60 protein-coding genes (2 of these 60 only partly in view) are annotated in these 56885 nt (G+C 55.3%); 41 read left to right on the top strand and 19 right to left on the bottom strand.

Annotated elements, in window-relative coordinates; genetic code table 11:
* Nucleotides 1–429, top strand: the end of a protein-coding gene (locus ACOTX4_RS11095) for a rhodanese-related sulfurtransferase (RefSeq protein ID WP_003858018.1). It extends 621 nt beyond the left edge of the window; the window shows 429 of its 1050 coding nt (coding positions 622–1050); the start codon falls outside the window, past its left edge; the stop codon is at nt 427–429.
* Between the two features lie 38 nt (nt 430–467).
* Here the strand turns inward: ACOTX4_RS11095 and ACOTX4_RS11090 are convergent, their stop codons facing one another.
* From ACOTX4_RS11090 to mdtH, 9 genes are all read right to left on the bottom strand, one after another.
* Nucleotides 468–1046 carry a YceI family protein gene (locus tag ACOTX4_RS11090; RefSeq protein ID WP_022650779.1) on the bottom strand — a complete coding sequence of 193 codons (579 nt, stop codon included), beginning with the start codon at nt 1044–1046 and terminating at the stop codon, nt 468–470.
* Between the two features lies 1 nt (nt 1047).
* Nucleotides 1048–1614 (bottom strand): cytochrome b, encoded by a 567-nt coding sequence (locus ACOTX4_RS11085; protein ID WP_003858015.1) that lies wholly within the window; start codon nt 1612–1614, stop codon nt 1048–1050.
* Between the two features lie 225 nt (nt 1615–1839).
* Nucleotides 1840–1953 (bottom strand): YceO family protein, encoded by a 114-nt coding sequence (locus tag ACOTX4_RS11080; RefSeq protein ID WP_003858014.1) that lies wholly within the window; start codon nt 1951–1953, stop codon nt 1840–1842.
* Between the two features lie 50 nt (nt 1954–2003).
* Nucleotides 2004–3122: an N-methyl-L-tryptophan oxidase gene (gene solA, locus ACOTX4_RS11075; protein ID WP_045330537.1), complete on the bottom strand. Its 1119-nt coding sequence runs from the start codon at nt 3120–3122 to the stop codon at nt 2004–2006.
* A 112-nt stretch (nt 3123–3234) separates the two neighbouring features.
* Nucleotides 3235–3489: a biofilm formation regulator BssS gene (gene bssS / locus ACOTX4_RS11070; protein ID WP_003858012.1), complete on the bottom strand. Its 255-nt coding sequence runs from the start codon at nt 3487–3489 to the stop codon at nt 3235–3237.
* 273 nt (nt 3490–3762) lie between these two features.
* Nucleotides 3763–4008: a DNA damage-inducible protein I gene (dinI, locus tag ACOTX4_RS11065; protein WP_003858011.1), complete on the bottom strand. Its 246-nt coding sequence runs from the start codon at nt 4006–4008 to the stop codon at nt 3763–3765.
* 74 nt (nt 4009–4082) lie between these two features.
* A complete protein-coding gene (gene pyrC, locus ACOTX4_RS11060) occupies nt 4083–5129 on the bottom strand; it encodes a dihydroorotase (protein ID WP_023315804.1) in 1047 nt (348 codons plus the stop codon).
* 128 nt (nt 5130–5257) lie between these two features.
* Nucleotides 5258–5818: a lipoprotein gene (locus ACOTX4_RS11055; protein ID WP_023305855.1), complete on the bottom strand. Its 561-nt coding sequence runs from the start codon at nt 5816–5818 to the stop codon at nt 5258–5260.
* A 98-nt stretch (nt 5819–5916) separates the two neighbouring features.
* The gene (mdtH, locus tag ACOTX4_RS11050) at nt 5917–7125 is read right to left on the bottom strand and encodes a multidrug efflux MFS transporter MdtH (RefSeq protein WP_003858008.1); all 1209 of its coding nucleotides are present in this window, start codon (nt 7123–7125) and stop codon (nt 5917–5919) included.
* Between the two features lie 236 nt (nt 7126–7361).
* Between mdtH and rimJ the strand changes: the two genes are divergently transcribed.
* The 4 genes from rimJ to murJ all read left to right on the top strand — a co-directional run bounded on the left by rimJ (nt 7362) and on the right by murJ (nt 11197).
* Nucleotides 7362–7946: a ribosomal protein S5-alanine N-acetyltransferase gene (gene rimJ / locus ACOTX4_RS11045; RefSeq protein ID WP_003858007.1), complete on the top strand. Its 585-nt coding sequence runs from the start codon at nt 7362–7364 to the stop codon at nt 7944–7946.
* Between the two features lie 9 nt (nt 7947–7955).
* Entirely contained in the window at nt 7956–8606 is a 651-nt protein-coding gene (locus ACOTX4_RS11040) for a YceH family protein (protein WP_032658017.1), read from the top strand.
* Nucleotides 8607–8608: 2 nt separating this feature from the next.
* On the top strand, nt 8609–9532 hold the full coding sequence (locus tag ACOTX4_RS11035) for a Gfo/Idh/MocA family protein (protein WP_023315806.1): 924 nt from the start codon (nt 8609–8611) through the stop codon (nt 9530–9532).
* A gap of 129 nt (nt 9533–9661) precedes the next feature.
* Nucleotides 9662–11197 (top strand): murein biosynthesis integral membrane protein MurJ, encoded by a 1536-nt coding sequence (murJ, locus tag ACOTX4_RS11030; protein WP_045330540.1) that lies wholly within the window; start codon nt 9662–9664, stop codon nt 11195–11197.
* Nucleotides 11198–11255: 58 nt separating this feature from the next.
* Here murJ and flgN read toward each other — a convergent pair whose 3' ends face one another.
* The 3 genes from flgN to flgA form a co-directional block, all read right to left on the bottom strand.
* The gene (flgN, locus tag ACOTX4_RS11025) at nt 11256–11681 is read right to left on the bottom strand and encodes a flagella biosynthesis chaperone FlgN (protein ID WP_003858003.1); all 426 of its coding nucleotides are present in this window, start codon (nt 11679–11681) and stop codon (nt 11256–11258) included.
* A 4-nt stretch (nt 11682–11685) separates the two neighbouring features.
* Nucleotides 11686–11979 (bottom strand): flagellar biosynthesis anti-sigma factor FlgM, encoded by a 294-nt coding sequence (gene flgM, locus ACOTX4_RS11020; protein WP_063937834.1) that lies wholly within the window; start codon nt 11977–11979, stop codon nt 11686–11688.
* Between the two features lie 93 nt (nt 11980–12072).
* Nucleotides 12073–12732, bottom strand: coding sequence for a flagellar basal body P-ring formation chaperone FlgA (gene flgA, locus ACOTX4_RS11015; protein ID WP_045330590.1), 660 nt, complete (start codon nt 12730–12732; stop codon nt 12073–12075).
* Nucleotides 12733–12889: 157 nt separating this feature from the next.
* Between flgA and flgB the strand changes: the two genes are divergently transcribed.
* The 11 genes from flgB to flgL all read left to right on the top strand — a co-directional run bounded on the left by flgB (nt 12890) and on the right by flgL (nt 22747).
* The gene (flgB, locus tag ACOTX4_RS11010) at nt 12890–13306 is read left to right on the top strand and encodes a flagellar basal body rod protein FlgB (RefSeq protein WP_003857999.1); all 417 of its coding nucleotides are present in this window, start codon (nt 12890–12892) and stop codon (nt 13304–13306) included.
* Nucleotides 13307–13309: 3 nt separating this feature from the next.
* Complete coding sequence (gene flgC / locus ACOTX4_RS11005) at nt 13310–13714, top strand: flagellar basal body rod protein FlgC (RefSeq protein ID WP_003857997.1); 405 nt, start codon at nt 13310–13312, stop codon at nt 13712–13714.
* 11 nt (nt 13715–13725) lie between these two features.
* Nucleotides 13726–14436 (top strand): flagellar hook assembly protein FlgD, encoded by a 711-nt coding sequence (flgD, locus tag ACOTX4_RS11000; protein WP_003857994.1) that lies wholly within the window; start codon nt 13726–13728, stop codon nt 14434–14436.
* Nucleotides 14437–14462: 26 nt separating this feature from the next.
* Entirely contained in the window at nt 14463–15671 is a 1209-nt protein-coding gene (gene flgE / locus ACOTX4_RS10995; protein ID WP_003857992.1) for a flagellar hook protein FlgE, read from the top strand.
* A gap of 20 nt (nt 15672–15691) precedes the next feature.
* On the top strand, nt 15692–16447 hold the full coding sequence (locus tag ACOTX4_RS10990; RefSeq protein ID WP_063937832.1) for a flagellar basal body rod protein FlgF: 756 nt from the start codon (nt 15692–15694) through the stop codon (nt 16445–16447).
* Between the two features lie 11 nt (nt 16448–16458).
* Complete coding sequence (gene flgG / locus ACOTX4_RS10985) at nt 16459–17241, top strand: flagellar basal-body rod protein FlgG (protein WP_421635375.1); 783 nt, start codon at nt 16459–16461, stop codon at nt 17239–17241.
* A 57-nt stretch (nt 17242–17298) separates the two neighbouring features.
* Nucleotides 17299–17997 (top strand): flagellar basal body L-ring protein FlgH, encoded by a 699-nt coding sequence (flgH, locus tag ACOTX4_RS10980; protein WP_003857987.1) that lies wholly within the window; start codon nt 17299–17301, stop codon nt 17995–17997.
* A 12-nt stretch (nt 17998–18009) separates the two neighbouring features.
* A complete protein-coding gene (locus ACOTX4_RS10975) occupies nt 18010–19107 on the top strand; it encodes a flagellar basal body P-ring protein FlgI (RefSeq protein WP_003857984.1) in 1098 nt (365 codons plus the stop codon).
* Entirely contained in the window at nt 19108–20061 is a 954-nt protein-coding gene (gene flgJ / locus ACOTX4_RS10970; protein WP_017384732.1) for a flagellar assembly peptidoglycan hydrolase FlgJ, read from the top strand. It begins immediately after the preceding gene.
* Nucleotides 20062–20136: 75 nt separating this feature from the next.
* Nucleotides 20137–21777, top strand: coding sequence for a flagellar hook-associated protein FlgK (flgK, locus tag ACOTX4_RS10965; RefSeq protein ID WP_045330543.1), 1641 nt, complete (start codon nt 20137–20139; stop codon nt 21775–21777).
* Between the two features lie 16 nt (nt 21778–21793).
* Nucleotides 21794–22747, top strand: a complete 954-nt coding sequence (gene flgL, locus ACOTX4_RS10960; RefSeq protein WP_063937830.1) for a flagellar hook-associated protein FlgL — start codon at nt 21794–21796, stop codon at nt 22745–22747.
* 75 nt (nt 22748–22822) lie between these two features.
* Here the strand turns inward: flgL and ACOTX4_RS10955 are convergent, their stop codons facing one another.
* Entirely contained in the window at nt 22823–24034 is a 1212-nt protein-coding gene (locus ACOTX4_RS10955) for an MFS transporter (RefSeq protein WP_045330545.1), read from the bottom strand.
* A 109-nt stretch (nt 24035–24143) separates the two neighbouring features.
* On the opposite strand from ACOTX4_RS10955, the gene ACOTX4_RS10950 reads away from it, so the two are divergent.
* On the top strand, nt 24144–25082 hold the full coding sequence (locus tag ACOTX4_RS10950; protein WP_086598422.1) for a LysR family transcriptional regulator: 939 nt from the start codon (nt 24144–24146) through the stop codon (nt 25080–25082).
* A gap of 40 nt (nt 25083–25122) precedes the next feature.
* Here the strand turns inward: ACOTX4_RS10950 and rne are convergent, their stop codons facing one another.
* Nucleotides 25123–28230, bottom strand: a complete 3108-nt coding sequence (gene rne, locus ACOTX4_RS10945) for a ribonuclease E (protein ID WP_045330547.1) — start codon at nt 28228–28230, stop codon at nt 25123–25125.
* Between the two features lie 570 nt (nt 28231–28800).
* Between rne and rluC the strand changes: the two genes are divergently transcribed.
* Nucleotides 28801–29748, top strand: coding sequence for a 23S rRNA pseudouridine(955/2504/2580) synthase RluC (rluC, locus tag ACOTX4_RS10940; RefSeq protein WP_045342796.1), 948 nt, complete (start codon nt 28801–28803; stop codon nt 29746–29748).
* A gap of 132 nt (nt 29749–29880) precedes the next feature.
* On the opposite strand, the gene ACOTX4_RS10935 is transcribed toward rluC, so the two are convergent.
* On the bottom strand, nt 29881–30465 hold the full coding sequence (locus ACOTX4_RS10935) for a Maf family protein (protein WP_045330548.1): 585 nt from the start codon (nt 30463–30465) through the stop codon (nt 29881–29883).
* 140 nt (nt 30466–30605) lie between these two features.
* On the opposite strand from ACOTX4_RS10935, the gene yceD reads away from it, so the two are divergent.
* The 14 genes from yceD to ptsG all read left to right on the top strand — a co-directional run bounded on the left by yceD (nt 30606) and on the right by ptsG (nt 42932).
* A complete protein-coding gene (yceD, locus tag ACOTX4_RS10930; RefSeq protein WP_003857966.1) occupies nt 30606–31127 on the top strand; it encodes a 23S rRNA accumulation protein YceD in 522 nt (173 codons plus the stop codon).
* Between the two features lie 16 nt (nt 31128–31143).
* Nucleotides 31144–31317: a 50S ribosomal protein L32 gene (rpmF, locus tag ACOTX4_RS10925; protein WP_003857964.1), complete on the top strand. Its 174-nt coding sequence runs from the start codon at nt 31144–31146 to the stop codon at nt 31315–31317.
* 81 nt (nt 31318–31398) lie between these two features.
* The gene (plsX, locus tag ACOTX4_RS10920) at nt 31399–32433 is read left to right on the top strand and encodes a phosphate acyltransferase PlsX (RefSeq protein ID WP_003857962.1); all 1035 of its coding nucleotides are present in this window, start codon (nt 31399–31401) and stop codon (nt 32431–32433) included.
* Nucleotides 32434–32439: 6 nt separating this feature from the next.
* Entirely contained in the window at nt 32440–33393 is a 954-nt protein-coding gene (locus ACOTX4_RS10915; protein ID WP_003857960.1) for a beta-ketoacyl-ACP synthase III, read from the top strand.
* A 15-nt stretch (nt 33394–33408) separates the two neighbouring features.
* Nucleotides 33409–34338 (top strand): ACP S-malonyltransferase, encoded by a 930-nt coding sequence (fabD, locus tag ACOTX4_RS10910; protein ID WP_003857958.1) that lies wholly within the window; start codon nt 33409–33411, stop codon nt 34336–34338.
* A gap of 12 nt (nt 34339–34350) precedes the next feature.
* Entirely contained in the window at nt 34351–35085 is a 735-nt protein-coding gene (gene fabG, locus ACOTX4_RS10905; RefSeq protein ID WP_003857956.1) for a 3-oxoacyl-ACP reductase FabG, read from the top strand.
* Nucleotides 35086–35239: 154 nt separating this feature from the next.
* Nucleotides 35240–35476, top strand: coding sequence for an acyl carrier protein (acpP, locus tag ACOTX4_RS10900; protein WP_003857954.1), 237 nt, complete (start codon nt 35240–35242; stop codon nt 35474–35476).
* 91 nt (nt 35477–35567) lie between these two features.
* Complete coding sequence (gene fabF, locus ACOTX4_RS10895) at nt 35568–36809, top strand: beta-ketoacyl-ACP synthase II (protein ID WP_003857950.1); 1242 nt, start codon at nt 35568–35570, stop codon at nt 36807–36809.
* 120 nt (nt 36810–36929) lie between these two features.
* The gene (gene pabC, locus ACOTX4_RS10890) at nt 36930–37739 is read left to right on the top strand and encodes an aminodeoxychorismate lyase (protein ID WP_045350108.1); all 810 of its coding nucleotides are present in this window, start codon (nt 36930–36932) and stop codon (nt 37737–37739) included.
* A 2-nt stretch (nt 37740–37741) separates the two neighbouring features.
* Nucleotides 37742–38764: a cell division protein YceG gene (gene yceG, locus ACOTX4_RS10885; protein ID WP_032609003.1), complete on the top strand. Its 1023-nt coding sequence runs from the start codon at nt 37742–37744 to the stop codon at nt 38762–38764.
* Nucleotides 38754–39395 (top strand): dTMP kinase, encoded by a 642-nt coding sequence (tmk, locus tag ACOTX4_RS10880; protein WP_003857946.1) that lies wholly within the window; start codon nt 38754–38756, stop codon nt 39393–39395. Before yceG ends, tmk begins: the two co-directional genes overlap by 11 nt.
* Nucleotides 39392–40396, top strand: coding sequence for a DNA polymerase III subunit delta' (gene holB, locus ACOTX4_RS10875; protein WP_003857944.1), 1005 nt, complete (start codon nt 39392–39394; stop codon nt 40394–40396). Before tmk ends, holB begins: the two co-directional genes overlap by 4 nt.
* A 10-nt stretch (nt 40397–40406) precedes the next feature.
* On the top strand, nt 40407–41201 hold the full coding sequence (locus tag ACOTX4_RS10870) for a metal-dependent hydrolase (RefSeq protein WP_063937828.1): 795 nt from the start codon (nt 40407–40409) through the stop codon (nt 41199–41201).
* A gap of 297 nt (nt 41202–41498) precedes the next feature.
* Nucleotides 41499–42932, top strand: coding sequence for a PTS glucose transporter subunit IIBC (gene ptsG / locus ACOTX4_RS10865; RefSeq protein ID WP_003857942.1), 1434 nt, complete (start codon nt 41499–41501; stop codon nt 42930–42932).
* Nucleotides 42933–43073: 141 nt separating this feature from the next.
* Here the strand turns inward: ptsG and fhuE are convergent, their stop codons facing one another.
* On the bottom strand, nt 43074–45263 hold the full coding sequence (fhuE, locus tag ACOTX4_RS10860) for a ferric-rhodotorulic acid/ferric-coprogen receptor FhuE (RefSeq protein WP_045350105.1): 2190 nt from the start codon (nt 45261–45263) through the stop codon (nt 43074–43076).
* Nucleotides 45264–45616: 353 nt separating this feature from the next.
* Between fhuE and hinT the strand changes: the two genes are divergently transcribed.
* The 8 genes from hinT (at nt 45617) to ACOTX4_RS10820 (ending at nt 51700) form a co-directional block, all read left to right on the top strand.
* A complete protein-coding gene (gene hinT, locus ACOTX4_RS10855; protein ID WP_006809243.1) occupies nt 45617–45976 on the top strand; it encodes a purine nucleoside phosphoramidase in 360 nt (119 codons plus the stop codon).
* A 1-nt stretch (nt 45977) separates the two neighbouring features.
* Nucleotides 45978–46352, top strand: a complete 375-nt coding sequence (locus ACOTX4_RS10850) for a YcfL family protein (RefSeq protein ID WP_003857939.1) — start codon at nt 45978–45980, stop codon at nt 46350–46352.
* A gap of 13 nt (nt 46353–46365) precedes the next feature.
* Nucleotides 46366–47010 carry a penicillin-binding protein activator LpoB gene (gene lpoB, locus ACOTX4_RS10845; protein WP_085929697.1) on the top strand — a complete coding sequence of 215 codons (645 nt, stop codon included), beginning with the start codon at nt 46366–46368 and terminating at the stop codon, nt 47008–47010.
* Entirely contained in the window at nt 46991–47815 is an 825-nt protein-coding gene (gene thiK / locus ACOTX4_RS10840) for a thiamine kinase (protein WP_063937826.1), read from the top strand. Before lpoB ends, thiK begins: the two co-directional genes overlap by 20 nt.
* An 11-nt stretch (nt 47816–47826) precedes the next feature.
* Nucleotides 47827–48852 carry a beta-N-acetylhexosaminidase gene (nagZ, locus tag ACOTX4_RS10835; RefSeq protein WP_063937824.1) on the top strand — a complete coding sequence of 342 codons (1026 nt, stop codon included), beginning with the start codon at nt 47827–47829 and terminating at the stop codon, nt 48850–48852.
* Nucleotides 48853–48883: 31 nt separating this feature from the next.
* Nucleotides 48884–49426 carry an alpha/beta hydrolase YcfP gene (gene ycfP / locus ACOTX4_RS10830; RefSeq protein ID WP_006809239.1) on the top strand — a complete coding sequence of 181 codons (543 nt, stop codon included), beginning with the start codon at nt 48884–48886 and terminating at the stop codon, nt 49424–49426.
* A 236-nt stretch (nt 49427–49662) separates the two neighbouring features.
* Nucleotides 49663–50967, top strand: coding sequence for an NAD(P)/FAD-dependent oxidoreductase (locus ACOTX4_RS10825; protein WP_022650789.1), 1305 nt, complete (start codon nt 49663–49665; stop codon nt 50965–50967).
* Nucleotides 50968–51160: 193 nt separating this feature from the next.
* Nucleotides 51161–51700, top strand: coding sequence for a glycine zipper 2TM domain-containing protein (locus ACOTX4_RS10820; RefSeq protein WP_017384715.1), 540 nt, complete (start codon nt 51161–51163; stop codon nt 51698–51700).
* Nucleotides 51701–51759: 59 nt separating this feature from the next.
* Here ACOTX4_RS10820 and comR read toward each other — a convergent pair whose 3' ends face one another.
* Entirely contained in the window at nt 51760–52395 is a 636-nt protein-coding gene (gene comR / locus ACOTX4_RS10815; RefSeq protein WP_022650790.1) for a TetR family copper-responsive transcriptional repressor ComR, read from the bottom strand.
* Between the two features lie 245 nt (nt 52396–52640).
* Between comR and bhsA the strand changes: the two genes are divergently transcribed.
* Nucleotides 52641–52898, top strand: a complete 258-nt coding sequence (bhsA, locus tag ACOTX4_RS10810) for a multiple stress resistance protein BhsA (protein WP_006809234.1) — start codon at nt 52641–52643, stop codon at nt 52896–52898.
* Between the two features lie 77 nt (nt 52899–52975).
* On the opposite strand, the gene ldtC is transcribed toward bhsA, so the two are convergent.
* Both ldtC and mfd read right to left on the bottom strand, forming a co-directional pair.
* Complete coding sequence (gene ldtC / locus ACOTX4_RS10805; protein ID WP_022650791.1) at nt 52976–53941, bottom strand: L,D-transpeptidase LdtC; 966 nt, start codon at nt 53939–53941, stop codon at nt 52976–52978.
* Between the two features lie 145 nt (nt 53942–54086).
* Nucleotides 54087–56885, bottom strand: partial view of a transcription-repair coupling factor gene (gene mfd, locus ACOTX4_RS10800; RefSeq protein WP_063937822.1) — the 3' portion only. The gene runs 648 nt beyond the window's last position; only the last 2799 of its 3447 coding nucleotides appear in the window; the start codon falls outside the window, past its right edge; its stop codon occupies nt 54087–54089.

The raw sequence follows: 56885 nt of genomic DNA, 5'->3' as shown, positions 1-56885 counted from the left end.
AAAGCCAGCGCCTGGATGAAGCACAACGGGTTTAATAAAGTCTGGCACATTGAGGGTGGGATTATCGAGTATGCCCGCCGCGCCCGTGAGCAGGGTTTACCGGTGCGTTTTATCGGTAAGAACTTTGTGTTTGATGAGCGTATGGGCGAGCGAATTTCAGAGGACGTGATCGCGCACTGTCACCAGTGCGGAACACCGTGCGATACGCATACCAACTGCAAAAACGACGGGTGTCATCTGCTGTTTATTCAGTGCCCTGCATGCGCCGAGAAGTTTAATGGCTGCTGTAGCGAGCTGTGCAGCGAAGAGAGTATGTTGCCTGAAGAAGAGCAACGTCGTCGCCGTGCCGGACGCGAGAACGGGAATAAGATCTTTAATAAATCCCGGGGCCGACTGAATACCAAACTGGGTATTCCGGACCCGGAGTAAAACACTGCCCGGCGGCTCACAAGCCTGCCGGGCCTGTTTTATGACTTCTGCTGAACGCCTTCCACCGAAATAATCAGCTCTACATCCTGCGATGCCGGGCCTAAATCCGTGGTGATATTAAAATCTTTCAGATGAATTTTGCCTGCGGCTTCAAAGCCAGCACGTTTTCCGCCCCATGGATCGTCACCCTGTCCAATTAATTTGGCATCCAGTGTGACAGGTTTTGTTACGCCGTTCAGCGTGAGATTACCGGTAATAGCGAGTTTATCACCGTCTTTCTTCACCTCTGTCGACGCGAAAGTAGCTTGCGGGAATTTGCCCACGTTCAGGAATTCAGCGCTGCGCAGATGTTTATCACGCTCGGCGTGATTAGTGTCGACGCTGTTGGTATTAATGGTGACGTTCACTTTATCGGCAGCAGGGTTTTTCTCGTCGAAAGTAAATGTGCCATCGAAATCATTGAACGTGCCATATAACCAGCTGTAACCCAGATGCTGAATACGGAAATTGACGAAGGCATGCTGGCCCTCTTTATCAATTTTATAGTCGGCGGCCAGGGCCGAACCGGTAGTAAATAACAGCGAACCTAATGCGATACCCAACAGGCGTTTTTTCATTTTATGCTCCAGAGTCAACTGACGAACGGCCAAGCATGCGCTTCAGCGTATCGTCTTTATCAATAAAGTGGTGTTTCAGGGCCGCAAGGCCATGCAGGACAGACAGGATCACTACGCTCCATGCCAGCCACAAATGAACCACACCTGCGGTGTCAGCCTGTGAACCGGCGTCAGCCAGCGTGGCTGGGACATCAAAAAGCCCAAATACGCTGATCGGTTTGCCGTCTGCGGTCGAAATGAGATAGCCGCTGATCAGAATGGCGAACAGCAGGGCATAGAGTGCGATATGCGCGCCAACAGCGCTTATGCGGGTAAGTCGGCCATGGCTTTTGGGCGCAGGAGGGGGCGGAGAGATATGTCGCCAGATCACGCGAAAAACCAGACCCATCATCAGCAGAACCCCAATGCTTTTGTGCAATTCGGGGGCCTGATGATACCAACCGTCATAATAGCTTAATGTCACCATCCAGAGGCCGAGACCAAACATGGCATAGACGGCAATTGCAAATAGCCAGTGTAAACACATGGATATTATTCCGTAGCGACGGGAGGAGTTACGCCATTGCATATGAATTTCCGTTCTCAAATGACTGAGCAATAAAAATGGACGGGTTAAATAAATAATGCAACTGAAAAAAATGAATAATGTATTTTATTTAATTTATTTCAGCGAATTTGAATGTGTTTCCGCAATGTATTTCAATCGCTTCGTTCAATAAATTTGAGGCGACGTTTTTTAAAAATATAAGTTAAATAAATTTAAAGGAGTGTCAATAAACGTCAGCGAGAACGTTCAGAAGAATACAATATAGATAACGTCAATGATCGCCAGTAGCGACCAAAGAACAATGTAGAGCATGAAATGCTCGCGGATGTTATTGATAAGGTAATTCACCAGTCTGCGCATCATGCCCCTCTCGCTAAACAGGCCCCGGTTACTCGGAGCCTGAAGAGGTATTATCGATCAAAGCGCGAGAGCGCGAAGGGCTTGAGATCAAACGAAGGCGCTTTCCCCTGAGCAAACTGGGCGGCGATTTCACCTAACACAGAGGCAAATTTAAACCCGTGACCGCTGAGCCCGGTTACGAGCAGGGTGTTGTCGTGCCCCGGCAGGGTGTCGATGATAAAGTCTTCATCCGGGGTGTTGTCGTAGGTGCACGCTGCGCCGTAAAGCAACCCGCCTACGCCCGGCAGGATATTACGCAGGAACGTGAAGGCTTCGGAACCATCCTGCGGATAAGCTCCGTACGGTTTGCGTTCTTCCGCAGAGGAAATTACCTGCCCGCCGTTATGTTTGCCAATCTTGAGCGCGTCTTTTTCCGAGGGGAAACCGTAGAACTGGTCGCCATTGGGTAACTCGCCTGTAAACGCCGGGAATTTGTTCTGGCTGCTGTAACGCCCGTCAGACTGGAACCAGGAGAAGACTTTTCGCACCGGCTGGATGGGCAGGTCCGGCAGCAGTTTCGTCACCCACGTTCCCGTACTCACCAGCAGACGCGTGGCGGTATATTCACCTTCAGAGGTGGTGACGGTTGAACCCTCTGCATGGTGGGTGATGCCCGTGACCGGACAGTTGAACAACTGCGCGCAGCCCGCTTTGGCGGCGAGATCAATCCAGGTCTTAATGGCCGTTTCGCTGTGCAGTACGCCAGAGTTGGCTTCAAACAACCCAATGTAGTCTTCAGGGACAGAAATTTCCGGCCAGCGCGCCATGATGCCGTTCGCATCCAGACGCTCGACGTCCAGGCGGTAGGCTTTCGCGCTCTCCTCGACGGTCGCCAGAAACGTGGAGCTTGCTGGCCCCAGGTTAACGACCCCGGTGCGCTCAAAAATGCGTTCTTCGGTGAGGGCGGCCAGCTCATCCCACAGCGTCTGAGCCCGAAGCACCAGCGGTACATAGCGCTCACCTTCGCCATAAGCGTGACGGATCAGACGGGTATCGCCGTGATGGCTTCCTTCAGAGTGGGGAGGACGATGGGCGTCAATCATCAGCACATTCAGACCCGCCTGCGTGGCGTAATAACCGGCGGCAGATCCTACGGAGCCGCTTCCGATAATGATCAAATCGTATTTCATAGGCTTCTCTTTACTAACGCTTTGTTAGCAGAGTAATTAACTATGTAGGCTTATACAAGAACGAAATAAATAAGGCACCGCGAGGGTGCCTGTTGAGTGAAGAGGCGTAAGATTAATGCCGTTTATACTCATTTTCCTGGTAGTCGCCAGATTCTATTTTTGCGATGCCTGCTTCCAAAATAGAGATAAACTGACGGGCGACGTCTGTTGTAAGCCACAGCGTCTGTCCAACTTCCGCTTCATCACGGTTTAGCTGATTTGGGGTCTGGTAGTGCAAACGCAGCATCAGCGCATCGTAGCTGTCTACGGTGCTGATATCCCAGCCAACAAGCGGATGGGTCTGGATCACTTCACTATTCTTTTCCATTATAACCCCCTTAATGCGTGTTAGAAGACAACGACTTTGAGGTTCAATGCATGTTTTTCTGAAAGCAATTTCAGTATATCAATTAATAAGGGTTCAGCAGGAAAAAATAAACGGGTAGCAACACATTTTTCTGCTTTTTAGGATTGTTCGAACAATAAAACGCCATCTTGTTCACGATTTTCTAAGAAGATGCTGAAATATTTTGAACTTTCAGGAGACGAAACGAAAAAAAGCCGGGGCGACCCGGCAAAAAACACAATGAGGGAGCAAATTTTAATCAGTGATGAACCAGTCGTCGGCGCTTTCCCATGTTTCCTGCAAAATTTCGCTGATGCGTTCTTTGTCTTCTTTCGCACCGCCGATGACGGAAAGATGGTTTGCTGTCGCATAACGTACCGTTACGGCGCCATCGTTTTCAGGAAAAGTGCTGTTAATACGTCGGGATAGTTCACCCGCCAGAGCGTCGAGTGCGCCAGCAGGCAGGACGGTGGATTTGGCAATGGTGACTTCAATACGCATAAATGCCCCCTGTGTAATATACTGTTTATTTATACAGTTATATTGTCGGTTTGACAACAGGGGGCGACAGTTTTTTAGCGTTTTACCGTCCAGTTTACGGTTTCACCGGCCAGGAAGGGGATCAGCGTATCGTCGGTGAGCGCAATCGACGCTTCAACCTGGCTTTCTTTGCGCTCCAGCTCAATGAACGTGTCATTGATCGGCAGACCGTAGAAACGCGGGCCGTTAAGGGAGCAGAAGGCTTCGAAATGGTCTAACGCATTCATCTCTTCAAACACGGTTGCGTAACTTGCCAGGGCGGTCGGGGCGTTAAAGCAGCCTGCACAGCCGCAACTCGCCTCTTTACGGTGACGGGCATGCGGGGCGGAATCCGTGCCGAGGAACGCGCGCGGGAAGCCGCTGGCGACCAGCTCACGTAGCGCCTGCTGGTGGATGTTGCGCTTGAGGATCGGCAGACAATACAGATGTGGGCGAACGCCGCCCACCAGCATGTGGTTACGGTTAAACATCAGGTGCTGCGGGGTGATGGTGGCGGCAATCAGCTCGTTTCCATCCCGGACATACTCTGCGGCATCTTTAGTCGTAATGTGTTCAAACACCACTTTCAGCCCCGGAAGACGCTGGCGCAGCGGCTCCATGACCGTTTCGATAAAACGTGCTTCGCGATCGAAAATATCAATGTCAGCGTGGGTCACTTCCCCGTGCACCAGCAGCGGCATGCCCAGTTTTTGCATACGCTCCAGAACGGGCATGATGGCGTCGATACTGGTCACCCCATGGCTGGAGTTGGTGGTGGCATTCGCCGGGTAGAGCTTCGCGGCGGTGAACACACCTTCGTTAAACCCGCGCTCAACCTCATTGGGATCCAGCGAGTCCGTCAGGTAGCAGGTCATCAACGGGGTAAAATCGTGCCCGGCCGGAACGGCGTCAAGGATACGCTGGCGATAGGCAATCGCGGCCTCGACGGTAGTGACTGGCGGAACCAGGTTAGGCATAACAATCGCACGGCCATAAATTTCGCTGGTATACGGCACGACGGTTTTCAGCATGTCGCCATCACGAAGATGGATATGCCAGTCGTCTGGGCGGCGGATTTTGAGAACCTGGGATTGTACAGTCATGGAAGCTCCGGCTTGAAAGAGATCAGTCATAAGATGGCTGTTTTTGCCGGACACAAATCATAAGCGGAAACGTTTTCGTTTGCACACTATTCCGTTAAAAAAAACGGGCGCCTGAGCGCCCGGAGTATTTAGTCGGTGAAAGGGATGATGATTTCACCCGGTTTCACCTCTATCCCTTTGGCATATTTTTTCGCCAGAGATTCACCTTTGCTTTTGTCTTCGCTCAGAACATAGGCAGGCTGTTGGTTAAAGTAGTTCTGCAACGACTGGTTGAGATACGGCATCAGCGTTTGCAGCACCGGTTTCATTTTATCCGGCGTCACAACCGCATCGACGATTTCCATCTCTTGCAGGAAAATTGCCCCTTTCTCTTTATTAAAGACCGGCAGCGCCTTGAGCTTCAGCTTGATATCCGCTTTCTGATTGCCGAAGAGCGAGGTCATATCGAGGCTGGCATCGCCGGAAAGGGTGACTTTGTTAGGCTCCTCGCGACCAATCTGGCTGGCGAGATTCGTCAGGACGATATGCGCATCCGCAAGGCCGGGCACGCCGATATCTTTTGAAAAGTTATTATGTTTTTCCAGCGCCTGATTAATTTCCTGCTCACTGACGGTGTACTGCGTAAGCTGGTTACATCCCACCAGCAGACCACTGACAATTAACGCAGCGGCAATAACGATCTTTTTCATGGCGTTCCTCAACATAAAATCGGCGCATCTGTCCTGATACGCCAGTATGTCAGGGTGATCCTACAGAAACCAGCAGAAAAAACTGATAATGTAAGAGGTCAGGCGCCAGGCTCCAGCATCCCGCGGGTGCTGCGTTTATCACTGAACTGCCACCAGAGGGCAATCAGCGTCATAAAGCCGACCATGCCGAGCATGACCCACGGCAGCTCCGGCTGATGGAGCGCTTTTCCGGCATCAAACAGCCAGCCGCCACCGGTGTAACCCAGCGCGCCGCCAAGCGCCAGCCCGAGACGGCTGAAGCCCATGTAGCTGCCCCGGGCCCGGGCGTCGGCAAGTGACGCGCTCAGCGTTTCACGGGCTGGCTCGGCAATGATTGAGCCAATATAGAAGGTGCAGATCAGCATAAACAGTTGCTGAAGCGAACTTACCAGACCGATGGGCATCATGCTCAGCGTCATCAGCAACAGCCCGGCCATCAGACGGTGCTCAAGCCGGAAACGGCGCTCGCTCCAGCGGGCAATTGGATAGAGCAGAGTCAGTGAGAGGCAGGCCTCAATGGCATACATCCATTTCACCGCTGCCGGCGTGCCGGCAATATCGTTAACCATAATGGGCAGCATCAGCATGACCTGCACGGCGAGCATGTAGTAGCCGGTCAGGGTTAACACATAGGTGACGAAGCGTTTATCGCTTAGCACACGGTCAAGCCCTTCCCGCACAGGCGCTTTCACCGTCGACAGCTTCCATGCGGGCAGAAACAGACCGTTAAACAGCGCGCAGAGAATAAACAACACCGCGCCGGTGGCGCAAACCAGGCGGAAATCGTATTGCAGCAGCCAGCTTCCCAGCAGGGCGCCCACCACCGCGCCTGCGCTGTCCTGCATCATCAAAATCGAGAAGAAGCGCCCCCGATGTTGCGGACGGATAAGCTTAACCACCAGCGCGGTACGCGGTGGGTCGAAAAGGGTGCCGCCAATCCCGGAAAGGAAACAGGAGAACCACAGCAGCCAGGGTTCATGAGCGATTGCCATGGTGGCGAATCCCGCCGCACGTAACAGCATGCCGGTGACGATCATCGGTTTCGCGCCGAAGCGGTCAGCTATTGCGCCGCCAAACACGCCCAGACCCTGTTGTACAAACTGGCGTAGACCCAGCGCGATCCCGACCATCAATGCCGCCCAGCCCATTTGATCGACAAAACGAATTGATATAAGCGGAAAAACGACAAAAAAGCCGAGCACGACCAGCATGTTATCGACGAGCAGGAAATATTTACCCAGGCTCCTGGCCTGTGATACGCGGGACATTTTCCCTCCAGGGAAAATAAAAGGTGAGCACGCTAACATTCTGCGGTGTCGCCGCGCTTTTTCCCATACCCGCTGGCGACAATATTTTTTTATCAAAAAGGTGCTTTGATAGAGAGTTCTCATCGAAAAATGTGAAAAGCGATCAAAATGGTATGTCACTGTTTTCACAGAAGGCGCAGGCACAGGTATAGTAAAGCTAACAGGCAGAGCAGAAGCGACGGGAAGGAGTGGTAACGATGTTTGGCTATCGCAGTAATGTGCCAAAAGTGCGTCTGACGACGGACAGGCTGGTCGTTCGTCTGGTGCATGAGCGTGATGCCTGGCGTCTGGCGGATTATTACGCCGAGAATCGCCAGTTTTTAAAACCCTGGGAACCCGTTCGGGACGAGAGCCACTGCTACCCCTCTGGCTGGCAGGCGCGCCTCAGTATGATTGCGGAATTTCATAAACAGGGAAGTGCGTTTTATTTCGCGCTTCTCGATCCGGAAGAGAAAGAGATCGTTGGCATTGCCAATTTTTCAAACGTGGTACGCGGGTCGTTTCACGCCTGCTATCTCGGGTATTCCATCGGCCAGAAATGGCAGGGACAGGGGCTCATGTTTGAGGCGCTGACGGCGGCGATTCGCTACATGCAGCGCACGCAACATATCCATCGCATTATGGCTAACTACATGCCGCACAATAAGCGCAGCGGCGATCTGCTGGCCCGCCTGGGGTTTGAGAAAGAAGGCTATGCCAAAGATTATCTGCTGATTGACGGCGAGTGGCGGGACCATGTGCTCACCGCGCTCACCACGCAGGAGTGGACCGCGGGTCGTTAAGGAGAAAAGATGAAATATCAGTTAAATGGCGCCGAAGCGCGCGTGATCGGCTGCCTTCTGGAAAAGCAGGTCACCACGCCGGAACAGTATCCTCTGTCCGTGAATGCCGTCACGATGGCCTGCAACCAGAAGACGAACCGTGAGCCGGTGATGAACCTTGGCGAGCACGAGGTGCAGGATATCCTTGATGAGCTGGTGAAGCGCCACTACCTGCGCACCGTCAGCGGCTTCGGTAACCGCGTCACTAAATATGAACAGCGCTTTTGTAATTCTGAATTTGGCGATTTAAAACTCAGCGCTGCGGAAGTGGCTGTTATCACCACGTTGCTGCTGCGCGGGGCGCAGACGCCGGGGGAACTGCGCGCACGCGCCTCCCGCATGCATGAGTTTCAGGATATGCAGGACGTTGAACAGACGCTGGAGGGATTAGCCTCACGCGAGGACGGTCCCTACGTGGTGCGTCTGCCCCGCGAACCGGGCAAGCGTGAAAGCCGCTACATGCACCTGTTTAGCGGCGACGTGGAGCCCTCTGCGCTGGCCGTCGTATCCGACACGCCAGCATCAAACGAAAGCCTGACCGCGCGCGTGGCAGCCCTGGAAGACGAGGTTGCCGGGCTGAAGCAGCGTCTGGATGCGTTACTCGCACATCTGGGAGATTAATCGTGACAACATTACGCATTGGTGTTGTGGGGCTGGGAGGGATTGCGCAAAAAGCCTGGCTGCCCGTTTTAGGCGCCGCGTCAGACTGGACGCTGCAAGGGGCGTGGTCGCCCACCCGCGAGAAAGCAGAGCGCATCTGCAAAACCTGGCGCATCCCTTATGCCGGTTCGCTACAGGATTTAGCCCGTGAATGTGATGCGGTATTTGTGCATACCTCAACCGCGACGCACTACCAGGTGGTGAGCGAGTTGCTGAATGCAGGCGTTCACGTCTGCGTGGATAAACCCCTGGCGGAAAATGTACAGGATGCTGAGCGACTGATTGAGCTGGCCGCGCGTAAAAAGCTGACGCTGATGGTCGGCTTCAACCGCCGTTTTGCGCCCCTCTATCAGCAGCTTAAAGCGCAGTCCGGCTCGTTCGCCTCTCTGCGTATGGATAAGCACCGTACCGACAGCGTGGGGCCGAACGATCTGCGCTTCACGCTGCTGGATGATTATCTCCACGTCGTGGATACGGCCCTGTGGCTGAGTAACGGAAAAGCCCAGCTGCAAAGCGGCACGCTGTTGACCAGCGAGCAGGGTGAGATGGTTTACGCCGAACATCATTTTGCCGTTGAGCATTTGCAGGTGACGACCAGCATGCATCGTCGGGCGGGCAGCCAGCGCGAGTCCGTGCAGGCCGTTACGGATGGCGCGCTGTATGACGTCACCGATATGCGAGAGTGGCGGGAAGAGAAGGGCAATGGCGTGGTTGCGTTACCCGTTCCCGGCTGGCAGAGCACCCTGGAACAGCGTGGCTTTGTGGGCTGCGCGCGTCACTTCATCACCTGCGTGCAGAATCAGACGGTTCCTGAAACGTCCGGGGAGCAGGCCATTCTGGCGCAGCGCATCGTGGAACGACTCTGGCGCGAAGCCATGTCGGAATAACTCGCTGTAACATCTGCCGATAGTAATTCGTTGAAATCCGGTTAGACTAAGCGCCGCTTGTTGGCTTTGCCGGGTGGCGCTTTCGCTTATCCGTCCTGGAAATCCGTAGGGTTGTGGAACTTCACGTTAATGAACTTATTAAAATCGCTGGCGGCCGTCAGCTCGATGACCATGTTTTCCCGCGTGCTTGGCTTTGCGCGCGATGCCATTGTGGCAAGGGTTTTTGGCGCAGGGATGGCGACTGACGCCTTTTTCGTTGCGTTCAAGCTGCCGAACCTGCTGCGTCGTATTTTTGCCGAAGGGGCTTTCTCACAGGCATTTGTCCCGATCCTTGCGGAATATAAAAGTAAGCAGGGCGAAGATGCCACCCGCGTCTTTGTGGCTTACGTTTCCGGTTTACTGACGCTGGCGCTGGCGATCGTGACCGTCCTGGGCATGCTGGCAGCGCCCTGGGTAATCATGGTAACGGCACCGGGCTTTGCCGACACGGCGGATAAATTTGCCCTGACGACGCAACTGCTGCGGATAACCTTCCCCTATATTCTGCTGATTTCGCTGGCGTCGCTGGTGGGTGCCATCCTGAATACCTGGAACCGCTTCTCCGTGCCGGCCTTTGCCCCCACGTTCCTTAATGTCAGCATGATTGGCTTTGCGCTGTTCGCCGCGCCGCATTTTAACCCACCGGTGCTGGCGCTGGCCTGGGCCGTGACCGTCGGCGGGGTGTTACAGCTTGCTTACCAGCTTCCGCACCTGAAAAAGATCGGCATGCTGGTTCTGCCGCGCATTAGTTTCAAAGATGCGGGCGCAATGCGCGTTATTAAACAGATGGGACCGGCGATACTCGGCGTGTCCGTCAGCCAGATCTCACTGATCATCAATACCATCTTCGCCTCTTTCCTGGTGTCGGGCTCGGTGTCCTGGATGTACTACGCCGATCGTCTGATGGAGTTTCCATCAGGGGTGCTGGGCGTGGCGCTGGGGACTATTCTGCTGCCGTCGCTGTCGAAAAGTTTCGCCAGCGGAAACCACGATGAATACTGCCGCCTGATGGACTGGGGACTGCGTCTCTGTTTTCTGCTGGCATTGCCAAGCGCGGTGGCGCTGGGGATCCTGGCAAAACCGCTGACGGTGTCGTTGTTCCAGTATGGAAAATTCACCGCCTTTGATGCCGCCATGACCCAGCGTGCACTGGTAGCCTACTCGGTGGGGCTGATGGGGCTGATCGTCGTGAAGGTGCTTGCGCCCGGTTTCTATTCACGTCAGGACATCAAAACGCCGGTTAAGATTGCCATTGTGACGCTGATTATGACGCAGCTGATGAACCTCGCGTTTATTGGACCGCTGAAACACGCGGGGCTGTCATTGTCGATTGGTCTGGCGGCCTGTCTGAACGCCGGGCTGCTGTACTGGCAGCTGCGCAAGCAGGATATCTTCACACCGCAGCCGGGCTGGGCAAGCTTCCTGCTGCGTCTGACGATTGCGGTAGTGGTGATGGCGGCCGCGCTGGTTGGCATGTTGTATGTCATGCCTGAGTGGGCGCAGGGCACCATGCCTTACCGCCTGATGCGTCTGATGGCCGTGGTGGCGGTCGGGGTGGTGGCGTACTTTGCCACGCTGGCGGTGCTTGGCTTCAAGGTGAAAGAATTCACCCGCCGCACGGTATAAACGTCAAAAGGGGAGTCACCAGAAGGTGCTCCCCGCTTCATGACGTGCCGCTACTGCGTCAAATCGAAATCTTTTTCCCGCCCGTGATACGTGCCGTGGCCGTCTGACCATCCGCACCGTACAGACCCGGCTCTTTATAGGGCTTTAACACCTCAAGCGCCTGCTGATTACGGATAATCTGACCTTCCAGCAGCCAGCCGTTATGCTGGTTGAGATCGCGAAGATGCTGGGTTTTTTCTGTAATGGTCTGCCAGCGTTCGTTGATCTCATCATTGGCGCTGCGTTTCGCGTCTTGCTCAGCGCGTCGCTGTTTTTCCAGATAATCCAGGGTCGCCAGCAGCGAGCTTTTATCTTCAGTTATGCGTTGCAACGCGCTGCCGTTGATTTGACCAGAAGAGAGGTGGTGCTGTTCGGCATCCATCACCGTTTTCAGGTCGTTCAGGACCACCGTCATCTGATCCAGTATTTCTGACAGTCGACTCATACGGTTAGTTACTCTGGAGGAAACTCTGTGCGTCCTGAATCAGCGCAGCAGCGATTTTGCTGGTATCCATTTTCAGTTCGCCGTTACGGATAGCCGTTTTCAGCGCTTCAACACGTTCCATGTTGATATCGCTGCTGCCTGGCTGCATCAGCTTCGACTGCGCATCGCTCAGCGTGACGCTGGTGCTGTTAGCCGTCGACGTTTTTTCCAGACGCGTTTTTTGCGGGGCAGCCTCATTCGTTTCGCGAGGTTGTACAGTGCTAACCGGCTTCAGGGCTGATGTACGATCAATGCTCATAGTGTTGTCCTCATCGAGGGTTCGCGGCGTTTGCGCCTGACATCATCATTTGTTGAATATTTATCGGCAGTCGCCGCGAAATCTTTAAAAAGATTACAGGTTAATCAGAATATTCCCATCAGGACCGACCGTGCCGCTGACCACCTGGCCTGAGGACATTCTGACCCGGGCATTTTGCGCCACTGCGGCATTATTCAGCGCTTTTCCTTCGCTGTTGATACTAAACCCTTCGCCATTGGCGACCACCATCACCTGTTGTCCCGCTTTCACCCGCCATGCCTGGCGCAGCATGGATAGCTGTATCGCCTGTCCAGGGGCGACATCGCGCAGGCTGACCGCCTCCTGAGCCTGGTTAATGTCCAGCATCGTCCGCGGTGGAAGCTGATCCAGACGGCCTCGCTTCAGCGTTACGCTGTCAGGTTGCAGCAGGCTGCCTCGCGGAATCGGAACGGCGGCGACAACATAATTGCCCGTCGCCTGTACCGCAACCTGTAAATACCGTTTTTCATTGGCGCAACGCGCCAGCACGTTCACGTTACCCCATAACTTTGTGCTGCCGGTCACGCTAAATGACGGGGCTTCGCAGGAAGGGTAAAGGTTAGGCGGGTTGCGCACGGTCACGCGTACGTCATCGCTGAAACCGGCCAGCTTCTGCGCAAAGAATGCATTGAGCTGGTCCTCTAACCCCTCCGCCTGCACCAGAGGGCTCAAAAGCAGTAGGGTCGCCGCCAGGCCACGTTTAAAAGTCCGCATCGCACGTTCCACCATGTCCAGAATTAAGCAAATTCTACCCGCAGTGGTTTTCCATCAACGCAACAAATAGCGACGCATTTTGCGCTTATTCCGTCGATAAGGGAGACGCCTTGAGATTTAAGCTGTGAACTGAAATTTTCTCATCAGCGGAGGAGACATGCTCGATAAACTCGACGCCGCGTTACGTTTTCAGCAGGAAGCGCTCAATTTACGCGCCCAGCGGCAGGAGATTTTAGCCGCCAATATCGCCAACGCGGATACCCCCGGGTATCAGGCGCGCGATATTGATTTTTCCAGTGAACTCAAAAAAGTGATGGAGCGTGGACGTGCCGAAGGAACGGGTGTCTCACTGGCCCTGACATCCTCACGTCATATTCCCGCTCAGGCGATGACCGCGCCAACGACCGACCTGCTTTACCGTATTCCCGATCAGCCCTCGCTTGATGGTAACACCGTCGACATGGACCGGGAGCGCACACAGTTTGCCGATAACAGCCTGCAATACCAGACAGGCCTGACGCTACTCGGCGGGCAAATTAAAGGCATGATGACCGTCCTACAGGGGGGCAATTAGTAAATGGCCTTGCTGAATATTTTTGATATCGCCGGTTCGGCATTAACGGCGCAGTCTAAACGACTGAACGTGGCCGCCAGTAACCTGGCCAACGCCGACAGCGTGACCGGCCCTGACGGGCAACCGTATCGCGCTAAACAGGTTGTCTTCCAGGTTGATGCTGCACCGGGTGCGGCAACGGGCGGCGTAAAAGTGGCGGACGTGGTTGAGAGCCAGGCACCCGACAAGCTGGTTTACGAGCCAGGCAACCCGCTCGCGGATGCCAGCGGCTACGTGAAAATGCCGAACGTGGATGTGGTCGGGGAGATGGTGAACTCCATGTCCGCGTCGCGCAGCTACCAGGCAAACGTCGAAGTGCTTAATACCGTGAAGAGCATGATGCTCAAAACACTCACTCTCGGCCAGTAAAGGAGACACGCATGTCCATCGCCGTAAACGTGAATGACCCGACAAATACCGGCGTCAATAGCACCAGCAGTGCGACCGGTTCCAGCTCTCTCACCGGGAGCAATGCCTCCGATTTACAGAGCAGCTTCCTGACCCTGCTGGTGGCGCAGCTGAAAAATCAGGACCCGACCAATCCGATGCAGAACAACGAACTGACCACGCAGCTTGCGCAGATCAGTACCGTCAGCGGCATTGAGAAACTGAACACCACGCTCGGCTCGGTCTCCGGTCAAATCGATAATAGCCAGTCCTTGCAGGCCGCCAACCTGATCGGGCACGGGGTGATGATCCCGGGGACCACGATTCTGGCGGGCACCAGCACCACCGATGGCACGTCCACCACCACCACGACGCCGTTTGGCGTTGAGTTGCAGCAGCCGGCCGACAAAGTCACCGCCACAATCAAAGACGCCAGCGGCAACGTGGTGCGCACGATTGAGATTGGCGAGCTTAAAGCGGGCGTTCATACCTTTACCTGGGATGGCAGCCTGACCGACGGCACTAAAGCGCCTAACGGCTCGTATCAGGTTGCGATTAGCGCCAGCAACGGCACCACTCAGCTGGTGGCTCAGCCGCTACAGTTTGCCCTGGTTCAGGGCGTCATCAAAGGTAGCGATGGTAACAAACTGGATTTGGGTACCTCCGGTACCACCACACTCGACGAAGTTCGGCAGATTATCTAAGCCTTCATACTTATCAGGAGTAAGTCATGGCCTTTTCTCAAGCGGTCAGCGGCCTGAATGCTGCGGCCACCAACCTGGACGTCATTGGCAACAACATCGCCAACTCCGCGACCTATGGTTTTAAATCCGGTTCTGCGTCTTTTGCAGATATGTTTGCAGGCTCTAAAGTGGGCCTGGGCGTGAAGGTGGCGGGTATCACCCAGGACTTCACCGACGGGACGACCACCAACACCGGTCGCGGTCTGGACGTCGCCATCAGCCAGAACGGTTTCTTCCGTATGGTGGATGCCAACGGTTCCGTATTCTACAGCCGCAACGGCCAGTTCAAGCTGGATGAAAACCGTAACCTGGTGAACATGCAGGGGCTTCAGTTAACCGGTTATCCGGTTGCCGGCACGCCGCCTACGGTGCAAACCGGTGCGAATCCGCAGGCGATCTCCATCCCAACGACGCTGATGGCGGCGAAGTCCACCACCACGGCCTCTCAGCAGATCAACCTGAACTCCACCGATACTGCACCAACCGTCGCCTTCGACCCGGCCAACCCTGACTCTTACAACAAGAAAGGCACCGTGACGGTGTTTGACAGCCAGGGTAATGCGCACAACATGAACCTGTTCTATGTCAAAAACGCGACGCCAGCTAACTCCTGGAAGGTGTATTCCCAGGACGGCAGCGTAGCGGGAGATGCAGCGAAACTGGCAACCACGCTGACCTTTAATGCGAGCGGCGTGCTGACGGGTGGCGATGATATCAAGATCACAACGGGCACCGTTCCGGGCGCGACGCCAGCCACGTTTGACATGAGTTTCGCCAACTCCATGCAACAGAATACCGGTGCGAACAACATCGTGGCGACGAGCCAGAACGGTTATAAGCCGGGCGATCTGGTGAGCTACCAGATCAACGATGACGGTACCGTTGTCGGTAACTATTCGAACGAACAGACCCAGGTGCTGGGCCAGATCGTGCTGGCAAACTTCGCCAACAACGAAGGCCTGAAATCCGAAGGGGACAACGTCTGGTCTGCCACGCAGTCTTCCGGTGTTGCCCTGCTGGGTACTGCGGGTTCCGGTAACTTCGGCACGCTGACCAACGGCGCGCTGGAAGCCTCTAACGTCGATCTGAGTAAAGAGTTGGTGAACATGATCGTCGCGCAACGTAACTACCAGTCCAACGCGCAGACCATCAAAACCCAGGATCAGATCCTTAACACGCTGGTTAACCTGCGTTAAGCAGCTGACGGGAAAGCGCAATGGATCACGCAATATATACAGCGATGGGCGCAGCAAGCCAGACGCTCGACCAGCAGGCTGTTACCGCCAGCAACCTGGCGAACGCCTCCACGCCAGGTTTTCGTGCGCAGCTCAACGCGCTGCGTGCGGTGCCGGTAGAAGGGCTGTCATTGCCCACGCGAACGCTGGTCACCGCTTCCACGCCGGGCGCCGACATGACGCCAGGCCAGATGGATTACACCGCGCGTCCGCTGGACGTTGCCCTTCAGCAGGACGGCTGGCTGGCGGTGCAAACGGCTGACGGCGGGGAAGGGTATACCCGCAACGGTAATATCCAGGTGAGCGCCACCGGGCAGCTGACGATTCAGGGGCATCCGGTGATGGGCGAAGCCGGTCCGTTGACGGTGCCGGAAGGGTCAGAGCTGACCATTGCGGCAGACGGGACGATTTCGGCGTTAAACCCGGGCGACCCGGCTAACACCGTTGCGCCTGTCGGTCGTCTGAAGCTGGTGAAAGCGGAAGGCAACGAAGTGCAGCGTGGCGATGACGGGATGTTCCGTCTGACCCAGGCGGCGCAGGCCACGCGTGGCGCCACGTTACAGGCCGACCCGACCATCCGCGTGATGTCCGGCGTGCTGGAAGGCAGTAACGTCAAACCGGTAGAAGCCATGACCGACATGATCGCCAGCGCCCGCCGCTTCGAAATGCAGATGAAAATTATCAGCAGCGTCGATGAAAACGCAGGCAAGGCTAACCAACTTCTGGCTATGAATTAACAGGACTCCCTATGATCAGTTCTTTATGGATCGCGAAAACCGGTCTGGACGCACAGCAAACCAATATGGATGTGATTGCCAACAACCTGGCAAACGTCAGCACCAATGGTTTCAAGCGCCAGCGTGCGGTTTTCGAAGATTTGCTTTATCAAACGATTCGTCAGCCAGGGGCGCAGTCTTCTGAGCAAACCACGCTGCCGTCCGGTCTGCAAATTGGTACCGGCGTGCGCCCGGTTGCCACCGAGCGTCTGCACAGCCAGGGCAACCTGTCCCAGACCAACAACAGTAAAGACGTTGCCATCAAAGGTCAGGGTTTCTTCCAAGTGCAGCTGCCTGACGGGACCTCCGCCTATACCCGCGATGGTTCGTTCCAGGTGGATCAGAATGGTCAGCTGGTGACAGCGGGCGGCTTCCAGGTTCAACCTGCGATCACCATCCCGGCGAACGCGCTGAGTATCACCATTGGTCGTGACGGTATCGACAGCGTCACTCAGCAAGGTCAGGCCGCGCCGGTCCAGGTTGGACAGCTCAATCTGACGACCTTCATGAACGATACCGGGCTGGAAAGCATCGGTGAGAACCTCTACACCGAAACGCAGTCTTCCGGCACGCCAAATGAAAGTACCCCGGGCCTGAACGGGGCGGGGCTGCTGTATCAGGGGTATGTGGAAACCTCGAACGTTAACGTGGCGGAAGAGCTGGTGAATATGATCCAGGTCCAGCGCGCCTATGAAATTAACAGTAAAGCAGTGTCGACGACCGACCAGATGCTGCAAAAACTGACGCAACTCTAAGGTGTAGCCCGGTGCGGTAAACGTCGCACCGGCTCCCTGTTTTCGAAGATGAAGGCAATGCAAAAAAACGCGGCGTTTCGTTATCCGATCCTGACTGTTCTGGCCGTCACCCTCAGCGGGTGTGCCTGGATCCCGTCTAAACCATTGGTACAGGGTGCGACTACCGCCCAACCCGTTCCCGGCCCCGCGCCGGTGGTGAACGGTTCTATTTTCCAGACCGCGCAGCCGATTAACTACGGTTATCAGCCGCTGTTTGAAGACCGTCGTCCGCGTAACGTCGGCGATACGCTGACCATTGTGTTGCAGGAAAACGTCAGCGCGAGCAAGAGCTCGTCGGCGAACGCCAGCCGCGACGGCAAAACCAATTTTGGCTTCGACACCGTACCGCGCTATCTGCAAGGGCTGTTCGGCAACGCCCGTGCGGATGTGGAAGCCTCCGGCGGCAACACCTTTAACGGTAAAGGTGGCGCGAACGCCAGCAATACCTTCAGCGGAACGCTGACGGTAACGGTTGACCAGGTTCTGGTGAACGGCAACCTGCACGTGGTGGGCGAAAAACAGATCGCCATTAACCAGGGTACGGAATTCATTCGTTTCTCCGGTGTGGTTAACCCTCGCACTATCAGCGGCACCAACACCGTACCGTCCACCCAGGTGGCGGATGCGCGCATTGAGTACGTCGGCAACGGCTACATCAACGAAGCGCAAAATATGGGCTGGCTGCAACGCTTCTTCCTTAACCTATCGCCGATGTAAGCGAGGTGACCTATGTATAAATTTCTCTTCGCCGTGGCGCTGTCGTTGGTCGCTACCGTTGCGCAGGCCGATCGCATACGCGATCTCACCAGCGTGCAGGGCGTGCGCGAAAACTCCCTGATTGGCTATGGCCTGGTGGTGGGGCTGGATGGGACGGGTGACCAGACGACCCAGACGCCGTTCACCACCCAGAGCCTGAACAACATGCTCTCGCAGCTCGGTATTACCGTACCGGCCGGGACCAACATGCAGCTGAAAAACGTGGCGGCCGTGATGGTGACCGCGTCTTATCCGGCCTTTGCGCGTCAGGGGCAGACCATCGACGTGGTTGTCTCGTCGATGGGTAATGCCAAAAGCCTGCGTGGCGGTACGTTGCTGATGACGCCGCTGAAAGGCGTCGACAGCCAGGTGTATGCTCTGGCGCAGGGCAACATTCTGGTTGGCGGAGCAGGTGCGTCGGCGGGCGGCAGCAGCGTGCAGGTGAACCAGCTGAACGGGGGACGTATTACCAACGGCGCGATCATCGAACGTGAGCTGCCGACCCAGTTCGGCACCGGCAACACCATTAACCTGCAACTGAATAACGAAGACTTTACGATGGCGCAGCAGATTGCTGACACCATCAACCGCAGCCGGGGCTACGGCAGCGCCACCGCGCTGGATGCCCGCACCGTGCAGATCCGCACGTCAACCGGCAGCAGCAACCAGGTGCGAATGCTGGCAGATATCCAGAATATGGAAGTGAACGTGCCGGTTCAGGATGCGAAAGTCATTATCAACTCCCGTACCGGCTCGGTGGTGATGAACCGCGAAGTGACGCTGGACAGCTGCGCCGTGGCGCAGGGCAATCTCTCCGTCACGGTTAACCGCTCGGCCAACGTCAGCCAGCCGGATACCCCGTTTGGTGGCGGTCAGACGGTAGTGACCCCGCAAACGCAGATTGATTTACGACAGAGCGGCGGTTCGTTGCAGAGCGTGCGCTCCAGCGCCAACCTGAACAGCGTGGTGCGTGCCTTGAATGCGCTGGGTGCAACGCCAATGGATCTGATGTCCATTCTGCAATCCATGCAAAGTGCAGGCTGCCTGCGCGCTAAACTGGAAATCATCTAAATGCTGACCGATAGCAAACTGTTGACCAGTGCCGCCTGGGATGCCCAGTCGCTCAACGAGCTGAAAACCAAAGCGGGCAAGGATCCGGCGGCGAATATCCGCCCGGTTGCCCGTCAGGTGGAAGGCATGTTCGTGCAGATGATGTTGAAAAGCATGCGTGAAACTCTGCCGAAAGACGGCATGTTCAGCAGTGATTCCACGCGGCTTTACACCAGCATGTACGATCAGCAGATTGCCCAGCAAATGACCGCCGGAAAGGGACTCGGCCTGGCGGACATGATCGTGAAGCAGACCGCAGCCGCTCAGGGACTCCCGCCTGAAGAGGCTCCGCCGCAGGTGCCGCTGAAGTTTGATCTGGAAAAGGTGACCAGTTATCAAAATCAGGCGCTAACGCAGATGGTGCGTAAGGCGATGCCGAAGCCGGCAGAAACGCGTGACGAGCCGCTCTCCGGCGACAGCAAAGACTTCCTGGCGCAGCTCTCCCTGCCGGCGCGTCTTGCCAGTGAAGAGAGCGGCGTGCCGCACCATCTGATTCTGGCGCAGGCGGCGCTGGAGTCGGGCTGGGGGCAACGTCAGATCCGCAGGGAGAACGGCGAGCCGAGCTTCAACATCTTTGGCGTGAAGGCCACCTCCAGCTGGAAAGGGCCGACCACGGAAATCACCACCACCGAATATGAGAACGGTGCGGCAGTGAAGGTGAAAGCCAAATTCCGCGTCTACAGCTCGTATCTGGAAGCGTTGTCGGATTATGTCGGGCTGTTGAGCCGGAATCCGCGCTACACCGCGGTGACCCAGGCCGCCACGCCAGAGCAGGGCGCTCAGGCATTGCAGAATGCCGGCTACGCGACCGATCCAAACTATGCACGCAAGCTGACCAGCATGATCCAGCAGCTGAAATCCATGTCTGAGAAGGTCAGTAAAGCGTATAGCACAGATCTCGAAAATCTGTTCTGAAAGTTCTCAAGTCCCGGAGGAGGTTGCCGATAACCTTCATCAGGACTCGTGTCTGAACGTATAAAAGGAACCCCCATGTCCAGTTTGATTAACAGCGCCATGAGTGGCCTCAGTGCTGCGCAGTCGGCACTCAATACCGTCAGTAATAATATTTCAAGCTACAACGTGGCAGGTTATACCCGCCAGACCACCATTTTGGGGGCATCAAACAGCACCCTGACCGGTGGTGGCTGGGTGGGTAACGGGGTCTATGTCTCCGGCGTTCAGCGTGAATATGATGCGTTTATCACCAACCAGCTGCGTGCGGCGCAGAACCAGAGCAGTGGGCTGACCACGCGCTACCAGCAGATGTCAAAAATTGACGACGTGCTGTCGGATACCACGAACTCGCTTTCTGCCAACCTCCAGGATTTCTTTAAAAGCCTGCAAACGCTGGTGAGTAACGCAGAAGATCCGGCTGCACGCCAGACGGTGCTCGGTAAGGCGGATGGTCTGGTAAACCAGTTTAAAACCAACGATCAATATCTCCGCGATCAGGATGCGCAGGTCAATACGGCGATTTCTACCAGCGTCGATCAGATCAATAACTATGCGAAGCAGATTGCTAACCTTAACGATCAGATCTCCCGGCTGACTGGCGTAGGGGCGGGCGCATCCCCGAACGAACTGCTCGATCAGCGCGATCAGCTGGTGAGTGAACTGAACAAGATTGTCGGTGTGGACGTTACCGTACAGGACAGCGGCACGTATAACATCTCTATCGCCAACGGTTACACCCTGGTACAGGGCAGCAACGCAAGTCAGCTGGCGGCGGTGAAATCCAGTGCGGACCCAGCGCGTACAACGATTGCGTATGTGGATGCCGCAGCAGGCAACGTGGAGATCTCAGAAAAACAGATCACCACGGGGTCGCTTGGAGGGCTGTTAACGTTCCGTTCTCAGGATCTGGATCAGGCGCGAAACACCCTCAACCAGATGGCGCTGGCGTTTGCGGATGCCATGAATACCCAGCACCAGGCGGGCTTTGATGCCAACGGGGATAAAGGCGGCAAGCTGTTTGATTTTGGCTCCCCGGCAGTGCTGAGTAACGGCAAAAACACCGGAAGCGCGTCCGTTACGGCCACGATGACGGACAGTACCAAGATCCAGGCGACAAACTACAAAGTTGAGTATAACGGTACTGACTGGACAATCACGCGTCTGTCGGACAACACCAGCTTCACGGCCAAGCCTGACGCCAGCGGTAATCTGTCGTTTGATGGTCTTAACGTTAAGATTAGCGGCTCAGCCAATAATAAAGACAGTTTCATCGTCAAACCGGTGAATGACGTCATTGTAAATATGGACGTTGCGATCAGCGACGAATCCAAACTGGCGATGGCCTCCGCGCAAGGAAGCGGCGAAAGCGACAATACCAATGGCCAGAAGCTGCTGGATTTACAGAGCGCTAAGCTGGTGGGGGGGAACAAAACCTTTAACGATGCTTATGCCGCGCTGGTCAGTACGGTGGGCAGCACCACGGCGTCGCTGAAAACCAGCAGCGAAACCAAAGTTAACGTGGTGACGCAGCTGACCAAACAACAGCAGTCAATCTCCGGGGTTAACCTGGATGAAGAGTATGGCAACCTGCAACGCTATCAGCAGTACTATCTGGCGAATGCGCAGGTGCTGCAAACGGCGAGCACGCTGTTTGATGCATTGATCAATATCCGCTAAGGCTGAGGCATAAAAAATGCGTATTAGTACTCAAATGATGTATGAGCAAAGCATGCGCGGCGTGACGAACTCCCAAAGTCTCTGGCTCAGCTACGGCGAGCAGATGTCTACGGGGAAGCGCATCAATCGTCCATCTGACGATCCGATTGCCGCTTCGCAGGCCGTTGTGCTCTCTCAGGCACAAACGCAAAACAGCCAGTATGCGCTGGCGCGCTCCTTCGCTACGACGAAAGTCTCGCTGGAAGAGAACGTGTTATCGCAAGTGACAACCGCTATCCAGGCTGCTCAGGAAAAGATTGTCAATGCGGGCAACGGTACGTTAAGTGACGATGACCGCGCTTCGCTGGCCACGAACCTGCAAGGTATTCGCGATCAGCTCATGAACCTGGCTAACAGCACGGACGGTAACGGCCGCTATATTTTTTCCGGTTACAAGACCGAAGCGGCGGCTTTCGACCAGACTACGGGTGATTATAAGGGCGGCGGTACGCCAATCAGCCAGCAGGTTGACTCCGCGCGCACGATGCAAATCAGCCATACGGGCACTGAAGTTTTCGATAGCTTCACCAGCAATGCGAAGCCAGAGCCAGATGGTAGTAAACCGGAAACGAATTTGTTCAAGATCCTCGACTCCGCAATTGAAGCGCTGAATACGCCGATTGGGGAGGATGAAACGAAAGCCGAGGCGTTTACGGCGGCTATTGATAAAGCCAACCGTGGCCTTAGCAACTCCCTCAACAACGTGCTGACCATGCGCGCCGACCTCGGCATCAAGCTGGATGAGCTGGGCAAGCTGGACGCTCTGGGTGAAGACCGCGCGCTGGGTCAGACCCAGCAGATGAGTAACCTGGTTGACGTGGACTGGAACTCGGTGATTTCGTCCTACACCATGCAGCAGGCGGCGTTGCAGGCCTCGTATAAAGCCTTTAGCGATATGCAGGGTATGTCTTTGTTCCAGATCAACAGATAAGACTCTGACCTGTTTAACATGTCTTGAAACTGGGCATGTTTTGACTGCCCAACCCGTCCGGGTTGGGCATTTTTTTTACACACTTTCTGCCTGTGCGGACAGCACCCGGGCGCTTTCAATCACTCTGATAGCCAGCGCAATGGCACCACACAGGGTTGCCAGAGCCACCACGCCAGACCAGCCTGCCAGCGTGTAGATATTGCTGCCTAATGCCGAACCCAGCGCCATTCCGATGAAAATGACGGTAAACAGCAGAGCGTTCAGGCGTCCACGGGCCTGCGGCTCAAGGCTGTAGACCAGATTCTGGTGGGCCACGAGGCTGGACTGCAAGCCGAGATCGAAACCGACCGCGGAGAGGGCAATCAGGATCAACTGACCGTGTATATCCAGTGCCGGCATCAGGAACATCAGGGCAAACGAGAGGGTCACCAGCGCGGCACCCAGTTGGGTGACTTTACCGGCGCCCAGCTTATCTGCCAGACCACCTGCCAGCGGTGCGGCCAGCGCGCCAGCGGCTCCGGCAATACCAAATCCACCCGCCACGGCGCTGCCAAGGTGATACCGTTCCAGCAGCATGACCGCCAGCGTTGACCAGAATGCGCTAAAGGCAATCGACAGAAAACCCTGGGCCAGCGCGGCCCGACGCAGCGCCGGGTAGCGGCGCCAGAGGTGTTCCATGGAGCGCATCAGCGCCGGGTAGCTCAGCGTGGAGTGAACGGCGAAGCGGGGAAGCACGGCCCACATGACCACGCCGACAAAGGCAATACTTGCGGCGGCCAGCTGATACATCACCCGCCAGCCAAAGGCTTCACCCACCACGCCGCTCACGGTTCTGGAGAGCAAAATCCCCAGCAGCAGGCCGGTCATCACCGTGCCGACCGTTTTTCCCTGTTTGCCTTCCGGCGCGAGGATCGCTGCGGCCGGGACAATATCCTGCGCCATGGTGGCGGCCATGCCAATCAGCAGGCTGGTGAGCAGCAGGGAGTGCAGTTGTCCGGTCAGGCTACAACCCAGCAGGAACAGCGCCAGAGCCGCACTTTTTATCAGGATCAGCGTTCTGCGATCATGACGATCGCCGAGCGGGAGCAGAAACAGGATACCTAAGGCATAACCCGCCTGGGTAAGCGTCGGGACCATGCCCATGCCTTCGATGCTCAGGTTCAGGTCTGAGCCCATCAGCGGCAGCAGAGGCTGGGCATAATAGATGGATGCCACGCTAAAGCCCGCACCGAGCGCCAGCATTAAGATTACCCAGCGGCTTACGGCCCGGGTGGTAGTTGTGTTCATAAGATGTTCCTCATTCGTCGTGTGCGGCTATTTTTTATCAGTACGCCTTGCGACGGTAGCGGGCGCGGTGGTAAAACGCTTATACGTGTAGCGTATGGATAGAAATGGTATGAAAAGGCCTGAGCGTATAGATCGGGTAGAACTGATGCGAACGTTTGTTCGCATTGTGGAGGCGGGGTCTCTTTCTGCGGCAGCACGTCAGCTGGCAACAACCCAGGCCACGGTGAGCCGACGGTTGCAGTCGCTTGAGACCATGCTGGGAGTACGCCTGATGCTGCGCACAACCCATACGACCCGGCTGACCGATGACGGCGAACGCTGCTATCAGCATGCCCGACGGGTGATTGACAGCTGGCTGGCACTGGAAGACGAGGTAGGGCAGACGGAAGATGAACCGGTTGGGGTGCTGAGGGTGCGCGCCCCGCACGCGTTTGGCCAGGATCAGCTTCTGAAACCGTTAACCGAATTTTTGCAGCGCTATCCCCAGCTTTCTGTTGAGTGGATGCTCAACGATCGCTCGGTTGATTTCCTCGGCGACAACCTTGACTGTGCTATTCGGGTGGGTGTGGAAGTCGATCCGGCAACCGTGTCCGTGCTGCTGGCTGAAGTGCCGCGCTCGGTGGTGGCTTCACCGGAATTACTGGCCCGTTATCCCGCGGTTAAAACGCCGGAAGATTTGCAACAGCTTCCCTGGATTGCCATCAGCTCTTTTTATCAACGCCATGTGGAGCTTTTCCACGATGCATCATCTGCCCCGACGCGGGTTACCATTACGCCACGCCTGAGTACCGACAGCCTGTATGTGGCGCGCAATACGGCACTCACCGGGCTAGGCGTTGCGGTGGTATCCAGCTGGACAGTACAGGATGATATTCAGGAAGGACGACTGGTGCATCTACTGCCAGAGTGGCAGCCGGCAGCGCTACCGGTACATCTGGTTTACCCCTGGTCTCGTTATTATCCGGCGCGCTTGCGGCGTTTTCTGGAGCTGATGCGGCAGATAATGCCGGAGGTCACCGGAATGAGAAAGCCCCTGCAACAGCCATAAAAAAGCCGACCCGAAGGTCGGCTTTCAGTATTAGCGTGCGTTATTCAACAGGCTGAGGACGAGTAGCTGGCGCAGTAGCCATGTGCGTTGCACTGTGACCACCGGCAGCACCTTTGCCTTCGAAGTTGAATGCCGGACGAACCCAGTCGCTATGGCGTGGCGCTTCAGGTACATACTCAGGTGCCGGGGCGCGAGTCATCGGCGCGGTAGCAACGTGAGCAGGCGCTACAGCTGCAACGACCTCAATCGGCTCTGATTTCACTTCAGGCGCTTTGACCTCTTCGACAACAGGTTCAACCTGAATCTCGACGTCCTGAACAACCTCTTCAGTCACCGTTTCGACGGCAACGTCTGCGGTCTCTTCTGCTGCGGAGACTGGCTGAGCGTCTTCCGCGACTTCTTCAGCCACCACGGTATCTTCTTCGGCAATGATCTGCGGAGCGGCATCAACCGGCGCAGCAATGACTTCAGGATGGGTCGTTTCCACTTCCACAGCCTGCGGTGCCGCCGTGTCAACAACCTGCGGTTCAACCACGGTTGCCGCTTCAGTCACGACGTCTTCCACCGCTGCTATTGGTGCAATCACCTCTTCGGTCACAGTCTGTTCTTCAACAGCCTGCTCCGGGCGAGCAACCGGATAACGGATCCAGACTTTACCGGATGCCATCTCTGGTGACGCACACGCCACGGTCAATGGCATTGGCGACTGAGTTGGGTAACGCTCGTCACGGTAACGACGACGACGCTGACCGCTCACGCGCAGATGACGCGGAGAACGACGGGAGCGACGCGGCATACCTGCGTTGTCACGGTTTTCGCTGCTTTCGTCCTGCTCAACCTGATTTTCTACTACGGCTGGCAGATCAACTTTCGCAACCTGTGTACCCGTTGTGCTTTCTGCTGCTTCAACCGCGATAACGTCGTTTTCTTCCGCCTGAACAGCACCCACACGCACTTTCTGGGTCAGCTGACGCTGCTTACGACGTGGCATAACCTGAGTACGCTCTTCCTGCTCCGTGTCCTGCTGTTCAACAGGCGCTTCGCGGTTCAGGTTTTTGACTTCCTGCTGGGCCTGGCGTTTCTCGTCGTTACGACGACGGTTACGCTCGCGGCGAGGTTGCTGCTCGTCACGCTGTTTGCTCTTCTCGGACTCATCGCCCGCCTGCTGGCGAATCTCACGATCTTCAACGTTCTGCTGTTGCTTCTCGCGACGGTTGCGACGGTTGTCCTCGCGTTGTTCACGACCTTCGTTGTTCTCGGAACGATTATCACGGCGCTCGTTACGATCGCTACGGTCATTACGATCGCGACGATTGTTCTGACGCTTACGACGGTCCTGCTGACGCTCTGGTTTCGCTTCTTTTGGCGCTTCTTTCGGCTGCTCAGGCTGAACTTCTTCGCCAGCAAACATTTTTTTCAGCGCGCCGAAGATGCGGCTCAGGAGACCCGGCTGCTCAGGCTGCGCTTTTGCCGCGGCAGGGGCCGCCTTTTGCACGGCAGGTTTTGCCGCTGGTTTTTCCAGCGTCGCTTCCGGCGGGGCTTCCGGCATGATGAAGGTTGCTAATGCAGGCTGCTCAGGCAGTTTACGCTCGGCAGGCTCTTCATCCGATGGCAGCGCCATTTCTTCTTCATGAAGCTTCGGCAGCAGGTAGCTGAGGGTGCTTGTCTCTTCACCTTTACGCACGCGCAGCACGTGATAGTGCGGGGTTTGCATCTCGTCGTTTGGCACGATGATGCAGCGAACGCCGCCCTGACGCGCTTCGATTGCGCTCACCGCTGCACGTTTTTCGTTCAGCAGGTAGGAGGCAATCGGCACCGGAACAATGGCGTGAACCTCTTTGGTGTTCTCTTTCAGCGCTTCTTCTTCAATCAGACGCAGAATAGAGAGGGAGAGCGATTCATTGTCACGCACGGTACCTGTCCCGGAACAGCGCGGGCAGACGTGATGGCTGGACTCGCCGAGTGACGGGCTCAGACGCTGACGGGACATTTCCAGCAGGCCGAAGCGCGAGATATGGCTAATCTGGATACGCGCGCGATCCTGGCGCACCGCTTCACGCAGACGGTTTTCAACCGCACGCTGGTGGCGAACCGGGGTCATGTCGATGAAGTCGATAACAATCAGACCACCCAGGTCGCGCAGGCGGAGCTGGCGGGCGATTTCATCAGCGGCTTCTAGGTTGGTGTTGAAGGCGGTCTCTTCGATGTCGCCGCCGCGGGTTGCACGCGCGGAGTTGATGTCGATAGCGGTCAGCGCTTCGGTGGTATCGATAACGATAGAACCGCCGGACGGCAGACGCACTTCACGCTGGAAGGCAGACTCGATCTGGGATTCAATCTGATAGTGGCTGAACAGCGGGATTTCACCGGTGTACAGTTTAATTTTGCTGGTGAAATCCGGGCGACCCAGCGCGGCGATGTGCTGGCGAGCCAGCTCAAGCACTTTCGGGTTATCAATCAGAATTTCACCGATGTCCTGACGCAGATAATCACGGAAGGCACGCACAATGACGTTGCTTTCCTGGTGGATCAGGAACGGAGCAGGACGGCTTTCAGCCGCTTTCTTGATGGCTTCCCAGTGCTTCAGACGGAAGCTCAGGTCCCACTGCAATGCTTCGGCAGATTTGCCGACGCCTGCGGTGCGCACGATAAGGCCCATGCCGTCTGGCAGCTCAAGACTTGCCAGCGCTTCTTTCAGCTCTGTACGGTCATCACCTTCGATACGGCGAGAGATGCCACCCGCACGCGGGTTGTTTGGCATCAACACCAGATAGCTTCCTGCCAGACTGATAAAGGTGGTCAGTGCGGCACCTTTGTTGCCACGCTCTTCTTTATCGATCTGGACGATAACTTCCTGACCTTCACGCAGAACATCTTTAATGTTCGGACGGCCATGGGAGTTGTAGTTTGCAGGAAAATATTCGCGGGCGATTTCTTTGAGAGGAAGGAAACCGTGACGCTCAGCACCGTAATCGACAAATGCAGCTTCAAGGCTTGGTTCAATGCGGGTGATTTTGCCTTTGTAAATGTTCGCTTTTTTCTGTTCGTGTCCAGGACTTTCGATATCCAGATCGTACAGGCGCTGCCCATCCACAAGGGCGACACGCAACTCTTCTTGCTGAGTTGCGTTGATTAACATTCTTTTCATCGTAACTTACTCGTTATTCTTACATTGACGACAAAGCTGCGGGCAAGGTGACGCTTTCCGGGGTATGAACCGATGGCCTCGTGTCTATTCACGTCGCCAACCTCACGGTTGTCGCTCGCTTAAGAGGCGCAGAGTGTCGGTTGCCTGTGTTTCATACGGAAACACAGCGCAATTATCAGGGGAATTGCCTGGGAAAACTCTCCAGAGAACAATCCTTATACCGGGAAGTACTGCAACCCGCAGCCCGCTAACTGCCTGAAAGATCAATACGTCTTACGCCATTGCTGCGTGGATGATCGGTCAGACAAAATTGGTCATTCCGTCGACATCCTTACAAAACCCGGATTTAACGCGGAAAACGGATTCATTATTCCACTGCTCGCCGGGTTATAGCAAGATGACTTTTACCAATTATCACCCGGTTACTCACAGTTTCTTCACTTCAACGGGGTGATTGGTTTAATAACCACCAAATCGATTGCGCGAAAGGGGAGCGGTCCGGATAAAAGTAAATATAAGCATAGAAAAATGAGTGGCGCTAATGCCTGACGCTATTTAGAATCGCCAACCATGAAAACAGAGACTCCAGCCGTAAAAATGGTTGCCATCGCCGACGACGAGGCGGGGCAACGTATCGATAATTTTTTGCGCACCCAGTTGAAGGGTGTGCCAAAAAGCATGATTTATCGCATCTTGCGTAAGGGCGAGGTGCGGGTGAACAAAAAACGCGTGAAGCCAGAGTATAAGCTCGAGGTGGGCGATGAAGTCCGCATTCCACCGGTACGTGTTGCAGAGCGTGAAGAAGAGGTCGTTTCTCCGAAGCTGCAAAAAGTCGCGGCCCTGAGCGACGTTATCCTTTATGAGGACGACCACATTCTGGTGCTGAATAAACCGTCCGGAACGGCGGTACACGGGGGGAGCGGCCTGAGCTTCGGCGTGATTGAAGGGTTACGCGCGCTGCGCCCGGAAGCGCGTTTCCTCGAACTGGTTCACCGTCTTGACCGTGATACCTCTGGCGTGCTGCTGGTGGCGAAAAAACGTTCTGCGCTGCGTTCACTGCATGAACAGCTGCGCGAAAAAGGGATGCAGAAAGATTATCTGGCGCTGGTGCGCGGCCAGTGGCAGTCCCACGTGAAAGTGGTGCAGGCGCCGCTGCTGAAAAATATTCTGCAAAGCGGCGAGCGCATTGTTCGTGTTAATCAGGAAGGGAAACCGTCTGAGACGCGCTTTAAAGTTGAAGAGCGCTACGAATTCGCCACGCTGGTGCGCTGTAGTCCGGTGACGGGGCGTACTCACCAGATTCGCGTCCATACCCAGTTTGCGGGCCATCCGATTGCGTTTGATGACCGCTATGGCGATCGCGAATTTGATAAGCAGCTGGCGGGGACGGGGCTATCGCGTCTGTTCCTGCATGCGGCAGCGCTGAAGTTTACCCATCCTAATACCGGTGAAGTTATCCGTATTGAAGCGCCGCTGGATGAGCAGCTCAAACGCTGTCTTAAGGTTTTGCGCGGCTAAGGTAAACGTCAAACGGCAACGAATGTTGCCGTTTTTAATGTTTGCTCCCTCTCCCTTTGGGAGAGGGCCGGGGTGAGGGCATCAGGCCGCAGCGTAGTAGGCCCATGCAAGCGAAGCGCCGCTGGGCAAAAGTCACATCGTCAGCGGATTACACGCTTCTCGCCTTAACATCTGGCACAGCGCAATCAGCGGCAACCCCACCAGCGTATTGGGATCGCGGCCATCGAGCTTGTCGAACAACGCAATCCCTAGTCCTTCACTTTTAAAGCTCCCTGCACAGTTCAGCGGACGTTCCCGACGCACATAATCCATAATCTCCTGTTCGCTAAGATGACGGAAGTGCACATCAAACGGCTCGCACTCGGTTTGCAGATGACCGGAAGCAGAATTATAAAGCGCCAGGCCGGTATAAAAGGTCACGATACTGCCTCTCGCACGCAAAAGCTGCTGGCAGGCGATTTCTTCCGTATACGGTTTGCCGGTGATTTCGCCGTCCAGCACACAAACCTGATCGGAGCCTATAATCAGATGAGCGGGGTAACGTACGGCCAGCGACTGTGCTTTCTCTTTCGCGAGACGGGTCACCAGATGACGCGGTGACTCGCCCGGCTGTGGCGTTTCATCCACCTCCGGCGCAGCGCATTCAAACGGGATCCCGAGCTTTTCCAGCAGCATTCGGCGATAAGGTGAAGTGGAAGCAAGGACGAGATTTGGCATATTTTTATCACCAGATATAGCGTATCGATGCCAGCCATTTTAAACTACAGGCCGCAATGTGTGCGAATAATTGGCAAAAGGCAGCTCTGGTTGCCTTTTTCTTTGACTCTATGACGTTACAAAGTTAATATGCGCGCCCTATGCAAAAGGTAAAATTACCCCTGACTCTTGATCCGGTTCGTACGGCTCAAAAACGCCTCGATTACGAAGGAATCTATTCTTCCGATCAGGCTGAGCGTATTGCCGAATCTGTAGTCAGTGTGGACAGTGATGTAGAATGCTCCATGTCGTTCGCTATCGACAACCAGCGTCTCGCCGTGTTAACCGGTGATGCAAAGGTGACGGTAACGCTCGAATGTCAGCGTTGCGGGAAACCGTTTGTACAGCATGTTCACACAACGTATTGTTTTAGTCCGGTTCGTTCTGACGAACAGGCTGAAGCACTCCCGGAAGCGTATGAGCCGATTGAGGTTAACGAATTCGGTGAAATCGATCTTCTGGCGCTGGTTGAAGATGAAGTCATCCTCTCCCTGCCAGTCGTTCCGGTGCATGATTCTGAACACTGTGAAGTGTCCGAGGCGGACATGGTCTTTGGGGAACTGCCTGATGAAGCGCAAAAACCAAACCCATTTGCCGTATTAGCCAGCTTAAAGCGTAAGTAATTGAGGAGTAAGGTCCATGGCCGTACAACAGAATAAACCAACCCGTTCCAAACGTGGCATGCGTCGTTCCCATGACGCGCTGACCGCAGTTACCAGCCTGTCTGTAGACAAGACTTCTGGTGAGAAACACCTGCGTCACCACATCACCGCTGACGGTTTCTACCGCGGCCGCAAGGTTATCACTAAGTAATCACGCGTCAGCGTGATTAGGCTTAGTGAGGAACTTCCCCGTGCAAACGGGGAGTTTACCGAACCAGGCTGCGACGATACCTTGACACGTCTAACCCTGGCGTTAGATGTCATGGGGGGAGATTTTGGCCCTACCGTGACAGTGCCTGCAGCATTGCAGGCACTGAATTCTAATTCGCAACTCACACTTCTTTTAGTCGGTAATCCCGACACAATCACGCCATTACTTGCAAAAGCTGACTTTGAACAACGTTCGCGTCTGCAGATTATTCCTGCGCAGTCAGTTATTGCCAGTGATGCCCGGCCATCGCAGGCTATTCGTAATAGCCGCGGCAGCTCTATGCGAATGGCGCTGGAGCTGGTGAAAGAAGGGCGAGCACAGGCTTGCGTCAGCGCGGGAAATACTGGCGCGCTGATGGGGCTGTCGAAATTATTGCTCAAGCCGATTGAGGGCATTGAGCGTCCGGCGCTGGTGACGGTGTTACCGCATCAGCAGAAGGGCAAAACGGTGGTGCTGGATCTGGGCGCTAACGTGGATTGTGATAGTACAATGCTGGCTCAGTTTGCCGTTATGGGGTCGGTGCTGGCAGAAGACGTGCTCGGGATTAACAATCCCCGCGTTGCGTTATTGAATATTGGTGAAGAAGAGACCAAAGGTCTGGACAGTATCCGCGACGCTGCGGAAATACTCAAACAGGTCCCCTCCATCAACTATATTGGTTATCTCGAAGCCAATGAGTTGCTGACGGGCAAAACGGATGTATTAGTGTGTGATGGCTTCACCGGAAACGTGACGTTGAAGACCATGGAAGGGGTCGTACGAATGTTCCTTTCTCTGCTGAAATCGCAGGGAGACGGTAAAAAAAGGTCCTGGTGGCTGATTATATTAAAGCGTTGGTTACAAAAAAGCCTGACGCGGCGATTCAGTCACCTCAACCCCGACCAGTATAATGGCGCCTGTCTGTTAGGATTGCGCGGCATCGTGATTAAGAGTCATGGCGCCGCCAATCAGCGAGCATTTACCGTCGCGATTGAACAGGCAGTGCAGGCGGTGCAGCGTCAAGTCCCTCAGAGGATTGCCGCTCGCCTGGGATCTGTATTAGCTAAAAGTGACTGAGCGTACATGTATACGAAGATTTTAGGTACCGGCAGCTACCTGCCAAAACAAGTGCGTACCAACGCCGATCTTGAAAAAATGGTAGATACGTCTGACGAGTGGATTGTCACGCGCACAGGTATCCGTGAACGTCGTATCGCCGCGCCAGACGAAACTGTGTCCACCATGGGCTACGAAGCCGCTCAGCGAGCGCTTGAGATGGCTGGCATTGATAAAGAACAGATCGGGCTTATTGTGGTGGCGACCACCTCTGCCACGCATGCCTTCCCAAGCGCAGCGTGCCAGGTGCAGAACATGCTCGGCATCAAAGGCTGCCCGGCATTTGATGTTGCAGCAGCATGCGCGGGTTTCACCTATGCACTGAGCATCGCCGATCAGTATGTAAAATCGGGCGCCGTAAAATATGCGCTGGTGATCGGCGCTGACGTGCTGGCGCGTACCTGCGATCCAACCGATCGCGGAACGATCATTATTTTTGGCGATGGCGCGGGCGCGGTGCTGCTGGGGCAGTCCGAAGAGCCGGGCATCATCTCCACGCACCTGCATGCCGATGGCCGCTACGGCGAGCTGTTAACGCTGCCTAACGCCGATCGCGTTAATCCGGACAGTTCAATTTACCTGACAATGGCAGGTAACGAAGTGTTTAAAGTGGCCGTGACTGAACTGGCTCACATCGTTGATGAGACGCTGGAAGCGAACAATCTGGACCGTGCCGCACTCGACTGGCTGGTACCGCATCAGGCTAACCTGCGTATTATCAGCGCGACGGCGAAGAAGCTGGGCATGTCTATGGATAACGTTGTGGTGACGCTCGATCGCCACGGCAACACCTCTGCGGCATCGGTACCGTGCGCATTTGACGAAGCGGTACGCGATGGACGAATTAAACGGGGCCAACTGGTCTTGCTTGAAGCCTTTGGTGGCGGGTTCACCTGGGGTTCCGCGCTGGTTCGTTTCTAGGATAAGGATTAAAAAATGACGCAATTTGCTTTTGTGTTCCCGGGACAGGGCTCGCAAACTGTTGGGATGTTGTCTGAAATGGCAGCAAACTATCCGGTTATTGAAGAGACTTTCCGTGAAGCTTCTGACGCGCTGGGTTATGATCTGTGGGCGCTGACCCAACAGGGCCCTGCTGAAGAACTGAACAAAACCTGGCAGACTCAACCGGCACTGCTGGCGGCATCCGTCGCATTATGGCGCGTATGGCAGCAGCAGGGCGGCAAAGCGCCGACGCTGATGGCGGGTCATAGCCTCGGTGAATACTCTGCGCTGGTCTGCGCTGGCGTGATTGCCTTCGCTGACGCGGTACGCCTGGTTGAATTGCGTGGTAAATTCATGCAGGAAGCGGTGCCAGAAGGCACGGGCGGCATGTCTGCCATCATCGGTCTGGATGATGCTTCTATCGCTAAAGCCTGTGAAGAATCTGCTGAAGGTCAGGTCGTTTCTCCGGTAAACTTTAACTCGCCAGGCCAGGTGGTAATCGCGGGTCATAAAGAAGCGGTTGAGCGTGCAGGCGCTGCCTGTAAAGCTGCGGGCGCAAAACGTGCACTGCCCCTGCCGGTGAGCGTGCCGTCTCACTGCGCGCTGATGAAGCCCGCAGCCGATAAGCTCGCGGTTGAGCTGGAAAAAATGACCTTTAACGCACCGACGATTTCCGTTGTGAATAACGTCGATGTGAAGTGCGAAACCGCGCCGGAGGCTATCCGTAACGCGCTGGTTCGCCAGCTCTACAGCCCGGTTCAGTGGACTAAAACTGTTGAATTTATGGCGTCTCAGGGCGTGGAACATCTGTATGAAGTCGGTCCAGGTAAAGTACTTACCGGTCTGACAAAACGTATTGTAGATACCCTGACTGCCTCGGCGATTAACGAGCCGGAAGCCATGAAAGCGGCACTCTCGCAATAAAAGAGGAATACCATGAGTTTTGAAGGAAAAATTGCCCTGGTGACCGGCGCAAGCCGCGGTATTGGGCGCGCTATTGCTGAAACACTGGTTGCGCGCGGCGCAACGGTGATCGGGACTGCGACCAGCGAGAATGGCGCACAGGCCATCAGCGACTATCTGGGTGCGAACGGTAAAGGTCTGGTACTGAATGTGACTGAACCAGCATCTATCGAATCTGTTCTGGAAAATATTCGCGCAGAGTTTGGCGAAGTGGATATTCTGGTCAATAATGCCGGGATCACTCGCGACAACCTGCTGATGCGAATGAAAGACGACGAGTGGAACGATATTATCGAAACCAACCTGTCATCTGTATTCCGTCTGTCAAAAGCGGTAATGCGCGCTATGATGAAAAAGCGTCATGGTCGTATTATCACTGTAGGTTCTGTGGTTGGTACCATGGGAAATGCTGGTCAGGCTAACTACGCTGCGGCGAAAGCAGGTCTGATCGGTTTCAGTAAGTCGCTGGCGCGTGAAGTCGCGTCCCGCGGAATTACTGTAAACGTTGTTGCTCCGGGCTTTATTGAAACGGACATGACGCGTGCGCTAACTGATGAGCAGCGTGCGGGTACGCTGGCGGCAGTTCCAGCGGGTCGTCTTGGCGACCCTAAAGAAATCGCCAGCGCGGTTGCATTTTTAGCCTCTGACGAAGCGGGTTACATCACTGGTGAAACCCTCCACGTCAACGGCGGGATGTACATGGTTTAATCACGATCGAAAATATTTGCGTTATTTGGGCAAATGGCCTCAAAATAACGTAAAATCGTGGTAAGACCTGCCGGGATTTAGTTGCAAATTTTTCAACATTTTATACACTACGAAAACCATCGCGAAAGCGAGTTTTGATAGGAAATTTAAGAGTATGAGCACTATCGAAGAACGCGTTAAGAAAATTATCGGCGAACAGCTGGGCGTTAAGCAGGAAGAAGTTGTGAACTCCGCTTCCTTTGTTGAAGACCTGGGCGCAGATTCTCTTGACACCGTTGAGCTGGTAATGGCTCTGGAAGAAGAGTTTGATACTGAGATTCCGGACGAAGAAGCTGAGAAAATCACCACCGTTCAGGCTGCCATTGATTACATCAACGGTCACCAGGCGTAAGTGAACATCTCCAGGCGGTCATTCGACCGCCTGAGTTTTATCTTTTGTTGTCCCACGAATCTCTTTTTTTATCCCTCCCTGGAGGACAAGCGTGTCTAAGCGTCGTGTAGTTGTGACCGGACTTGGCATGTTGTCTCCTGTCGGCAATACCGTAGAGTCCACCTGGAAAGCTCTCCTTGCCGGTCAGAGCGGCATCAGCCTAATCGACCATTTCGATACTAGCGCCTATGCAACGAAATTTGCTGGCTTAGTAAAGGATTTTAACTGTGAAGAGATCATCTCGCGCAAAGAACAGCGCAAGATGGATGCCTTCATTCAATATGGAATTGTCGCTGGCGTTCAGGCCATGCAGGATTCTGGCCTTGAGATTACGGAAGAGAACGCGACCCGTATCGGCGCCGCTATCGGCTCCGGGATTGGCGGTCTTGGTCTGATTGAAGAAAACCATACATCTCTGATGAATGGCGGCCCGCGTAAAATCAGCCCGTTCTTCGTTCCGTCTACGATTGTCAACATGGTGGCAGGTCACCTGACCATTATGTTCGGCCTGCGTGGCCCAAGCATCTCAATCGCGACAGCCTGTACGTCTGGCGTGCATAACATCGGCCAGGCCGCGCGTATCATTGCGTACGGCGATGCAGATGCTATGGTTGCGGGCGGCGCTGAAAAAGCCAGTACCCCACTGGGCGTCGGTGGTTTCGGTGCAGCGCGTGCGCTCTCTACCCGAAACGATAATCCTCAGGCGGCGAGCCGTCCGTGGGATAAAGACCGTGATGGTTTCGTGCTGGGTGACGGTGCAGGCATGATCGTACTGGAAGAGTACGAACACGCGAAAAAACGTGGCGCGAAAATTTATGCTGAAGTTGTTGGCTTTGGCATGAGCAGCGATGCTTATCACATGACGTCTCCTCCAGAGAATGGCGCAGGTGCTGCGCTGGCGATGGAAAACGCCATCCGTGATGCGGGCATTACGCCGGCACAGATTGGCTACGTTAACGCGCACGGGACGTCTACCCCTGCGGGCGATAAAGCAGAAGCGCAGGCTGTTAAGTCTATCTTCGGCGAATCTGCCAGCCGTGTGCTGGTGAGCTCCACGAAATCCATGACCGGTCACCTGCTGGGCGCTGCGGGGGCAGTAGAGTCAATCTACTCTATTCTCGCGCTGCGCGATCAGGCTGTACCACCAACCATCAACCTGGATAACCCGGATGAAGGTTGCGATCTGGACTTCGTTCCTCACGAAGCGCGCCAGGTTAGCGGTATGGAGTATACCCTGTGTAACTCCTTCGGCTTCGGTGGGACTAACGGTTCTCTGATCTTCAAAAAGGTCTGAGTCTGGTTGGTCGCTGACGATAAAAAAGGTCCGCTTGCCGGGCCTTTTTTATTAGGCGAAATCCCCTTGTCCGGCTGTCCACATCCTGCCAGACTGAGCCTCCACGCATAAGGAGCCACTATGTTTTTGATTAATGGCCTTGAGCAAGACACGCTGCCGGCAAGCGACAGGGCGACCCAGTTTGGCGATGGCTGTTTCACGACTGCGCGTATTCTCGACGGTGACGTGTGCCTGCTCGGGGCCCATATCCTTCGTTTACAAAAAGCCTGCGAAACATTACTGATCCCCTTCTCGCAGTGGGACATTCTTGAAAGTGAGATGCGTCGGCTGGCGTCAGAAAAAGCAAGCGGCGTCCTGAAAGTCATTATCAGCCGCGGGAGCGGTGGCAGGGGCTATAGCGGTTCTGCCTGTCTGCATCCTACGCGGATCCTTTCCGTTTCAGATTATCCTTCCCATTATGCGCACTGGCGTGAAGAGGGCGTAGCCCTGGCGCTAAGTCCGGTACGTCTGGGAAGAAACCCGATGCTCGCTGGCATAAAACATCTCAACCGCCTTGAACAGGTGCTAATTCGTACTCATCTTGAGCAGACGGAGGCCGGGGAGGCGCTGGTTCTTGACAGCGAAGGGTACATTACGGAATGCTGTGCGGCTAATTTACTCTGGCGGAAGGGTAGTGACGTGTTCACGCCTTCGCTGGAGCAGGCCGGCGTCAACGGCATTATGCGGCAGTTTTGTATGCACCAGCTGGCACGCGCAGGCTTTCGTGTTGTCGAAGTCAACGCTAAGGAAGAGGCGCTGTTGGCTGCCGATGAAGTTGTTATCTGCAATGCGCTGATGCCCGTTGTCCCCGTTCGCGCTTATGGCCGCAAATGCTGGTCATCCCGCGAGCTGTTCCAGTTTCTGGCCCCGTTATGTGAGCAAACCAGGTAGTCATGAAGAAAATGTTACGCTTTGTCCTCCTTCTGATCGTTGCGTTAGGTATCGCTGGCGGAGCAGGAGTGTGGAAAGTCCGTCAGCTGGCGGAGAGTCAGATCCTGATAAAAGACGAGACGATTTTTACCCTGAAAGCGGGGACCGGGCGGCAGGCGCTTGGTCAGCAGCTGTATGACGACAAAATTATCAATCGCCCACGCGTATTCCAGTGGCTGCTGCGTATTGAACCGGACCTGTCCCATTTCAAGGCCGGTACCTATCGCTTTACCCCTGGCATGACCGTGCGCGAGATGCTGCAACTGCTGGAAAGTGGTAAAGAAGCCCAGTTCCCGCTGCGTTTCGTGGAAGGTATGCGTCTGAGCGATTACCTCAGGCAGCTGCGTGACGCGCCGTACATCAAGCATACGCTGAAAGATGACCGCTACCAGACCGTGGCAGACGCCTTAAAATTCGAACATCCCGAGTGGGTGGAAGGCTGGTTCTGGCCCGATACGTGGATGTATACGGCAGGCACGACGGATGTGGCCATGCTGAAGCGCGCGCACAACAAAATGGTCGCGGCGGTAGACGCTGCCTGGGAAGGGCGAGCAGAAGGCCTGCCTTATAAAGATCAAAACCAGTTCATGACGATGGCCTCGATCATCGAGAAAGAGACGGCCGTTGCTGCCGAACGTGACCAGGTTGCCTCGGTGTTTATTAACCGTCTGCGCATCGGCATGCGTTTGCAAACCGATCCTACCGTCATCTACGGCATGGGCGAAAACTACAACGGCAGGATTTCCAGAAAAGATCTGGAGACGCCAACGGCGTATAATACTTACGTGATTAGCGGCCTGCCGCCTGGACCGATTGCGACGCCGAGTGAAGCATCGTTGAAGGCCGCCGCGCACCCGGCCAAAACGCCGTATCTCTATTTTGTGGCTGACGGAAAAGGGGGGCACACGTTCAATACCAACCTGGCCAGCCACAATCGCTCCGTTCAGGACTATCTGAAGGCACTTAAGGAAAAAAATGCGCAGTAAATACATTGTCATTGAGGGACTCGAAGGGGCGGGCAAAACAACTGCCCGTAACGTGGTGGTGGATACGCTTACGTCGCTTGGCGTTGCCGACATGGTCTTCACCCGCGAGCCGGGCGGTACGCAGCTGGCGGAAAAACTGCGCAGCCTGGTTCTGGATATCAAATCCGTTGGCGATGAAGTTATTACCGACAAAGCGGAAGTGCTGATGTTCTATGCGGCGCGCGTTCAGCTGGTGGAGACGGTGATCAAACCCGCTCTGGCAGAAGGGAAATGGGTGATTGGCGATCGCCACGATCTCTCAACCCAGGCATATCAGGGCGGTGGCCGGGGTATCGACCAGACCATGCTGGCTACGCTTCGCGACGCGGTTCTGGGCGATTTCCGTCCTGACCTGACGCTGTATCTGGACGTGACCCCTGAGGTGGGCCTGAAGCGCGCCCGTGCCCGCGGCGAACTGGACCGCATTGAACAGGAATCTTTTGATTTCTTTAACCGCACCCGTGCGCGTTATCTGGAACTGGCCGGGCAGGACAAGACCATTCGTACCATCGATGCGACGCAATCTCTTGAAGACGTTACGCGTGATATTCAGCAGACTGTTACGCAGTGGCTACAGGAGCAGCAGGCATGAAATGGTATCCATGGTTGCGCCCACACTTTGAACAGCTGATCGGCAGCTATCAGGTTGGTCGGGGGCATCATGCGTTACTGATCCAGGCGCTTCCGGGAATGGGTGATGATGCGTTGATTTACGCCATCACCCGCTTTCTGATGTGCCAACAGCCGGAAGGACATAAAAGCTGCGGTAAGTGCCGGGGTTGCCAGCTCATGCAGGCGGGCACGCATCCTGACTATTACACCCTCGAACCCGAGAAAGGCAAAAATACGCTCGGTATCGACGCGGTGCGTGAGGTCAGTGAGAAACTGTACGAATATGCGCGTCTGGGCGGGGCGAAAGTGGTGTGGCTGAAAGACGCCGCGCTGCTCACGGAAGCCGCAGCCAACGCCCTGTTAAAAACCCTGGAAGAGCCGCCAGAGAACACCTGGTTTTTCCTCTCCTGCCGCGAGCCGGAACGCTTGCTGGCGACGCTGCGCAGTCGCTGCCGTCTTCACCACCTCGCTGTCCCTCAGGAATCCTGGTCGCTCGCCTGGCTTGAGCGAGAAGTGACGGTGTCACAAGACGCGGCGCGCTCGGCGTTGCGCCTGTGCAGCGGTGCGCCTGCGGCTGCGCTGGCCTTATTGCAGCCGGAGGTGTGGTCCCAGCGTGAAACGCTGTGTCGTGCGGTTGAATCAGCCCTCGACAGCCATGACTGGCTGAGCATGCTGCCAGCGCTGAACAGCGATCAGGCTCCGGAACGGCTGCACTGGCTGGCCGCACTGCTGCTGGATGCGCTCAAAATCCAGCAGGGGGCTACGCTTCTGACTAACCCTGACGTGTGGGCGTTGGTCACCACACTTGCGAATCGCCTGTCAGGGCAGTCGCTGCACGCTATCCTTCATGATATCTGCCAGAGTCGTGAACAACTTTTGACGGTAACCGGTCTCAATCGCGAGCTTTTACTGACCGACCAGTTACTGCGTATCGAACACTACCTGCAACCGGGTGTCATACCGCCGGTTTCCCACCTCTGAGAGAGACATTATGTTTTTAGTCGACTCACACTGCCATCTCGATGGCCTGGATTATCAATCCCTGCATAAAAATGTGGACGACGTGCTGGCGAAAGCCGCCGCGCGCGATGTGAAATTTTGCCTGGCCGTGGCGACCACGTTGCCGGGTTACCGCTCCATGCGTGAACTGGTAGGCGAGCGCGATAATGTCGTCTTCTCCTGCGGTGTGCATCCGCTGAATCAGGATGAAGCTTACGACGTTGAGGATTTACGCCGTCTTGCCGCAGAAGAGGGCGTAGTGGCGATGGGCGAGACCGGTCTGGACTATTTCTACACCCCCGAAACAAAACCTCGCCAGCAGGAATCCTTCCGCAACCACATCCGTATTGGCCGTGAGCTGAATAAGCCGGTTATCGTTCATACCCGCGATGCGCGCGCCGACACGCTGGCGGTCCTGCGGGAAGAAAAGGTGACGGATTGCGGTGGCGTACTACACTGTTTCACAGAAGACAGAGAAACGGCGGGTAAGCTGCTTGATTTAGGCTTTTATATTTCATTCTCGGGGATTGTCACGTTCCGCAATGCTGAGCAACTGCGTGATGCGGCGCGCTATGTTCCGCTGGATCGTATTCTGGTGGAAACCGATTCCCCGTACCTGGCGCCGGTGCCTCATCGCGGCAAAGAGAATCAGCCAGCGATGACCCGGGATGTTGCTGAGTATATGGCCGTTCTGAAAGGTGTCAGTATTGAAGAGCTGGCTCGCGTGACAACGGAAAACTTCGCCAGCCTGTTCCATATCGACCCCGCCCGCCTGCAATCTGTCTGATACACCTGTTATTTTTAGGCTCGTAATTAATAAGTAAAACGAGTAAAGTTCACCGCCTCATTTGGGGCGGTGATGGCGTTTTTAGACACATCCAGACATGCTTTATGTAAATATCTGCAAGTTTTTTGGCCGTCTTGAACTGAAACGTGATAGCCGTCAAACAAACTCAGAGGGAATTATTTTACTCTGTGTAATAAATAAAGGGCGCTTAGATGTCCTGTCCACGGCGCGGTACTCCCCCCGGGCCAATGCGTGAAAACGTAAAAAAAGCACAAATACTCAGGAGCACTCTCAATTATGTTTAAGAATGCATTTGCTAACCTGCAAAAGGTCGGTAAATCGCTGATGCTGCCAGTATCCGTACTGCCTATCGCAGGTATCCTGCTGGGTGTCGGTTCTGCAAACTTCAGCTGGCTGCCAGCCGTAGTTTCCCACGTGATGGCCGAAGCAGGCGGTTCTGTTTTTGCTAACATGCCGCTGATCTTCGCTATCGGTGTTGCTCTGGGCTTCACCAATAACGACGGTGTATCTGCTCTGGCGTCCGTTGTTGCTTACGGCATCATGGTGAAAACCATGGCTGTGGTTGCGCCGCTGGTCCTGCATTTACCTGCTGAAGAGATTGCCGCTAAGCACCTGGCAGACACCGGTGTTCTCGGTGGTATCATCTCCGGTGCGATTGCAGCGTACATGTTTAACCGCTTCTATCGCATCAAGCTGCCTGAGTATCTGGGCTTCTTCGCGGGTAAACGTTTTGTGCCGATCATTTCTGGTCTGGCCGCGATTTTCACCGGTGTTGTCCTGTCCTTCATCTGGCCACCAATCGGTACGGCAATCCAGACCTTCTCTCAGTGGGCGGCTTACCAGAACCCGGTTGTGGCGTTCGGTATCTACGGCTTCATTGAGCGCTGCCTGGTACCATTTGGTCTGCATCACATCTGGAACGTTCCATTCCAGATGCAGATTGGTGAATACACCAACGCAGCAGGCCAGGTATTCCACGGCGACATCCCACGCTACATGGCGGGTGACCCAACGGCAGGTAAACTGTCTGGTGGCTTCCTGTTCAAAATGTACGGTCTGCCAGCTGCCGCAATTGCGATTTGGCACTCTGCTAAACCAGAGAACCGTGCAAAAGTGGGCGGTATCATGATCTCCGCAGCGCTGACCTCGTTCCTGACCGGTATCACCGAGCCGATCGAGTTCTCCTTCATGTTCGTTGCGCCGATCCTGTACATCATCCACGCGGTACTGGCAGGTCTGGCATTCCCAATCTGTATCCTGCTGGGTATGCGTGACGGTACGTCCTTCTCTCACGGTCTGATCGACTTCATCGTTCTGTCCGGTAACAGCAGCAAGCTGTGGCTGTTCCCAATCGTGGGTGCAGGCTACGCAGTGGTGTACTACACCGTCTTCCGCGTGCTGATCAAAGCACTGGACCTGAAAACGCCGGGTCGTGAAGATGCAACGGAAGACAGCAAAGCCGGTGCGACCAGCGAAATGGCGCCTGCTCTGGTAGCTGCTTTCGGCGGTAAAGAGAACATCACTAACCTGGACGCGTGTATCACTCGTCTGCGTGTGAGCGTTGCCGACGTTGCGAAAGTAGACCAGCCGGGTCTGAAAAAACTGGGCGCAGCGGGCGTCGTTGTTGCAGGTTCTGGTGTTCAGGCAATCTTCGGTACTAAATCCGATAACCTGAAAACTGAAATGGATGAGTACATCCGCAACAACTAAGCTGTGACCTGGGGAGACTAAGGCAGCCGAATGGCTGCCTTTTTTATTATTGCGGCTTGTGGTGCCGGGTGGCGGCTGCGCCTTACCTGGCCTACGTGATGGGTAGGCCCGGTAAGCGCAGCGCCACCGGGCTTCTGTCACTCAGAAATCGTAGCTCGCGCTCACCGAGACGTTCAGCGGCGCGCCATACACCGCATACGATCCGACGTAGTCGTAATACTCTTTGTCGAACAGGTTGTTGACGTTAGCCTGTACCGCAAAATCTTTGGTGACCTGATAACGGCTGAACAGGTTCACCAGCCCATAGCTGCCTTGCTCCGCGCGGGAACGTCCTGCCGGGCCGCCTTCCACGTCCGTCCACACTTTGTTCTGCCAGTTTACGCCACCGCCCACGGTCAGTTCCGGCAGCATTGGCAACTGATAGCGGGTGAAGAGCTTCATGGTTGTGCGCGGCTGATCGGAGCTGACGGCGTTGCCATTCTTATCTTCTGCGATGTAACGCGTCGCGCCGAAGGTCAGCTGCCAGTTATCGGTCAGGGCACCGTTAAGCTCGAACTCGACCCCTTTGCTGACCACCCCGTCCAGCGATTCATAGATCGACTCACCGCTCGGCATGTAGGTGTAGGTATTGCTGGCGACGTTATCCTGCTCAATGCGGAAAATCGCCAGTGAGGTGGTGAGGCGGGTATTAAACCAGTCTGCCTTCACCCCGGCTTCGTAGCTTTTGCCCGTGGTAGGGTCGAGATAACGTCCGCTGGCATCGCGCTTATCCTGCGGCTGGAAGATAGAGGTATAGCTGACGTAGGTCGACCAGTCCTCATTGATGTCATACACCAGGCCAGCGTACGGCGTGACATCATCTTTGGTGCTTTCCAGACGGGTATTCGGCGATCCTGCCGGGTTATAACGAATATTGTATTGGGTGTAGCGCGCGCCCAGGATCAGGTGCAGCGGATCGGCCAGCGAGAAACGAGCCGAAGAATAGGCTGAAGACTGGCGAATATCATCCTTGCTGTAGAGTTTCCACGGCGTCCACTGCGGATCGGCGATGTTCCCGTTCCAGTTCTTAAAGTTGCCGACATCCACCATGCCGTATACCGCATCCGGCATGGAGTTGTCGTAATGGTTACGTTGACGGCTGAAGCTGCCGCCGAACATCATTTCATGTTGACGACCAAAGAGATCGAAGCCGCCGCGCAGGAAGGCGTCGACCGCATCCTGTTTACGTTCCCCGCGGTTCCAGCCGCCGTAACCCACCAGGCCCGCGCCGGTCTCTTTATCCGGATAGCCGGACATATACATCAGCTTAGAGTCAAAGTTGGTTTCAGCATGCATGCCGTTGATGTGCGCTTCCCAGCCATTATCGAAACGCTGGGTCAGGTTAGCGAAGATGCGGGTGCTGTCTTTATCCGAATAGGCCCAGTCAGGCGCGACGGTCTGGCTGCGATTGTAGTTAGTCTTACTTCCGTCGCTGTACCAGGTCGGCAGTCCGCCCCAGGTTGGGTCGGCGGTATGGCTTTCCTGATACTCATACCCTACCGAGAGAGTCGTGCTGTCGGTGACATCCGCGTCCATCACGCCGTAGAGGAATTTCTTCCGGTAGTGGTAGTTATCCACGAAGCTGTCGTTGTCCTGATAACCGGTGATCAGACGACCCCGTACCTTACCTGACTCTACCAGCGGCGCCTGGAGATCCAGCACGTAGCGCTGCTTGTCCCAGCTGCCGTAGCTGGCGGAGACGTTACCTTTAAATTCCGGGCTGTCCGCGTGCTTACGCACCATATTAACGTACGCCGCCGGGTTCCCCGTGCCGGACATCAGGCCGGTGGCGCCGCGAACCACTTCAATGCGGTCATAAATCGCGGTATCGGCGGCGGTATCACCAAAGTTCCACACTTCACTGATGGAGGTTGGCAAGTCGTCATAGGCGTAGTTGCTGACGAAAAAGCCGCGTGAGTAAAACACGGTACGGTCGCTGTCCTGCACCTGGGCCGTAATGCCCGTGGTGTTCGTCAGCACCTGTCCGATGGATTGCAGATTCTGGTCAGCCATACGTTGCTGGCTGATAACGCTGACGGACTGTGGGATGTCGCGGGGAACCAACAACAGTTTGGTGCCGGTGGTGGTGGTTTTTACGCTGTAATCCTGATCCTGGCTGGCAGAAAGATCCTGTGTGTTGTCAAAACCCCCGTCAACGACAACGGTATCTTCGGTGGTTGAAGCAGCGAAAGCGGCGGTTGGCGTCAATGCCATAGCAATGCAGGCGGCCAGCAACGAAGGTGTTGCGGCAGGCTGACGTTGCCCATCCCTGGTGTGATTAATGAAAGACATCATCAAACCCTTAGTGAATGGTGAAGGTATTTCGCGACAGTCCCGCTAGCACGGGCTGACGTCGTTTTCTATGTTAAAAATGCGCATGAAAATGCAAATGCGAAATATACGCATTGTGATTAACGCTGTAAACAGATGTTTCGGGATGAACTGAAATAAGGTTTCAGAAAAGAAATGTCCTAAAGCGATGCCTCTTCAGCCAGATGGGGGACGATCAGGAAAGAAATCACGGGAGAAGGTTGAAAGGACAGGAGAAACTCGCTCATACTCTTGTCTTGTGTCACGCAGTAAATCAGACAATGTGTGTTAACAACGGACGCACGACGCCAGATTAAACTTAAAAGGAAAAGGTCATGGCTGAAGAAACGATTTTCAGTAAAATTATCCGCCGCGAAATTCCGTCGGATATTGTCTATCAGGATGAACTGGTCACGGCTTTCCGCGACATTTCTCCCCAGGCGCCGACGCACATCCTTATTATTCCCAATATTCTGATCCCGACCGTTAATGACGTTAAAACCGAGCATGAAGTGGCGCTGGGCCGTATGCTGACGGTGGCCGCGAAAATCGCTGAGCAGGAAGGGATTGCTGAAGACGGATACCGTTTGATCATGAACTGTAATCGCCATGGCGGCCAGGAAGTCTATCATATTCATATGCATCTGCTGGGTGGACGTCCACTGGGACCGATGCTGGCACATAAAGGTCTTTAATATGTTAACTGGGCGTATTGCAGCGCTGATCGTGACGCTGGTAATGGTTGGGTGCAGCGCGCGTCCCGCCATCCCGGTCAGTGAAGAACAGACGCTGGTGATGGAGTCCTCAGTGCTTGCTGCGGGCATCACGGCGGAGAAGCCTTCGCTGACCATAAGCGAAATCCAGTCTTCAGCCTCTTCTACGCTCTATAACGAAAGGCAAGAGCCAGTGACGGTGCATTATCGCTTCTACTGGTATGACGTGAGAGGTCTTGAGATGCACCCGCTTGAGGCGCCGCGCAGCGTGACCATCCCGGCAAGATCGTCGGTCACGCTCTACGGCAGCGCCAGCTATCTGGGTGCACATAAGGTGAGACTTTATCTTTATTTGTAAGGAGTGAACCTTGATTAAAACAATGAGCCGTTATGCGCTCCTGAGTGCCTTTGCACTCTTTCTGGCGGGTTGTGTGACGCGAACGGAAGAACCTGCACCGGTGGATCAGGCGAAGCCGGGAACGGAACAGCCAACAACGCCAGCGCAGCCTGTTCCAACCGTGCCGTCTGTACCGACCATTCCGGCGCAGCCTGGCCCGATCGAACATCCGGACGACACCGCACAGCCTGCGCCGCGAGTACGCCACTATGACTGGAATGGCGCAATGCAGCCGATGGTGGGCAAAATGTTGCAGGCACAGGGTGTTACGCCCGGCAGCGTGCTGCTGGTGGACAGCGTGAACAACCGTACAAACGGTTCCCTGAATGCGGGAGAAGCGACGGAAACCCTGCGCAACGCGCTGGCAAACAACGGTAAATTTACGCTGGTCTCTGCTCAGCAGCTCGCGGTCGCCAAGCAGCAGCTTGGTCTGTCGCCTCAGGACAGCCTGGGTTCGCGCAGTAAAGCGATTGGTATTGCCCGCAACGTTGGCGCGCAGTATGTCCTTTATTCTAACGCGACAGGCAACGTGAACACGCCGTCGTTGCAGATGCAGTTAATGCTGGTTCAGACCGGCGAAATTATCTGGTCAGGTAAAGGTGCCGTTACGCAACAATAAGCGCACGCGTCATGATGTCCTGACGCGTTATTTCCCTCAATACCATGTTATCGCGCCGCAAGCCCCCGCCGGGCTTGGCGGCGCGAGTTGCATTATTGAGCGTGGTGACCATCGGCTGGTTTTACGTCAGCATCACGATGCCGCCGCGCCTGCCTCCCATTTTCGTCGCCAGTTCCGCGCCCTGAAGCGCCTGCCCGCCGACCTTGCGCCACAACCTCATCTCTTTATCAGAGACTGGATGGCGGTGGCGTTTATTGCGGGTGAGATCAAAAGCGAGCTTCCCGATACGTCTGCGCTGACAGCCATGCTGTATCATCTGCATCGCCAGCCGCGTCTGGGCTGGCGGGTAACGTTACTTCCTTTGCTGGATCACTACTGGCAGCAGGCTGCGCCTGGACGACGCACGCCCTACTGGCTGGCGCAGCTTAAGCGGTTGCGTAAAGCGGGAGAGCCGCAGGCGTTACGTCTGGCGCCGCTGCATATGGATGTCCACGCGGGGAATATCGTTCATACCACGGCAGGCGAGAAACTTATCGACTGGGAATATGCCGGAGACGGTGACGTGGCGCTCGAACTTGCTGCGGTCTGGATGCCTGATGAGGCGTCGCGCGAGCAGCTGATAACCGCCTATGCCCGAAACGCCAACATCAATGCGCTCACCCTTGCGCGGCAGGTCGCGCGCTGGCGTCCGTGGGTGTTGATGCTGATGGCGGGATGGTTTGAAATGCGCCTTCAGCAGACAGGTGACAAACAATTTATTGCGCTGGCAAATGATGCCTGGCGTCAGTTACAAACGAAAGGATAAGAGAGGTTGGTGTGGGTCCAGTAATGTTGGATGTCGAAGGATTTGAGCTGGATGCGGAAGAGCGCGAAATTCTGGCGCATCCGCTGGTAGGGGGGCTGATTCTTTTCACCCGCAATTATCATGATCCGGAGCAGTTGCGTGAGCTGGTTCGCCAGATCCGTGCGGCGTCGCGCAATCACCTGGTGGTGGCCGTAGACCAGGAAGGTGGGCGTGTGCAGCGTTTCCGCGAAGGGTTTACCCGTTTACCCGCCGCGCAATCTTTTGCTGCGCTGCTGGGGATCGAAGAGGGCGGTCAACTGGCGCAGGATGCCGGCTGGCTGATGGCCAGCGAGATGATCGCCATGGATATCGACATCAGCTTCGCCCCGGTGCTGGACGTAGGACACATTAGCGCGGCAATTGGTGAGCGTTCGTATCATGACGATCCGCGTATTGCGCTGGCAATGGCGACGCGCTTTATTGACGGTATGCATGCTGCGGGCATGAAAACCACCGGCAAACATTTCCCGGGCCACGGGGCGGTGACGGCGGATTCCCATAAAGAAACCCCGCGCGATCCGCGCCCGGAAGCAGACATTCGCGCTAAAGATATGTCGGTTTTCCGCTCGCTGATCGCTGATAACAAGCTGGATGCCATCATGCCTGCGCACGTCATCTACAGTGAGGTCGATCCGCGTCCGGCCAGCGGCTCTCCACACTGGCTTAAAACCGTGCTGCGTCAGGAGTTAGGCTTCAATGGCGTAATTTTCTCTGACGATTTATCCATGGAAGGGGCGGCGATTATGGGTAGCTATGCCGAACGTGGGCAGGCTTCGCTGGATGCGGGTTGCGATATGATCCTCGTCTGCAATAATCGTAAAGGGGCGGTGAGCGTGCTGGATAACCTGTCGCCGATCAATGCTGAACGTGTTACACAATTGTATCATAAAGGTTCATTTAGTCGTCAGGAGCTGATGGACTCGGCGCGCTGGAAAACGGTAAACGCCCGGCTTGAAGCCCTGAACGAGCGCTGGCAGGCATATAAAGCAGCCCTTTAATTCATCCCGGAAGGCGTAGCGTGGTGAGACGATGATCATCTATTTACACGGTTTTGACTCAAACAGTCCTGGTAATCATGAGAAAGTGCTGCAATTGCAGTTTATCGATCCGGATGTCCGGCTGATCAGTTACAGCACACGTCATCCGAAGCATGACATGCAGCATCTGCTTAAAGAAGTGGATAAAATGTTGCAGCTCAATATCGACGATCGCCCGCTGATCTGCGGCGTGGGGTTAGGAGGATACTGGGCAGAGCGCATCGGTTTTTTGTGCGATATCCGTCAGGTCATTTTTAATCCTAACCTGTTTCCGAACGAAAACATGGAAGGCAAAATCGATCGCCCGGAGGAGTACGCCGACATCGCAACCAAATGCGTGAGCAATTTCCGTGAAAAGAACCGCGATCGGTGTCTGGTGATCCTCTCCCGCAACGATGAAGCGCTGAACAGCTCCCGCGCCGCCGAGCTTCTGCACCATTACTACGAAATTGTCTGGGACGAAGAGCAGACCCACAAGTTCAAAAACATTTCCCCGCACTTGCAGCGTATTAAAGCCTTTAAAACGCTGGGCTGATCTCCCTGAACCTGATAAAGGCTCGGTACGTGAAAGCGTACCGGGCCTCTTTTTTGTCAGAGTTGTCTACTTTTAAACCATCAAAACTTGATACATATCAATTTTGGTATGACCAATGCGCCTGACGTGCTATTCTCAATGAATCTGAATGGTTTCAGCGCAGTAACCTGTTGTTAATTAAGGGTTATTTATATAACTTTTAATTAACAATTGGTTAATAATTTGAGGGGGTCACGTTGACTACGCCATTGAAAAAGATAGTGATTGTCGGCGGTGGTGCTGGCGGACTGGAGCTGGCGACGCAGCTGGGTAAGAAACTGGGTCGCGGTAAGAAAGCCAAAATCACGCTGGTGGATCGTAACCACAGCCATCTGTGGAAGCCGTTACTGCACGAAGTGGCGACCGGGTCGCTGGATGAGGGCGTGGATGCGCTCAGCTATCTGGCGCATGCGCGTAACCACCACTTCCAGTTCCAGCTGGGTTCGGTGGTGGATATCAATCGTGAAAACAAAACCATCACGCTGGCTGAGCTGCGTGATGATAAAGGCGAGTTGCTGGTTCCTGAGCGCAAGCTGGCCTATGACACGCTGGTGATGGCCCTGGGCAGTACCTCCAATGATTTCAACACCCCAGGCGTAAAAGAGCACTGCATCTTCCTGGATAACCCGCATCAGGCGCGTCGTTTCCATCAGGAGATGCTTAACCTGTTCCTGAAGTACACCAACAACATGGGTGCTAACGGCAAGGTCAACATTGCTATCGTGGGCGGCGGCGCAACGGGCGTTGAATTATCGGCGGAGTTGCACAATGCGGTCAAGCAGCTGCACAGCTACGGCTACAAAGGGCTGACTAACGAAGCGCTGAATGTGACGCTGGTGGAAGCAGGTGAACGCATTCTGCCTGCGCTTCCGCCGCGTATTTCCGGCGCGGCGCACAACGAGCTGACTAAACTGGGCGTGCGCGTGCTGACCCAGACCATGGTGACCAGCGCGGATGAGGGCGGCCTGCATACCAAAGACGGCGAGTACATCCAGGCCGACCTGATGGTCTGGGCTGCGGGGATCAAAGCGCCTGATTTCATGAAAGATATCGGTGGGCTGGAGACAAACCGCATTAACCAACTGGTGACAGAGCCGACGCTGCAAACCACGCGCGATCCGGACATCTTCGCCATCGGCGACTGTGCCTCCTGCGCACGTCCGGAAGGCGGATTTGTACCGCCTCGCGCTCAGGCAGCGCACCAGATGGCAAGCCTCGTGCTGCATAACATCCTGGCGCAGATAAAAGGCAAACCGATGAAAGCCTATGTCTACAAAGACCACGGCTCTCTGGTGTCGCTCTCAAACTTCTCCACCGTGGGCAGCCTGATGGGTAACCTGATGCGCGGCTCCATGATGGTGGAAGGGCGCATCGCCCGCTTCGTGTACATTTCTCTGTACCGTATGCACCAGATTGCGCTGCACGGCTACTTCAAAACCGGCCTGATGATGCTGGTTGGCCGCATCAACCGCGTGATCCGTCCACGCCTGAAGCTGCACTAATTTCTCTCTCCCTCCGGACCCTCCGGAGGGAATTCTTAGCACATCATGCTGTGCATTTGCCTCTTGACGCTTAAGAGTTCTCTTAAACCCACGTTGTCCCGGCCAACAACCCTGATTTTGATCCTTTATCTTATTGGCGAAGCGTTTATTGCGCTGCAAAATTGCTACCAATTGCAACAAAGGAGGAAGTCCCGTGAATAAATCAATGTTGGCGGGTATAGGGATTGGCGTCGCAGCTGCGTTAGGTGTGGCTGCCGTTGCCAGTCTGAACGTACTTGATCGTGGCCCGCAGTATGCGCAGGTGGTTTCCGCTACACCGATCAAAGAGACGGTCAAGACGCCTCGTCAGGAGTGCCGTAATGTTTCTGTCACCCATCGTCGTCCGGTTCAGGATGAAAACCGTATCGCTGGCTCCGTGCTGGGCGCGGTTGCTGGTGGGGTGATTGGTCATCAGTTTGGTGGCGGCCGTGGTAAGGATGTCGCGACGGTGGTTGGTGCGCTGGGTGGCGGTTATGCCGGTAACCAGGTGCAGGGCGCGATGCAGGAAAATGATACCTACACCACAACGCAGCAGCGCTGTAAAACCGTGTATGACAAGTCTGAAAAAATGTTGGGCTACGACGTAACCTACAAAATTGGCGATCAGCAGGGCAAAATCCGCATGGATAAAGATCCTGGTACGCAGATCCCTCTCGACAGCAATGGTCAGCTGATACTGAATAACAAAGTGTAAAAAAGATGTTCTCTGAACTTAGCTCCTCATGCGCTCAGGCTGAGGAGCTTTTTTTTGCGTCAGAGTTTAAGAAGTTCAGGCCACAGGCGCAGCGTTGTGTGCGTAATCCCCTGCAATTTTTCCAGCGTCGCGCCTTCACGGGCGCTGATGGACATCCCCTGTAAAATACAGCTCAGATACTGGGCCAGCTCCTGCGGACGGCAATGCGCCGGGATTTCGCCGCGCAGCTGACGCTGAGCCAGAAACGTGCTGAGCGTCTCCTCCTGCATCGCATGTCGCGATTTGACCGTGTTGGCAATCTCTTTAGACGATGCCGCGAGGGTCGCGGAGGTGTTGATCATAAAACACCCCGCAGGCGTGTCCTTGCTGGTATAGCAGGTCGCGATTGCCGTGAAATAATCCTGTAATGCCTGCTCAACCGTTTTTTCTTCACAGAATAGCTGGGCTTCATGTTTTGCCGCGAAGCGCGAGATGTATCTGTCCAGAACGGCCCGGAATAAGCCTTCTTTGTTGGTGAACTCTGCGTACAGGGTAGGGGCTTTAGCACCCGTAGCTTCCACGAGATCGGAAAGCGACGTGGCTTCATACCCATGCTGCCAGAAGAGCGTCATGGCCTTATCGAGCGCCGCATCCCTGTCGAACACTTTTGGTCGGCCACGGCTTTTCTTTGCGCAACGCGTGACATCGGTTGTCATGTGCCGTTGGTCCTCTGTTGTTTTGTTGAATAGTCATTATAAAAATAAACGTCTGCAACGACCAGCGGTGATTTCTGAAAAATAATTTAATTTTATCTTTTTGAAATATAAGGCAAATGAAATTAATTTAACGACCATTATAAAAATGAGTTGACGTGTGACCTGGATCACATTTATCATTTACCTATCGATCGTTAACTAAATAACTAACGACCACTACATCATCTGCCTAAAGGTATAAAATCATGAAAAACGTTAAAACCCTCATCGCTGCCGCCGTTCTGAGTTCACTCTCTTTCGCAAGCTTCGCTGCTGTTGAAGTGCAATCCACTCCAGCAGACCAGCAGAAAGTCGGTACCATCTCTGCCACTGCCGGGACTAACCTGGGCTCTCTGGAAGATCAGCTGGCGCAAAAAGCTGACGAAATGGGTGCGAAATCATTCCGCATCACCTCTGTGACCGGTCCTAACACCCTGCACGGTACCGCAGTTATCTACAAATAAGCGTAACGCAACCCTCCGTTATGCCACTGCAATAAAAAACGCCCTGCTGATGCAGGGCGTTTGTCGTTATTGCTGCTTTACATTGACTGCTGAGCAACCTCATGATGCCGCGTAACATCGGTTGGCATCCCCGAACGTGCTTCCATCGCCCGCTCCATCACTGCGCCATCGGTGTTGGCATTCGTTTTAAAGCTCACCATCGAGGCATTCAGATTAATCGGCAGCGTCTGCGGATCGTCATTGATGTTTTTCGATAGCGGCTGGTGGATCTCAACCAGACGGACGCCACCTGGCTCTTCAGACACTTTAATCGGCGTATTAATGATATTCACTTTCGTGCCAGGGGCGATCACGCGGTAGAGCGTTTTGATATCGTCATCGCGCAGGCGAATGCAGCCGGAGCTGACGCGCATCCCGATCCCGAAATCCGCATTCGTTCCGTGCAGAAGATAAACCCCACCATATGCCGCCAGGCGAATTGCATGATGTCCCATCGGATTATCCGGGCCAGCAGGTACCACGGCGGGCAGGTCGATACCTTGAGCTTTATAACGGGCGCGAATGTTTGCCGTCGGGGTCCAGGTAGGATTAGCGCGCTTATCAGAGACGGTGGTGACCATGGTAGGTGTGAGCGTATCGCCCCCCAGTTGACCAATACCGATAGGGTAGACGGTCACTTCGTTCTTGCCCGGCGGGTAGTAATACAGACGTAGCTCGGCGAGGTTAATCACAATGCCCTGACGCGGCGCGTCCGGCAGGATGGTTTGCAGCGGAATCGTCAGTACGCTGCCCGCCCGGGGCACGTACGGATCTACCCCCGGGTTGGCCTGCAACAGCGCCAGGAACCCGACGTTATATTTTTTGGCAATCGCTTCCAGCGAGCCGCCATCGTTTTCAACCACGTGAAAGCGGTTTTCACCTACGACGTTGCTGCCGGCGGGCGGAAGAGGCCAGGTATTGGCGCGAGCAGGGAGCGCGACGGCAACCGTCGCGGCCAGCGCAACCAGAGTTAACCAGCGGGTAAAACGCGAAGAAATCATCATTATGATAATCCATACAAATGATAAGGTTATTGTTTTATAAGGCGTTAATGATAATTATGGCGAATGTATAGTCGGGAAGATCGGGCGAAGTGCAAAGAGTTTGTAAATTGTCCCCCCGCCAGCCGGGCGCTGGCGGGGGAAACCGTTATGCGATGGCGTTCTCTTCCAACTGACGCATAAAGTTACGCACCCAGTCCATGCGGGTTTTACGTTCCGTCAGATCCTGAGTAAATTTCAGACGCGTAGGGCCATCAAGACGGAAATGCTGCGGCTGTTTTTGCAGGAGGCCAATCAGCCACATCGGATCGACGTGGTTCTTTTCGGCAAACTCAATTACGCCGCCTTTCTCATTGCCTTCAAGTTTGCGAATGCCCAGCTTCTGCGCCTGCTGACGCAGGCGGGCAATATCCAGCAGGTTACGCGCCGCATCGGGCAATATCCCAAAACGGTCAATCAGTTCGACTTTGATCTCTTCCAGCTCGCCTTCGCTTTTCGCGCTGGCAATGCGTTTGTAGAACGACAGACGGGTATTCACGTCAGGAATAAAATCATCCGGCAGCAGGGAAGGCATGCGCAGTTCCACTTCGGTCTGCTGGCTGGTGAGATCTTCCAGAGACGGTTCACGTCCGGCTTTAAGCGCGTCGACGGCATTTTCCAGCAGCTCCATATACAGCGAGAAACCGATGGTTTCCATGGAACCGCTCTGGTCTTCACCCAGCAGCTCACCGGCGCCGCGGATCTCCAGGTCGTGGGTCGCCAGCGCAAAGCCAGCGCCCAGATCTTCCAGCGAGGCGATCGCTTCCAGACGCTTTTGCGCGTCGGTGGTCATTGCCTTCGGATGCGGCGTCAGCAGCCAGGCGTAGGCCTGATGGTGCGAACGCCCGACCCGCCCGCGCAGCTGGTGCAGCTGAGCCAGGCCGAAGTGATCCGCCCGTTCGATGATGATGGTGTTCGCCGTCGGAATGTCGATTCCGGTCTCAATGATGGTGGTACACACCAGCACGTTGAAACGCTGGTGGTGGAAATCGTTCATTACCCGCTCCAGCTCGCGCTCGCGCATCTGGCCGTGACCAATGGCGATGCGCGCTTCCGGCACCAGCTCTGCCAGCCTGTCGGCGGCTTTCTGAATATTTTCAACGTCGTTGTACAGGTAATAGACCTGGCCACCGCGCAGCACTTCGCGCAGGATCGCCTCGCGCACCACCAGATTGTCGTACTCGCGAACAAAGGTTTTCACCGCCAGACGGCGCGCCGGTGGGGTAGCGATTATCGACAGATCGCGCATGCCGCTCATCGCCATGTTCAGGGTGCGCGGGATCGGCGTTGCGGTCAGGGTCAGAATGTCGACGTTGGCGCGCATCGCTTTGATGCGCTCTTTGTGGCGCACCCCGAAGCGGTGCTCTTCGTCAACGATCAGCAACCCCAGATCTTTCCACTTCACGTCACTTTGCAGCAGCTTGTGAGTGCCGATCAGAATATCAATTTTGCCTTCACTTGCCTGTTCCAGGATCTGCGTCTGCTCTTTGGCACTGCGGAAGCGGGACAACATTTCGATACGTACCGGCCAGTTGGCGAAGCGGTCGCGGAAGTTGTCGAAGTGCTGCTGGGCAAGAAGGGTGGTCGGCACCAGCACCGCCACCTGCTTGTTGTTCTCAACCGCCAGGAAAGCGGCGCGCATCGCCACCTCGGTTTTACCGAAGCCCACGTCGCCGCAGACTAAGCGATCCATCGCCAGCGGCTGGCACATGTCGCTCAGCACGGCGTTGATGGCCTGGGCCTGATCCGGCGTAGTTTCAAACGGGAAGCTGTCGCAGAACAGCTGGTACTGCTCTTTATCATGCTTAAACGCATACCCTTCTTTGGCCGCACGCTGAGCGTAAATATCCAACAGCTCGGCGGCCACGTCGCGCACTTTTTCCGCCGCTTTCTGGCGTGCACGCGCCCAGGCATCGCCGCCCAGCTTGTGCAGCGGCGCATTCTCTTCCGCGCCCCCGGCGTAGCGGCTGATCAGATGCAGGGACGACACCGGAACATACAGCTTGGCGTCGTTAGCGTAGGTCAGCATCAGGTATTCACCTTTGATGCCACCTGCTTCGAGGGTAGTCATCCCCTGATAGCGACCCACACCGTGTTCCAGGTGAACAATCGGCTGACCGGGGTGCAGTTCGGCCAGGTTGCGGATCAGGGTGTCCGGGTTGATGGTGCGACGGCTGTCCTGACGACGGCGCGCGACGCGCTCGCCCAGCAGGTCGCTTTCACATATCAACGCCAGGTTATTGAGCGTATCAATGAATCCGTGCTCGGCGGCGCCGATCATCAGGTAACGGCCATTTCCGGTCGCTTCGCTCAGGCGAAGAATACGCTTTGGCGCGACTTTGATCCTTCCCAGCAGTTCGCCCAGCGCTTCACGGCGACCTTCACTTTCAACGGAGAAGACCACCGGCCCGGTGAAGGACTCAAGAAACTTGCGCAGATTATCGAGCGGGGATTTCTGCTGCGCCTGAACGGCCAGGTCAGGCAGCATCCGGAAGGCGAGGTTAGTGTTGGCGGCCTTATCGGCAAGCGAATCGGTTTTGAGCTGCATACGCGGCCAGCGTTTCAGCTCGGCGTTGAGCTCGTCGGTACGCAGCCACAGCATTTCCGGCGGCAGCAGCGGACGCATCGGATCAACGCCCCGGTTTTCAAAGCGGGCGCGCGTTTCGCTTTCAAAGCGGCTGGCGCTGGCGTCGATATCCCCGGTGTTAACAATCAGCGTATTTGCCGGGAAGTAGCTGAACAGCGCCGGCAGCGGTTCGTTAAAGAACAGGGGCTGCCAGTACTCGATCCCGGCCGGAAGGGTGCCTTTGCTGACCTGCTGGTAGATATGTTCGGCATCACGCTTCACGTCGAACCTGTCGCGCCACTGGCTGCGGAACAGTTCGATGGCGGTTTTATCCGTCGGGAA

It is taken from the genome of Enterobacter cloacae complex sp. IR5459, from assembly GCF_049238005.1.
Lineage (GTDB): Bacteria > Pseudomonadota > Gammaproteobacteria > Enterobacterales > Enterobacteriaceae > Enterobacter > Enterobacter hormaechei_C.
Note: the sequence above shows the minus strand (reverse complement) of the source record. Positions and strands in the feature narration are given on the sequence as shown.

Bases quoted from the DNA above. Each gene is read 5' to 3' on its own strand.
- ACOTX4_RS11090 (WP_022650779.1), bottom strand. From the start codon at position 1,046: ATGAAAAAACGCCTGTTGGGTATCGCATTAGGTTCGCTGTTATTTACT.
- ACOTX4_RS11085 (WP_003858015.1), bottom strand. From the start codon at position 1,614: ATGCAATGGCGTAACTCCTCCCGTCGCTACGGAATAATATCCATGTGT.
- ACOTX4_RS11080 (WP_003858014.1), bottom strand. From the start codon at position 1,953: ATGCGCAGACTGGTGAATTACCTTATCAATAACATCCGCGAGCATTTC.
- solA (WP_045330537.1), bottom strand. From the start codon at position 3,122: ATGAAATACGATTTGATCATTATCGGAAGCGGCTCCGTAGGATCTGCC.
- bssS (WP_003858012.1), bottom strand. From the start codon at position 3,489: ATGGAAAAGAATAGTGAAGTGATCCAGACCCATCCGCTTGTTGGCTGG.
- dinI (WP_003858011.1), bottom strand. From the start codon at position 4,008: ATGCGTATTGAAGTCACCATTGCCAAATCCACCGTCCTGCCTGCTGGC.
- pyrC (WP_023315804.1), bottom strand. From the start codon at position 5,129: ATGACTGTACAATCCCAGGTTCTCAAAATCCGCCGCCCAGACGACTGG.
- ACOTX4_RS11055 (WP_023305855.1), bottom strand. From the start codon at position 5,818: ATGAAAAAGATCGTTATTGCCGCTGCGTTAATTGTCAGTGGTCTGCTG.
- mdtH (WP_003858008.1), bottom strand. From the start codon at position 7,125: ATGTCCCGCGTATCACAGGCCAGGAGCCTGGGTAAATATTTCCTGCTC.
- rimJ (WP_003858007.1), top strand. From the start codon at position 7,362: ATGTTTGGCTATCGCAGTAATGTGCCAAAAGTGCGTCTGACGACGGAC.
- ACOTX4_RS11040 (WP_032658017.1), top strand. From the start codon at position 7,956: ATGAAATATCAGTTAAATGGCGCCGAAGCGCGCGTGATCGGCTGCCTT.
- murJ (WP_045330540.1), top strand. From the start codon at position 9,662: ATGAACTTATTAAAATCGCTGGCGGCCGTCAGCTCGATGACCATGTTT.
- flgN (WP_003858003.1), bottom strand. From the start codon at position 11,681: ATGAGTCGACTGTCAGAAATACTGGATCAGATGACGGTGGTCCTGAAC.
- flgM (WP_063937834.1), bottom strand. From the start codon at position 11,979: ATGAGCATTGATCGTACATCAGCCCTGAAGCCGGTTAGCACTGTACAA.
- flgA (WP_045330590.1), bottom strand. From the start codon at position 12,732: ATGCGGACTTTTAAACGTGGCCTGGCGGCGACCCTACTGCTTTTGAGC.
- flgB (WP_003857999.1), top strand. From the start codon at position 12,890: ATGCTCGATAAACTCGACGCCGCGTTACGTTTTCAGCAGGAAGCGCTC.
- flgC (WP_003857997.1), top strand. From the start codon at position 13,310: ATGGCCTTGCTGAATATTTTTGATATCGCCGGTTCGGCATTAACGGCG.
- flgD (WP_003857994.1), top strand. From the start codon at position 13,726: ATGTCCATCGCCGTAAACGTGAATGACCCGACAAATACCGGCGTCAAT.
- flgE (WP_003857992.1), top strand. From the start codon at position 14,463: ATGGCCTTTTCTCAAGCGGTCAGCGGCCTGAATGCTGCGGCCACCAAC.
- ACOTX4_RS10990 (WP_063937832.1), top strand. From the start codon at position 15,692: ATGGATCACGCAATATATACAGCGATGGGCGCAGCAAGCCAGACGCTC.
- flgG (WP_421635375.1), top strand. From the start codon at position 16,459: ATGATCAGTTCTTTATGGATCGCGAAAACCGGTCTGGACGCACAGCAA.
- flgH (WP_003857987.1), top strand. From the start codon at position 17,299: ATGCAAAAAAACGCGGCGTTTCGTTATCCGATCCTGACTGTTCTGGCC.
- ACOTX4_RS10975 (WP_003857984.1), top strand. From the start codon at position 18,010: ATGTATAAATTTCTCTTCGCCGTGGCGCTGTCGTTGGTCGCTACCGTT.
- flgJ (WP_017384732.1), top strand. From the start codon at position 19,108: ATGCTGACCGATAGCAAACTGTTGACCAGTGCCGCCTGGGATGCCCAG.
- flgK (WP_045330543.1), top strand. From the start codon at position 20,137: ATGTCCAGTTTGATTAACAGCGCCATGAGTGGCCTCAGTGCTGCGCAG.
- flgL (WP_063937830.1), top strand. From the start codon at position 21,794: ATGCGTATTAGTACTCAAATGATGTATGAGCAAAGCATGCGCGGCGTG.
- ACOTX4_RS10955 (WP_045330545.1), bottom strand. From the start codon at position 24,034: ATGAACACAACTACCACCCGGGCCGTAAGCCGCTGGGTAATCTTAATG.
- ACOTX4_RS10950 (WP_086598422.1), top strand. From the start codon at position 24,144: ATGAAAAGGCCTGAGCGTATAGATCGGGTAGAACTGATGCGAACGTTT.
- rne (WP_045330547.1), bottom strand. From the start codon at position 28,230: ATGAAAAGAATGTTAATCAACGCAACTCAGCAAGAAGAGTTGCGTGTC.
- rluC (WP_045342796.1), top strand. From the start codon at position 28,801: ATGAAAACAGAGACTCCAGCCGTAAAAATGGTTGCCATCGCCGACGAC.
- ACOTX4_RS10935 (WP_045330548.1), bottom strand. From the start codon at position 30,465: ATGCCAAATCTCGTCCTTGCTTCCACTTCACCTTATCGCCGAATGCTG.
- yceD (WP_003857966.1), top strand. From the start codon at position 30,606: ATGCAAAAGGTAAAATTACCCCTGACTCTTGATCCGGTTCGTACGGCT.
- rpmF (WP_003857964.1), top strand. From the start codon at position 31,144: ATGGCCGTACAACAGAATAAACCAACCCGTTCCAAACGTGGCATGCGT.
- ACOTX4_RS10915 (WP_003857960.1), top strand. From the start codon at position 32,440: ATGTATACGAAGATTTTAGGTACCGGCAGCTACCTGCCAAAACAAGTG.
- fabD (WP_003857958.1), top strand. From the start codon at position 33,409: ATGACGCAATTTGCTTTTGTGTTCCCGGGACAGGGCTCGCAAACTGTT.
- fabG (WP_003857956.1), top strand. From the start codon at position 34,351: ATGAGTTTTGAAGGAAAAATTGCCCTGGTGACCGGCGCAAGCCGCGGT.
- acpP (WP_003857954.1), top strand. From the start codon at position 35,240: ATGAGCACTATCGAAGAACGCGTTAAGAAAATTATCGGCGAACAGCTG.
- pabC (WP_045350108.1), top strand. From the start codon at position 36,930: ATGTTTTTGATTAATGGCCTTGAGCAAGACACGCTGCCGGCAAGCGAC.
- yceG (WP_032609003.1), top strand. From the start codon at position 37,742: ATGAAGAAAATGTTACGCTTTGTCCTCCTTCTGATCGTTGCGTTAGGT.
- tmk (WP_003857946.1), top strand. From the start codon at position 38,754: ATGCGCAGTAAATACATTGTCATTGAGGGACTCGAAGGGGCGGGCAAA.
- holB (WP_003857944.1), top strand. From the start codon at position 39,392: ATGAAATGGTATCCATGGTTGCGCCCACACTTTGAACAGCTGATCGGC.
- ACOTX4_RS10870 (WP_063937828.1), top strand. From the start codon at position 40,407: ATGTTTTTAGTCGACTCACACTGCCATCTCGATGGCCTGGATTATCAA.
- ptsG (WP_003857942.1), top strand. From the start codon at position 41,499: ATGTTTAAGAATGCATTTGCTAACCTGCAAAAGGTCGGTAAATCGCTG.
- fhuE (WP_045350105.1), bottom strand. From the start codon at position 45,263: ATGTCTTTCATTAATCACACCAGGGATGGGCAACGTCAGCCTGCCGCA.
- hinT (WP_006809243.1), top strand. From the start codon at position 45,617: ATGGCTGAAGAAACGATTTTCAGTAAAATTATCCGCCGCGAAATTCCG.
- ACOTX4_RS10850 (WP_003857939.1), top strand. From the start codon at position 45,978: ATGTTAACTGGGCGTATTGCAGCGCTGATCGTGACGCTGGTAATGGTT.
- ycfP (WP_006809239.1), top strand. From the start codon at position 48,884: ATGATCATCTATTTACACGGTTTTGACTCAAACAGTCCTGGTAATCAT.
- comR (WP_022650790.1), bottom strand. From the start codon at position 52,395: ATGACAACCGATGTCACGCGTTGCGCAAAGAAAAGCCGTGGCCGACCA.
- bhsA (WP_006809234.1), top strand. From the start codon at position 52,641: ATGAAAAACGTTAAAACCCTCATCGCTGCCGCCGTTCTGAGTTCACTC.
- ldtC (WP_022650791.1), bottom strand. From the start codon at position 53,941: ATGATGATTTCTTCGCGTTTTACCCGCTGGTTAACTCTGGTTGCGCTG.